54 protein-coding genes and 1 pseudogene are annotated in these 57,276 nt (G+C 63.2%); 32 read left to right on the top strand and 23 right to left on the bottom strand.

Annotation, left to right across the window (positions count from 1 at the left end; translation table 11 throughout):
- From cobA to OXH56_05970, 6 genes are all read right to left on the bottom strand, one after another.
- Positions 1 to 1,079: uroporphyrinogen-III C-methyltransferase (gene cobA, locus OXH56_05945; protein ID MCY3554848.1), on the bottom strand; the 1,079-nt coding region annotated here is incomplete at its 3' end.
- The gene (hemC, locus tag OXH56_05950) at positions 1,076 to 2,116 is read right to left on the bottom strand and encodes a hydroxymethylbilane synthase (GenBank protein ID MCY3554849.1); all 1,041 of its coding nucleotides are present in this window, start codon (positions 2,114 to 2,116) and stop codon (positions 1,076 to 1,078) included. The genes hemC and cobA, both read right to left, overlap by 4 nt.
- A 46-nt stretch (positions 2,117 to 2,162) precedes the next feature.
- Positions 2,163 to 3,473, bottom strand: coding sequence for a glutamyl-tRNA reductase (gene hemA / locus OXH56_05955; GenBank protein MCY3554850.1), 1,311 nt, complete (start codon positions 3,471 to 3,473; stop codon positions 2,163 to 2,165).
- Entirely contained in the window at positions 3,449 to 4,093 is a 645-nt protein-coding gene (locus OXH56_05960; protein ID MCY3554851.1) for a bifunctional precorrin-2 dehydrogenase/sirohydrochlorin ferrochelatase, read from the bottom strand. The genes hemA and OXH56_05960 overlap by 25 nt, the downstream gene beginning before the upstream one ends.
- Before the next feature lie 92 nt (positions 4,094 to 4,185).
- Entirely contained in the window at positions 4,186 to 5,007 is an 822-nt protein-coding gene (gene ccsA / locus OXH56_05965) for a cytochrome c biogenesis protein CcsA (protein ID MCY3554852.1), read from the bottom strand.
- Positions 5,008 to 5,106: 99 nt separating this feature from the next.
- Entirely contained in the window at positions 5,107 to 6,024 is a 918-nt protein-coding gene (locus tag OXH56_05970) for an aminotransferase class IV (GenBank protein MCY3554853.1), read from the bottom strand.
- Here OXH56_05970 and OXH56_05975 point away from each other — a divergent pair.
- From OXH56_05975 to era, 3 genes are all read left to right on the top strand, one after another.
- Positions 6,023 to 8,398 (top strand): Ig-like domain-containing protein, encoded by a 2,376-nt coding sequence (locus OXH56_05975; protein MCY3554854.1) that lies wholly within the window; start codon positions 6,023 to 6,025, stop codon positions 8,396 to 8,398. The genes OXH56_05970 and OXH56_05975 overlap by 2 nt on opposite strands.
- Before the next feature lie 85 nt (positions 8,399 to 8,483).
- Entirely contained in the window at positions 8,484 to 9,167 is a 684-nt protein-coding gene (locus OXH56_05980) for a class I SAM-dependent methyltransferase (protein ID MCY3554855.1), read from the top strand.
- A gap of 24 nt (positions 9,168 to 9,191) precedes the next feature.
- Positions 9,192 to 10,103 (top strand): GTPase Era, encoded by a 912-nt coding sequence (gene era / locus OXH56_05985; protein ID MCY3554856.1) that lies wholly within the window; start codon positions 9,192 to 9,194, stop codon positions 10,101 to 10,103.
- A 16-nt stretch (positions 10,104 to 10,119) separates the two neighbouring features.
- On the opposite strand, the gene OXH56_05990 is transcribed toward era, so the two are convergent.
- Positions 10,120 to 11,139, bottom strand: coding sequence for an aminoglycoside phosphotransferase family protein (locus OXH56_05990; GenBank protein MCY3554857.1), 1,020 nt, complete (start codon positions 11,137 to 11,139; stop codon positions 10,120 to 10,122).
- Positions 11,140 to 11,294: 155 nt separating this feature from the next.
- Between OXH56_05990 and OXH56_05995 the strand changes: the two genes are divergently transcribed.
- The 11 genes from OXH56_05995 (at position 11,295) to OXH56_06045 (ending at position 23,318) form a co-directional block, all read left to right on the top strand.
- Positions 11,295 to 12,275 (top strand): M48 family metallopeptidase, encoded by a 981-nt coding sequence (locus tag OXH56_05995; GenBank protein ID MCY3554858.1) that lies wholly within the window; start codon positions 11,295 to 11,297, stop codon positions 12,273 to 12,275.
- A 42-nt stretch (positions 12,276 to 12,317) separates the two neighbouring features.
- Complete coding sequence (locus OXH56_06000; protein MCY3554859.1) at positions 12,318 to 13,463, top strand: amidohydrolase/deacetylase family metallohydrolase; 1,146 nt, start codon at positions 12,318 to 12,320, stop codon at positions 13,461 to 13,463.
- Between the two features lie 6 nt (positions 13,464 to 13,469).
- Complete coding sequence (locus tag OXH56_06005) at positions 13,470 to 14,093, top strand: hypothetical protein (GenBank protein ID MCY3554860.1); 624 nt, start codon at positions 13,470 to 13,472, stop codon at positions 14,091 to 14,093.
- A 96-nt stretch (positions 14,094 to 14,189) separates the two neighbouring features.
- Positions 14,190 to 15,035, top strand: a complete 846-nt coding sequence (locus tag OXH56_06010; GenBank protein ID MCY3554861.1) for a hypothetical protein — start codon at positions 14,190 to 14,192, stop codon at positions 15,033 to 15,035.
- Positions 14,992 to 16,032: a hypothetical protein gene (locus OXH56_06015; protein MCY3554862.1), complete on the top strand. Its 1,041-nt coding sequence runs from the start codon at positions 14,992 to 14,994 to the stop codon at positions 16,030 to 16,032. Before OXH56_06010 ends, OXH56_06015 begins: the two co-directional genes overlap by 44 nt.
- Positions 16,023 to 16,742, top strand: coding sequence for an SDR family NAD(P)-dependent oxidoreductase (locus tag OXH56_06020; protein ID MCY3554863.1), 720 nt, complete (start codon positions 16,023 to 16,025; stop codon positions 16,740 to 16,742). Before OXH56_06015 ends, OXH56_06020 begins: the two co-directional genes overlap by 10 nt.
- A gap of 98 nt (positions 16,743 to 16,840) precedes the next feature.
- Positions 16,841 to 17,662: an MOSC N-terminal beta barrel domain-containing protein gene (locus OXH56_06025; GenBank protein MCY3554864.1), complete on the top strand. Its 822-nt coding sequence runs from the start codon at positions 16,841 to 16,843 to the stop codon at positions 17,660 to 17,662.
- A gap of 22 nt (positions 17,663 to 17,684) precedes the next feature.
- Entirely contained in the window at positions 17,685 to 19,130 is a 1,446-nt protein-coding gene (locus OXH56_06030; GenBank protein ID MCY3554865.1) for a hypothetical protein, read from the top strand.
- A gap of 152 nt (positions 19,131 to 19,282) precedes the next feature.
- Positions 19,283 to 20,380: a Gfo/Idh/MocA family oxidoreductase gene (locus tag OXH56_06035; GenBank protein ID MCY3554866.1), complete on the top strand. Its 1,098-nt coding sequence runs from the start codon at positions 19,283 to 19,285 to the stop codon at positions 20,378 to 20,380.
- Between the two features lie 195 nt (positions 20,381 to 20,575).
- Positions 20,576 to 21,931, top strand: a complete 1,356-nt coding sequence (locus OXH56_06040; protein ID MCY3554867.1) for a hypothetical protein — start codon at positions 20,576 to 20,578, stop codon at positions 21,929 to 21,931.
- Positions 21,932 to 22,379: 448 nt separating this feature from the next.
- Positions 22,380 to 23,318 carry a PorV/PorQ family protein gene (locus tag OXH56_06045; protein ID MCY3554868.1) on the top strand — a complete coding sequence of 313 codons (939 nt, stop codon included), beginning with the start codon at positions 22,380 to 22,382 and terminating at the stop codon, positions 23,316 to 23,318.
- A 65-nt stretch (positions 23,319 to 23,383) separates the two neighbouring features.
- Here the strand turns inward: OXH56_06045 and OXH56_06050 are convergent, their stop codons facing one another.
- The 9 genes from OXH56_06050 to OXH56_06090 form a co-directional block, all read right to left on the bottom strand.
- Positions 23,384 to 24,262: a glutaminyl-peptide cyclotransferase gene (locus OXH56_06050; protein ID MCY3554869.1), complete on the bottom strand. Its 879-nt coding sequence runs from the start codon at positions 24,260 to 24,262 to the stop codon at positions 23,384 to 23,386.
- Positions 24,259 to 24,759, bottom strand: coding sequence for a GNAT family N-acetyltransferase (locus OXH56_06055; GenBank protein ID MCY3554870.1), 501 nt, complete (start codon positions 24,757 to 24,759; stop codon positions 24,259 to 24,261). The genes OXH56_06050 and OXH56_06055 overlap by 4 nt, the downstream gene beginning before the upstream one ends.
- Complete coding sequence (locus OXH56_06060; protein ID MCY3554871.1) at positions 24,756 to 25,823, bottom strand: ankyrin repeat domain-containing protein; 1,068 nt, start codon at positions 25,821 to 25,823, stop codon at positions 24,756 to 24,758. The genes OXH56_06055 and OXH56_06060 overlap by 4 nt, the downstream gene beginning before the upstream one ends.
- Positions 25,824 to 25,950: 127 nt before the next feature.
- Complete coding sequence (locus OXH56_06065) at positions 25,951 to 27,003, bottom strand: zinc-binding alcohol dehydrogenase (protein ID MCY3554872.1); 1,053 nt, start codon at positions 27,001 to 27,003, stop codon at positions 25,951 to 25,953.
- 126 nt (positions 27,004 to 27,129) lie between these two features.
- On the bottom strand, positions 27,130 to 28,659 hold the full coding sequence (locus OXH56_06070; GenBank protein MCY3554873.1) for a glycoside hydrolase family 32 protein: 1,530 nt from the start codon (positions 28,657 to 28,659) through the stop codon (positions 27,130 to 27,132).
- 92 nt (positions 28,660 to 28,751) lie between these two features.
- The gene (gene nudC, locus OXH56_06075; protein MCY3554874.1) at positions 28,752 to 29,744 is read right to left on the bottom strand and encodes an NAD(+) diphosphatase; all 993 of its coding nucleotides are present in this window, start codon (positions 29,742 to 29,744) and stop codon (positions 28,752 to 28,754) included.
- 28 nt (positions 29,745 to 29,772) lie between these two features.
- On the bottom strand, positions 29,773 to 30,993 hold the full coding sequence (locus tag OXH56_06080) for a histidinol-phosphate transaminase (GenBank protein ID MCY3554875.1): 1,221 nt from the start codon (positions 30,991 to 30,993) through the stop codon (positions 29,773 to 29,775).
- 105 nt (positions 30,994 to 31,098) lie between these two features.
- Complete coding sequence (locus OXH56_06085; protein ID MCY3554876.1) at positions 31,099 to 32,457, bottom strand: aspartate aminotransferase family protein; 1,359 nt, start codon at positions 32,455 to 32,457, stop codon at positions 31,099 to 31,101.
- A 56-nt stretch (positions 32,458 to 32,513) separates the two neighbouring features.
- Positions 32,514 to 33,047, bottom strand: coding sequence for a hypothetical protein (locus OXH56_06090; GenBank protein ID MCY3554877.1), 534 nt, complete (start codon positions 33,045 to 33,047; stop codon positions 32,514 to 32,516).
- Positions 33,048 to 33,484: 437 nt separating this feature from the next.
- On the opposite strand from OXH56_06090, the gene OXH56_06095 reads away from it, so the two are divergent.
- The 4 genes from OXH56_06095 to OXH56_06110 all read left to right on the top strand — a co-directional run bounded on the left by OXH56_06095 (position 33,485) and on the right by OXH56_06110 (position 36,609).
- Complete coding sequence (locus tag OXH56_06095) at positions 33,485 to 34,117, top strand: cold shock domain-containing protein (protein ID MCY3554878.1); 633 nt, start codon at positions 33,485 to 33,487, stop codon at positions 34,115 to 34,117.
- Positions 34,114 to 34,851, top strand: coding sequence for an ROK family protein (locus tag OXH56_06100; GenBank protein ID MCY3554879.1), 738 nt, complete (start codon positions 34,114 to 34,116; stop codon positions 34,849 to 34,851). Before OXH56_06095 ends, OXH56_06100 begins: the two co-directional genes overlap by 4 nt.
- Before the next feature lie 87 nt (positions 34,852 to 34,938).
- Positions 34,939 to 35,823, top strand: coding sequence for a hypothetical protein (locus OXH56_06105; protein MCY3554880.1), 885 nt, complete (start codon positions 34,939 to 34,941; stop codon positions 35,821 to 35,823).
- Positions 35,824 to 35,862: 39 nt separating this feature from the next.
- Positions 35,863 to 36,609, top strand: a complete 747-nt coding sequence (locus OXH56_06110; GenBank protein ID MCY3554881.1) for a site-specific DNA-methyltransferase — start codon at positions 35,863 to 35,865, stop codon at positions 36,607 to 36,609.
- A 29-nt stretch (positions 36,610 to 36,638) separates the two neighbouring features.
- On the opposite strand, the gene OXH56_06115 is transcribed toward OXH56_06110, so the two are convergent.
- The 4 genes from OXH56_06115 to OXH56_06130 form a co-directional block, all read right to left on the bottom strand.
- On the bottom strand, positions 36,639 to 37,475 hold the full coding sequence (locus tag OXH56_06115; protein MCY3554882.1) for a sugar phosphate isomerase/epimerase: 837 nt from the start codon (positions 37,473 to 37,475) through the stop codon (positions 36,639 to 36,641).
- The gene (locus OXH56_06120; GenBank protein MCY3554883.1) at positions 37,472 to 38,551 is read right to left on the bottom strand and encodes a hypothetical protein; all 1,080 of its coding nucleotides are present in this window, start codon (positions 38,549 to 38,551) and stop codon (positions 37,472 to 37,474) included. Before OXH56_06120 ends, OXH56_06115 begins: the two co-directional genes overlap by 4 nt.
- A gap of 87 nt (positions 38,552 to 38,638) precedes the next feature.
- On the bottom strand, positions 38,639 to 38,959 hold the full coding sequence (locus tag OXH56_06125; protein ID MCY3554884.1) for an L-rhamnose mutarotase: 321 nt from the start codon (positions 38,957 to 38,959) through the stop codon (positions 38,639 to 38,641).
- Between the two features lie 43 nt (positions 38,960 to 39,002).
- A complete protein-coding gene (locus OXH56_06130; protein ID MCY3554885.1) occupies positions 39,003 to 39,863 on the bottom strand; it encodes a PIG-L family deacetylase in 861 nt (286 codons plus the stop codon).
- 223 nt (positions 39,864 to 40,086) lie between these two features.
- Here OXH56_06130 and OXH56_06135 point away from each other — a divergent pair, with 223 nt between their 5' ends.
- Positions 40,087 to 41,316, top strand: a complete 1,230-nt coding sequence (locus OXH56_06135; GenBank protein ID MCY3554886.1) for an MFS transporter — start codon at positions 40,087 to 40,089, stop codon at positions 41,314 to 41,316.
- Positions 41,317 to 41,434: 118 nt separating this feature from the next.
- On the opposite strand, the gene OXH56_06140 is transcribed toward OXH56_06135, so the two are convergent.
- The 3 genes and pseudogenes from OXH56_06140 to OXH56_06150 all read right to left on the bottom strand — a co-directional run bounded on the left by OXH56_06140 (position 41,435) and on the right by OXH56_06150 (position 43,658).
- Entirely contained in the window at positions 41,435 to 42,850 is a 1,416-nt protein-coding gene (locus OXH56_06140) for a hypothetical protein (GenBank protein MCY3554887.1), read from the bottom strand.
- A gap of 33 nt (positions 42,851 to 42,883) precedes the next feature.
- A complete protein-coding gene (locus OXH56_06145) occupies positions 42,884 to 43,321 on the bottom strand; it encodes a type II toxin-antitoxin system VapC family toxin (protein ID MCY3554888.1) in 438 nt (145 codons plus the stop codon).
- 115 nt (positions 43,322 to 43,436) lie between these two features.
- A pseudogene (locus tag OXH56_06150) lies at positions 43,437 to 43,658 on the bottom strand (type II toxin-antitoxin system Phd/YefM family antitoxin).
- 244 nt (positions 43,659 to 43,902) lie between these two features.
- Here OXH56_06150 and OXH56_06155 point away from each other — a divergent pair.
- The 13 genes from OXH56_06155 (at position 43,903) to OXH56_06215 (ending at position 56,669) form a co-directional block, all read left to right on the top strand.
- Entirely contained in the window at positions 43,903 to 44,706 is an 804-nt protein-coding gene (locus tag OXH56_06155; GenBank protein ID MCY3554889.1) for a phytanoyl-CoA dioxygenase family protein, read from the top strand.
- A 107-nt stretch (positions 44,707 to 44,813) separates the two neighbouring features.
- Positions 44,814 to 45,575, top strand: coding sequence for a TIM barrel protein (locus tag OXH56_06160; protein ID MCY3554890.1), 762 nt, complete (start codon positions 44,814 to 44,816; stop codon positions 45,573 to 45,575).
- A gap of 48 nt (positions 45,576 to 45,623) precedes the next feature.
- A complete protein-coding gene (locus OXH56_06165) occupies positions 45,624 to 46,469 on the top strand; it encodes an amidohydrolase family protein (protein ID MCY3554891.1) in 846 nt (281 codons plus the stop codon).
- 212 nt (positions 46,470 to 46,681) lie between these two features.
- On the top strand, positions 46,682 to 47,053 hold the full coding sequence (locus tag OXH56_06170; protein MCY3554892.1) for a clan AA aspartic protease: 372 nt from the start codon (positions 46,682 to 46,684) through the stop codon (positions 47,051 to 47,053).
- 14 nt (positions 47,054 to 47,067) lie between these two features.
- Positions 47,068 to 47,964, top strand: a complete 897-nt coding sequence (locus OXH56_06175; protein MCY3554893.1) for an amidohydrolase family protein — start codon at positions 47,068 to 47,070, stop codon at positions 47,962 to 47,964.
- A 201-nt stretch (positions 47,965 to 48,165) separates the two neighbouring features.
- Positions 48,166 to 49,611 (top strand): amino acid permease, encoded by a 1,446-nt coding sequence (locus tag OXH56_06180; GenBank protein ID MCY3554894.1) that lies wholly within the window; start codon positions 48,166 to 48,168, stop codon positions 49,609 to 49,611.
- 518 nt (positions 49,612 to 50,129) lie between these two features.
- The gene (locus OXH56_06185) at positions 50,130 to 51,785 is read left to right on the top strand and encodes a nitrite/sulfite reductase (GenBank protein MCY3554895.1); all 1,656 of its coding nucleotides are present in this window, start codon (positions 50,130 to 50,132) and stop codon (positions 51,783 to 51,785) included.
- On the top strand, positions 51,782 to 52,645 hold the full coding sequence (locus OXH56_06190; protein ID MCY3554896.1) for a phosphoadenylyl-sulfate reductase: 864 nt from the start codon (positions 51,782 to 51,784) through the stop codon (positions 52,643 to 52,645). The genes OXH56_06185 and OXH56_06190 overlap by 4 nt, the downstream gene beginning before the upstream one ends.
- Positions 52,642 to 52,887, top strand: a complete 246-nt coding sequence (locus OXH56_06195; protein MCY3554897.1) for a hypothetical protein — start codon at positions 52,642 to 52,644, stop codon at positions 52,885 to 52,887. Before OXH56_06190 ends, OXH56_06195 begins: the two co-directional genes overlap by 4 nt.
- On the top strand, positions 52,874 to 53,350 hold the full coding sequence (locus OXH56_06200; protein ID MCY3554898.1) for a hypothetical protein: 477 nt from the start codon (positions 52,874 to 52,876) through the stop codon (positions 53,348 to 53,350). The genes OXH56_06195 and OXH56_06200 overlap by 14 nt, the downstream gene beginning before the upstream one ends.
- A 94-nt stretch (positions 53,351 to 53,444) precedes the next feature.
- On the top strand, positions 53,445 to 54,563 hold the full coding sequence (locus OXH56_06205) for a hypothetical protein (protein MCY3554899.1): 1,119 nt from the start codon (positions 53,445 to 53,447) through the stop codon (positions 54,561 to 54,563).
- Positions 54,564 to 54,575: 12 nt separating this feature from the next.
- Entirely contained in the window at positions 54,576 to 55,928 is a 1,353-nt protein-coding gene (locus OXH56_06210; GenBank protein ID MCY3554900.1) for a hypothetical protein, read from the top strand.
- A 54-nt stretch (positions 55,929 to 55,982) separates the two neighbouring features.
- Complete coding sequence (locus OXH56_06215) at positions 55,983 to 56,669, top strand: class I SAM-dependent methyltransferase (protein ID MCY3554901.1); 687 nt, start codon at positions 55,983 to 55,985, stop codon at positions 56,667 to 56,669.
- The last annotated feature ends 607 nt before the right edge of the window (positions 56,670 to 57,276 follow it).

Consider the following 57,276-nt stretch of genomic DNA (forward strand, 5'->3'; position numbering starts at 1 on the left):
CGCAGCGCGCCGGCCGTGGCGCAGCCTACCGCGGCGACGCGGACCCCGCACAGGGCCCGGGCATCCAGCCCTTTGTGATTGAGCCGGGAGAAAAACGCCTCCACGGCGTTCCGACTGGTGAATACTACGTGATCGAAACCGGAGAGATCGGCCAGCGCGGCATCTGCCGCCGACCAGTCATCGGGCGCTTCGAACCGTATCAGCGGCGCTTCGACCGGTTCCGCGCCGTGCCGGACGAGCGACTCCGACAGCTCGCCGGCCTGGTCCCGTGCGCGGGTAATCAGCACGCGGACACCGAAAAGCGGTTTCGATTCGAACCAGTCGAGCTGCTTCCGCAGCGCCACCACCTCGCCCACGACGATCAGCACGGGCGGTGTGAACGTCGCGGTTCGGGCCCTGGACGCGATATTGTCCAGCGTGCCGACCAAGGTCCGCTGCTGTGGCGTGGTGCCCCACTGGATCAGCGCGACGGGCGTGTCCTTCGGACGCCCGTGTTCGGTCAGTTTTTCCGCGATGAAGGGCAGATTCCGCGCGCCCATGTAGAAGATCAACGTACCGATCCGTCTGGCGAGAGCGTCCCAATCGAGATCCGTCCGTTCCTTGTCCGGCGACACGTGGCCGGTGACGACCGTCATGGACGAAGTGATCTCCCGGTGGGTCACCGGTATGCCGGCGTAGGCCGGTACCGCGACGGCCGCCGTGATGCCGGGAACCACCTCGAAGGGGATCCCGGAGCGCTGGAGGTGCAGTCCCTCTTCGCCGCCCCGGCCGAACACGAATGGATCGCCGCCCTTCAATCGGACCACGGTCTTCCCGTTCCGGCTGTGCCGCACCAGCAGGTCGTTGATCTCCGCCTGCCGACCCGGCCGCCAGGGCACGCGGATGCACTCGGCGTGCTCCGGCGCCTTCGCCACCAGCCGGTCGTCGGCGAGGAAGTCGGCAATGACGATGTCGGCCCGCCGCACGCAGTCCAGGCCCTTCACGGTGATCAGTCCGGGGTCGCCGGGGCCCGCGCCGACCAGATATACCATGCCTGGTGTCGGGGTGGATGTGGACTTGCCAGGGGATTCGTTGTTCATTGGGATTCCGTGGTAGGCCTGGACGGACTGGATGGCCTTGATGGGCTGGGAGGATCGGTCTGCGCGGCCTGCCTGTTCTGGCCGTCGGGTTCGGCCTGCCTGGCCCGCGCGGTCCGATCCAGCACCGCCTCCGCCAGCCGCCGGCCCAGATCGGCGCCTTCTTCCGGCTGTCCGCACAGGGATTGACGCACGAGCCATTCGCCGTCATCGGCGGCCAGGACGGCGTCCAGTACCAGGCTGCCGTCCTCGATCCTCCCCCACGCACCGACCGGGGTATGACAACCGCCGCCGATACGGTGGAGAAAGGACCGTTCCGCCGTCACCGCCTGCCTGGCCGGAAGGTCTTCGATACGCCGCGCCGCTTCCAGGGAGGGCCCATCGTCATTCCGGGTTTCGATCGCGAGCGCGGCCTGACCCACGGCCGGCATGCAGACTTCCTGAGCCAGTATCTCGGAAACGCGGTCCGTCCAGCCGAGTCGTTGCAGCCCCGCCACGGCCAGCACGATGGCGTCCGGGCCGTCCGGTTCTTCCAGTTTCTTCAGCCGGGTGTCGATGTTCCCGCGGATCCCCGTGAAGCGCAGGTCCGGCCGGTAGTGCTGCAGTTGAGCCCGCCGCCTCGGACTCCCCGTGGCGACGCGGGCACCTGGCGGAAGGTCGTCCAGCCCGGCGCCTGTGCGGCTGATCAGGGCGTCGCGCGGGTCCACGCGCTCCGGTACCGAGGCGAGCGCCAGGCCTTCGGGGAGGGACGTGGGCAGGTCCTTTAAGCTGTGCACGGCCGCGTCGATCTCTCCCGAGGCCAGGGCCCGCTCCAGCTCCTTGACGAAGACGCCCTCGCCGCCGAAGGTGTCCAGAGAGGCGTCCCGGTCCGCGTCGCCCTTCGTCGTGAGGACGCGAACCTCCACGGCCAGGTCGTCGCGACCCGCTACCAGGTCCCTGGCCACCGAATGGGCCTGGACGAGGGCCAGCCTGCTGCCGCGGGTGCCTATGATGAGTGAAGAGTCCATGGACAGGGGATAGGGGATCGGTGTCGCGGCCACCCGGACGCGCCGCGTATTACGTGCTCGGCCACCCGGACGCGCCGCGCTATTCGTTCCCGGCGCCGCTCCCGGCGCCGTTCTTGTCGTTCCCGTGCTCGTCGAGGCCGAAGAGATGACGCAGGCTGTAGAGGTGGTAGTCCCGGTGCTCCGGATCGGAAGTGTTCCTGAGCTGGACCGTCGGTTGATGGAGCAGCTTGTTCACGATGGCACGGGTCATCTTCTCCACCGTCTCCCGGTCCTCATCGGAGAGATGGTCGAGCTGGGTGAAGGCGCGGCCGACCTCCTGGTGCCGGACATCCTCCGCGAAGTGGCGGAGTTGGGCGATGGTAGGCGCGATGGAAAGGTTCTGGTACCACGCGAGCAACCGCTCTACCTCGGTCTCGACGATCCCCTCCACCTTCAGCGCTTCCGCCTTCCGCGCCTCCGCGTTGTCGTCCACCACCGACTGCAGGTCGTCCATGTCGTAGAGGATGACGTTGTAGAGATCGCGCACGCGGGGGTCGATGTCCCGGGGTGCGGCGATATCGATCAGGAATATGGGGCGGTTGCGGCGGTCGTGCATGATCTCCGCCATCCGGTCCCTGCCCACCACCGGTTCCGTGGCGCCGGTGGAACTGATGACGATGTCGACGTCGGAGATCATCTGCAGTCCGTCCTGAAGGGAAACGGCGATCCCGTCGTAGCGGTGGGCCAGGTCGGCGGCCCGGTCGTAGGTCCGGTTGGCGACGATCAGCCGCTTCACGCCCTGGTCGACGAGGTACTCCGCGGTCCGTTCGCCGGTCTCCCCCGCGCCGATCAGCATGGCAGTATGCTGCCGCAGGTCCTTGAAGATCTTCCGCGCGAGTTCGACCGCCACGGAACTGACGGAAACCGAGCCCGTCCCGATCTCCGTGGTCTCCCGCACCTGCTTGCCCACGGCCAACGCCTTTTCGAACAACCGGTTGAGGACCAGTCCCGTGTTCTTCGTGTTCAGCGACTGCATGTAGGCCTCTCTGACCTGGCCGAGGATCTGCTGCTCCCCGACGACCATCGAATCCAGGCTGGAGACCACCCGGAACAGGTGCCGGATGACCGCCTCGTCCCTCCGGTGATAGAGGTAGGGAGACAGCACGCCCTCGTCCACGCCGTGGATCTCGTGAAACCACGCCTCGATCGGGCCGGGATCGATGTGTTCCTCGTCTGTGGTCGCGTACATCTCGCTGCGGTTGCACGTGGACAGCAGCACCGCTTCCAGGATGCCGCTCGAGGCCTTCACGAAAGAGAGGGCCTTATCCTGGAGTGATTTCGTCAGGACCGCCTGGTCGCGCACATCGATAGGCGCGGTATGGTGACTCAGTCCGACGAGTGTAAGATGCATGACTCCACCCTGTCGCGCGCTTCTTCCGCGCGTCCGGCGCGCAGGAGATCGAGGAGGTCGGAATCGACCAGGGACGTCCACAACCTCGCGCGGGTTTCGGTTTCATCGGGGTACGCGGCCTTCATCCGGGGGCGGTACGCGCCAAGCAGGTCGAGCAGTTCGGCGTATTCGGGTCCGTAGGCCCCTTCCAGCTGCCCGCGGATCTTCTTCGCCAGCGCGGGACTCTTGCCTCCCGTGGAAATGGCGATGCACAGGTCGCCCTGCCGGACGATGGAAGGAACGATGTACCGGCACAACGCGGGCACGTCCACCACGTTGACCATGATGCCCTCCGCCTCGGCGTCCCGGTAGACCCGCTCGTTGACTTCAGTGGAATCGGTCGCCGAGATGACCAGCCTGTAGCCGCGGACGTCGCCGGGTTCGTAGGTCTTCGCGAACCAGCGCAAGGCGCCGCGTTCCGCCTGGTCGCGCAGTTCGTCCGTCAGATCCGGACTGATCACGGTAACGACCCCTCCGCATTCGAGCAGCGATCCCGCCTTTTCCTCCGCGATCGCACCGCCGCCCACCACCAGGCACGGCTGTTCTTCGATGTCGACGAAGGCGGGATAGTATTTTTTCATGGTTTAATTACCGTCAGTTGTTGTCCAGTAGTCGTAAGTTGTCCAGTTGTTGTGCAGTCGACGTCCAGTCGACGTCGTCTGGTTTGCCGTCGTCAGTCGAATATGTGCAGATTGGTCCAGAGACCGGCGCCGAGATAGGCCAGCAGCACGGAGGCGAACCCCGCCATGGAAATGATGGCCGCCCGTTCGCCCTGCCAGCCCGCGGTATAGCGGGTAACCAGCTGGCAGGTGTAGATGACCCAGGTCAGCATCACGCACAGTACTTTCGGATCCAGCAGCCAGGGCGTAATTGAGTCCCACGCGGCGGTCGCCCACCAGATGCCCGTGGCGATACCCGCGGACAGGAACACCCAGCCGATGAGCGTCGCTTTCAGGTTCATTTCGTCCAGCATGCCCAGCGCGGGCAGCCGGGAGAACACCAGGCCCACACGCCGGTGGTGGATGTAGTACATCTGCATCACGTACAGCAGCCCGGTGATGAAGGTGAAGGAAAAGGCCGCGTAGGCCAGGAAGCTCGCTGTTACGTGGAAGTTGAACCACGGGCTCTGAAGCAGCGGCGGCAACGGATCGACGGGGCTCATGAATAACGTGGAAGCGGTCTGCGCCGCCAGGACCAGGGGCAGGACGAACACACCCAGCGACCGGTCGTGAAATCGGCGTTCCAGGAAGAGATAGACCACAGCGATGAGCCAGGCGAAGAAGCTCATCGACTCGTGCAGACCCACGAAAGGCGCGTGGCTGGATTCGACGGCTCGGGCGATCAGAAAGGCGCTGTGACAGGCCAGGGCGAACACCAGGAAGAGGCTGGCATAGATCCCGGACCCGGGATGCTTCGTCCAGAAATGGCGGAAGTAGACCACCGTGGCGACCGCGTAACCCGCCAGAATCATCCCATGCAGAATGTAGATGCCCATGGATCCAGCCTCCACGTGATACCGCTCCAGGAATTCAGGCCCGACAAGGTATCGTAAAATACCGTCTTATCAAGTATTTATCAAGTCGAAAGGGGCGGTTCAGTCCGTGTTCTCGATCTGCGCCAGGATGTCCATGCCCACCCGCTGGCTCCAGGCTTCCATGGTCCGGCCGAACAGCGGACCGGGGCGGCCGTCGCCGATGGGCGTGTCGTTGATGCGCGTACAGGGCGCCAGGCAGTACGGCGTACTCGTCAGCCAGGCCTCGTCGGCATTGACGGCGTCGTAGGGCTGCAGTTCCTTCTCGACCCAGCCCAGCCCCAGTTCCGGCGCCAGCTCCCGCAACGTCACCAGGCTGACCCCTTCCAGGATATTGCGGCTGGTGGGCGTATAGATGGTGTCGTCCTCCACCACGACGAAGTTGGCGCCCGAACACTCCGTGAGGTTGCCGTCCAGGTCGAGGAGCAGCGAGGTGGCGGCGGGGTCCACGGCCTGCGTCTGCCGGTCGGCGAGCCAGTAGTGCAGGCGCGAGCGGTTCTTGGTTTTGGGATCGACACACTGGGGTGGCACGTGGCGGATAGAGGGCGTGACCACGTGGGCGCCCTGCCGGAAGAAGGGACGCCACACGGAGAAGGGCAGCGGAAAGGAGTGAATGCACAATGTAGGCTTGAGGCGCACCGGCCTGCCCGCGCTCCCCGCGTAGATCGGGTTCTCTCCCGGCGTCACGAAATGGACGACGCCCAGGTCCTGATCCGGGCCGATCAGCCCGCCGTTGGTCTCGATCAGGCTCCGCGTGCACTCGACCAGCCCGTCGTGGTCCAGGTCCAGCTCGAAGCCCGCGTATTTGCACGACCGCAGAAGCCGCCGTACATGTTCGTCGAGGCGGAACGGTTCATGCCTGAAGGTCCGGGTCATTTCGGTCACGGTGGCCCCCAGGACGATCCCCAGGTCGTAGATGTTCAGATGGGCCCGGGAGGCGGGGACGAATCCTTCGTTGAGATAGACGACCGGTTCACTCATGGCGCGCTTTGCTCCTTTGGGTAAAACCAATGCCAACAGTTATCTAAGGAAACGGTTCAGTGTTCGCCCGTCGAGGAGGTATATAGATGCAGTAAATCTATACCATTTGAGAATCAAAATGGTAAATGTAAAATCAAGATGTCCGGAGCTTTTGCGTGTTGAATTTACCGGGCATGTTCCCATTGAAGAATCAACAGTCGATGCAGAAGCGCGTTTGATGGCTCAAGCCAGTACCAGATCGTCCTTGACTCATGAGTGCAAATCCGCTATCAACGTTAAACTTTGCCGGCTAAGACATTTCATAACCGCTAATATCGTTGAAAAATCAAATAGTTTTCCGATCAGGCCTGTTTTTCTGACCGATCTGACTCTCCGACTTTACCGCAGTTGCACTATTCACCCTCTCAAAAGGAAGTATGCAATGGTACGCAGTGGATCGCTGTTTATGCGCTATGCAGTCATGCTGTCCCTGGCGACGTTAACGGCATGCGGGAAGGACAGTCCCACTCAGCCGCAGGCGCGGGTTTCCTCCAGCATCGTACTCTCGTCGAATTCCGCGACGCTCACCACCATAGGACAGACGTTACAGATCAATGCAACGGTACTGGATCAGGAAAACAACCCCCTTTCTGGCGCGATCGTTGCCTGGTCGAGCAATAACCCGGCCGTCGCCTCGGTCAGCAGCAGCGGTCTCGTGACGGCAGTGTCGGGCGGCACCGCCCAAATCAGAGCCACGTCCGGCAGCGCCTCTGCCAATGCCAGCGTAACCGTCATGCAGGTGGCGGTCAGTGTCGCCATCGCCCCGACTACCTCCACGCTGGCGTTGCTGGGTGAAAGCGTCCAACTCGAGGCCGCGGTGTATGACAGCGGGAACGCGCCTATCGCCGGTGCGGCCGTGGTGTGGTCCAGCAGCAATCCACTCATTGCCGCGGTGAGTGCGAACGGACTGGTAACAGCGGTTTCGAACGGCACGACCCGGATCACAGCCACGTCGGGCGGTGTCTCGGCCAACGCAACGATCACGGTCATGCAGACCGTCGGAAGCATCACCCTGGTACCTTCCGTTGTCACGCTCACGGCGATTGGCGAAACCGAACAGCTTTCCGCCAGCGTGTATGACGGAGGCGGACAGCCCTTCGCAGATGCTGAAGTGAGCTGGTTCAGCAGCAATCCGGCCATCGTGTCTGTCGATGCGAACGGTCTGTTGACGGCCGTATCGAACGGTACCGTGCTGATTGAGGCCAGGTCGAATGGCCAGTCCGCAAGTGCGGCGGTTACGGTCTTGCAGTCCGCGAGCCGTATCGAGATTGCACCGCCGACGGCAATGTTGACATATGTTGGTGAGACCGTGCAACTGACCGCCAAGGTACGGGACGGGAACGGACACCCCATAGCTGATGCCGCGGTCAACTGGACCAGTGACGACACCGGTGTTGCGACCGTCAGCATGCAAGGCCTGGTGGCGGCGGTTATGAGCGGTACCGCAGAGATAACTGCCGAATCGGGAACGGTATCCGCACGTATCGAAGTCGTCGTGGATATACCCGATACAGACCGGGACACATTGGTGGAGTTTTACACCACCACCGGAGGACCAGACTGGTTGAACAGCTCAAACTGGCTGAGTGACGCACCGCTAGGGGAATGGTACGGTGTGACTGACGATGAAGATGGTAAGGTGACCGAACTAAGGCTGCGAAGTAACAACCTCAGGGGCTCACTTCCCTCGAAGCTGGCCAATCTCGACAACCTGAGGGTTCTGGATCTCAACACCAATCGGCTGACTGGAACTATACCACAGGAACTGGGCGGCCTTTCAAACCTTATTGACTTCAATCTCGGGGCAAATAACCTGAGTGGAACGATACCATCGTCATTAGGCAATCTTCAGAACGCCATTAACTTCAAACTCGACCGCAACCTCCTTACCGGGCCTATACCTTCGGCACTAGGGAATCTAACATCGGTCACTAACTTCGACCTGTGTTCCAACATGCTGAGCGGCTCAATACCATCGGAATTAGGCAATTTGTCATCCGTAGGATTCCTCTGCCTCGGAGCGAACCGGTTTACAGGATCATTGCCATCGGCACTTGGAGATTTATCGACAGTGTGGTATTTTCATGTTGGACAGAACATGTTGAGCGGCAGGATCCCATTGTGGTTCGGGAACTTTAGCAACTTGCAGGAGCTTTTGCTCTTCAACAACAATTTCACAGGTGCATTCCCACGTACTCTCGCCGACCTACCTGCTCTGATCCGTTTGAGCATATCGGGCAATAGTTTGACCGGATGCATCCCCCCTTCGCTTCGCAGTCTGCCCAGAAACGACTTGAATAGTCTGAACCTGCCTAACTGCAGTACGGGACAGTGATGCTCAAGATGTGGATTAACACGGACCGGCAGCACTATGGTGAGACTGGTTTACACTGGCTCTCGATTTTCCGAGCAGGATGTCTATGAGCAGAATTAGAGAGCTATCCGGCTCACTGGATAAGATTGTAAGGTTCCTGGCATATCACACGCCAAGACCCTTCAGGGATTTCATATTACCCACTTATCCTTATGCGATTAACCCCGCCATGCTTTCTTTTCTGACCCAGGCTATTGACAAAAACCGGGGAAAGGGTGGCGCCGTGTGTGAGATCGGTGTCGGATGGGGACATACTTCCGTTTTCCTTCTGGAACATATGCGCAGTGCGGGATACAATGACAAAGTGGTTTTCGTCGATACCTTTCGAGGTTTTACGTCGGAGTCGATGGACCATGAAGTAGCGCATCGCGGTAAACTCAAAGGGGAGATCGACCGTTTTGGATACGCGTCTCCAATTGTCTACGAGAAGAACCTGCGAAAGCAAGGATATGATTACTTCGAAGTCATTGCCGGTAATTGTGAGAAAGTGGACTGGGCACGTTTCGGTACCCTGGCTGTAGTTCTTCTTGACGTCGACCTATATCTACCGACGATTAGGACACTGGAAGCAATATATCCCTTACTTGTACCTGGCGGTGTCATACTGATCGACGACTGTCAGCCGGATCAGACGTTTGACGGCGCGTTGCAGGCCTATATTGAGTTTACCAAGGCCAGGGACCTGCCCTTTGAAATCGTCGGAGGGAAAGCGGGACTCATAACCGGATAACACCTCATGGAAAGCACCGGGCAAATGGCAGACGCCGCCGGCGATGGATCCCATCGCGCGGGGTTCGTGGCCCTGGTCGGGAAGCCGAACGTGGGCAAGTCCACCCTGATGAACGCGCTGCTGCAGCACCGGCTTTCCATCGTGACGCCGAGGCCCCAGACGACCCGCCAGCGGGTACTGGGCATTCTGACGAAAGACGAATGCCAGGTCCTTTTCCTCGATACGCCCGGACTGCTCGAACCCGGCTACCGGCTCCAGGAATACATGCTGCAGTCCGCGGTCCATACGCTGCACGACTCGGACGCGGCCGTGGCCATCGTGGACGCCACACGTTTCGAACGCGATCTCGACGACCGGGTCGCCGGCTTCCTCGAGCAGAGCCGCGGACCGGTCATCCTGGCCATCAACAAGATCGACCGGATACCCAGGACTTCCCTGCTGCCCATGATCGAACGGGCCGCGGGCCGGTTCCCCTTCACCGAAATCGTGCCCGTGTCCGCCCTCAAGGGAGATGGCCTCGAACCGCTTTTGTCCGCCGTGATCCGCGTGCTTCCGGCGGGTCCGGCGCTCTACCCCGCCGACATGCTCTCGGACCAGCCGGAGCGGTTCTTCGCGGGAGAAATCATCCGCGAGCACCTGTTCCTGGCCCTGCGCGAGGAACTGCCCTACGCGTCGGCCGTGATCGTCGAGGATTTCACGGACCGACCCAACGGCACGGCGTTCATCCAGGCCGGCATCATCATCGAACGGGATTCCCAGAAGGGCATCATCATCGGCAAGAACGGGCGCATGCTAAAACGCATCGGATCGTCCGCGAGGAAGGCCATCGTCGAATTCCTGGACCGCCCCGTCTACCTCGACCTGCGGGTCAAGGTCCGGCCCTCCTGGCGGAAGAAAGAGCAGGAGCTGAGGCGGCTGGGCTACAGCGGGCGATGAGCGGCGGGACGCGAGGTCACGCCGGCCCCCGCAGCGCAGCGCCAAGTCGCTCGCCGGCCAGCCCGATGTAGCGTTCCAGGTCCTCCCACAGCGCCTCCGGCGGCCGGGGTTCGTTCCAGGGCTGGACCGCCTGCCGGCCGTAACCTTCGATCAGGGTCAGGATCCTTACGCACCACTGCACGGGTAGTATGGCCTGGTACACTTCTATCTTTTCGCGCGCGTGGGGGTCGGTGATTCGTTCACAGTAATCCGCGATGGCCTGCTCCCGCAGCCCCGCTTCCAGGTCCGTGCTCTCCGGATGCCAGAAGAAACCTGCGACCTCGTAGAACGGGTCCATGATCCCCGCGTGTTCCCAGTCGATCAGCGCGACGCGGTCCGGATCCGCTTTGATCACGTTGGCCGGCCGGAAATCCCCGTGACACAGCCGGGGCGTTGCGTCCGCCCATAGCGCGGGCCGCAGGTCCATCCTGTCCAGGCCCCTTCTCAGGTCGAGCAGCCGGTCCACTGTCCGGCGAAAGGACGGGTCGTTCATGGCGGCGGACGCGTACAGCGTGCGCAGGGTCTCATCCATGTACCGGAGGCAGTCTTCGGGACGGGACGGACCCGCCGACTGAGCCAGCACCGGATCGCCGGGATTCCGAATACCGTGTACACGGGTCACGATCCCAAGGAGCCGGTCGAGGTCTTCCCGGTTCATCCCGGCGGGCTCCACCGGCGATCCCGGGAGTTTCTCGTAGATCAGCACGGGCGCATTCAGTCCGGCGGCCCGTGCGTCCGCCGATACGGCGACCGGCACGCCTTCCAGGGTGGAAAGCCGCCTCATAACGGCGTATTCCCGTTCAAGGCGCCGGACGCGGTCATGCGGATACACCTTGAGGAGGTAGGACCCGCCGCCTGTATCTACTTCGAATATACGGTTGTTGAATCCGCCCGCCATCGGCAGGATACGGTGCTGTCCGGCGGCGAACGCGTGTCCGTTTGAAGCCAGCCGGGCCAGGTAACTTGAAACGGCCTCAGGGGCCGATGGTTGATTCATGGCTGGCGGTCTCCACCCGGTCTCCACCCGGCCTTTTCCGATTGCCCACGGTACTTGAGGTCCGTATCTTCAGTGCTCAGAACCTGCGGCCGGCTTGGTCAGCATGACCGGCCTGGTCCACGCCCGGCCTGTCCTGGATTCCGGGGTGTTTCGAGATGAGATCCCTTTACCTTATTCGGCGCGCCACAAATCGCCTGGTCCGCCTGGTCCGCCTGGTCCGCCTGGTCCGCCTGTCCCGGTTCCTGACGCTCGGGACGGCCGCCAATCGCCTGGTCCGCATGACCCGCTCGGTCCGGTTCCTGACGCTCAGGACGGCCGTCGCACTGCTCTCCGTCTTCCTGCTGGCGACGTCGGGCTGTGGCAGCGTTTTTAAAGACGTCAACGTGCTTTCCGAGTCGGATGAAATCGCGCTCGGGCGCGAGTTTTCGAGAGAGATCGAAAGGGAGCTCAAGCTGTACCGGGACCCGGAGGTGGTCCGCTACGTCGACGAACTGTGCCAGGCCCTCGCCCTGCATTCCAAACGTTCGAATATACCTTACTACATAAAGGTCGTGGATACGGATGAAGTCAACGCCTTTGCCCTTCCCGGCGGCTTTCTCTACGTCAACCGGGGGCTCATTTCCATCTCCGGAACCGAGGCGGAACTGGCCGGGGTGATCGCCCATGAAATCGCCCACGTGGTAGCGCGCCACGGGGCCAAGGCCCTGACCAGGCAACTCGGGCTGGAGATCATTCTGGGCTTGATATCGGGACGAAACCCCACGGGCGTCCGGCGCGTTGCGTCGCAACTGGCCGGAGTCGGGGGCATCCTCTCCATGCTGCACCATTCCCGGGAGGCGGAACGGGAGGCAGACGCTCTCGCGGTCGTGAACCTCCGGGAGGCCGGTTACGATCCCGAGGGCTTCTCGGTGTTCTTCGAGAAACTGCTTGAGATCAACGACCGTGATCCCGGTGCGTTTGCTACCCTGTTCACCACCCATCCACCGAGCAGGGAACGTATCGAGAACACCCGTAAACAGGCCGCGGCGCTGCCGGTCCTGGAGGGACTGATTACGGATTCGGAACGGTTCAGGCAGGTCAAGGACATGCTGCCGCCGCTTGAGAAAAACCCACTGGAAAACGAGAAAGCAGAATAACCGGCCGCATGCGACGCACGGTTCGCAAAGGCCGATCAGTACATGCCAACAGTCATCGAAAACCAATCCGGCATACTGCTTCGCGGCGGGACCGTCGTGGACCCGTCGCAGGCATTGAACCGAATCTGCGACGTCGCCATACGCGACGGCTCGATTTCGGCCGTCGGCGACGGCCTGCCGGACGATGGCCACCGCGTCATTGACGTGTCCGGGCGATACGTCTTCCCCGGCCTGGTCGACCTGCACGCCCATATCTGCTGGGGGTTCACCGACATCGGACTGGTGCCGGACGACATCTGTCCCTCCACCGGGGTGACGGCCATCGTGGACGCCGGCAGCTCGAGCTGGCCGAGTCAGAACGCCTTCCGCAGTAACGTGGCGGAACCATCCAGGACACGGGTCTTCGGTTTCTCCAATATCTCCAGCGTGGGCATCCCGACGGCGGGCACACCCGAACTGGCCAGCCTGCGGTTCGTGGACGTGGACCGGTCCGTGGCCGCGGTGGCCGGGAACCGGGACCTCATGACCGGCATCAAGATCCGCATGGGCCGGCACCTCATCGGCGACAATGGGATCGAACCGATGCACCTGGCGGTGGAGGCGGCCGGGCAACTCGGCGTCCCCGTCATGGTCCACGTAGGCAATACGCCCTGTCCCCTGGCCGGTATCATGGACCTGCTCCGGCCGGGCGACATCATCACGCACACCTATCACGGCCACCCCCACGGCATCCTCGACGATCACCGGGCTATCTGGGAAGACGTCATCGAGGGGCGGTCCCGGGGCATCCTGATGGATGTGGGGCACGGCGCCGGCAGCTTCAGTTTCGACGTGGCCAAATCGGCCTTCGAACAGGGGTTCTTCCCGGACGCCATCAGCACGGACCTGTACACCGTGAACGTCAACGGACCGGTTTTCGACCTGCCGACCACCATGTCCAAGATGCTGAACCTGGGTATGCCCCTCGAAGACATCGTAGAGAGCACGACCTCCATACCGGCCGCGGCGATCGGGAGAAACGAGCTGGGCACGCTCCGTCCGGGCGCGGCCGCCGACGTGGCAGTATTCGAACTGGAAGAAGGCGAATTCGAATTCAGCGATTCGCACGGGAACCGCCGAAGGTGGCCGCGGCGCCTGACCTGTGAAATGACCCTGCTGGACGGGGAAATCGTATTTGAACGGAGATAATACACCATGAAAGCCAGGTACTGGGTGGGCGGATGCCTGTCCGCGATCATCCTGCTCGCCGTAATCGCCGGCGCAGCCTACTATTTCCTCCTTCAGGCGAGTGATGAGCTGGTGGACACCTACACAAGCCCGGAACCCCGCGATTTCGCCCGCGCGGAGGAGGGACGGGATGAAGTACTTTCCGTAATCGACCGGTTCCGGGATTTCGCCATTGCCCTCGAACGGGGCGAGGAGACCGAGCGCTTTTCGCTGTCGGCAGACGACATCAATGCCCTCCTGGAAAATGAGGACCTGCTGCGGGAGTTCCACGGGATGGCGCGCGTGGACATCCAGGACGACAGGCTGCTGGCCGAGATCAGCGTGCCCCTCGACCTGTTCAACGAACGATTCGAGGGCAGGTACCTCAACGGCACGGGCGAACTCTCCATCGAGATGAAGGACGACCGACTCGAAGTCAACATCGACCGGCTGGAGGTCGGCGGCCGGAACATTCCCGAAGAGTTCATGAATGAGATCCGGAAGAACAACCTGGTTGATACCCTTCTCCAGGATCCCTCCCTGGAGCGGTTCATGGGCCTGGTGAAGTCCGTGAAGGTCGAGGACGGCCGGGTCGTCATCGAGCCCAAATAGGGACGTGACCAGACACGGTCCGGCCCAGACAGGATCTGGGACCAGGTAGCACACGGCCCAGATAGCACCGGGCCTTCGCACCGCGGAAACCTCCACATGCCCGTCCTCCTCGCCATCGCCCTGCACGCGGAAGCACGGCCCGTGATCGAACGGTTCCGCCTGAAGCAGGACGCTTCCTCAGGCCTGCCCGTTTTCCGGCGGGACGAAGTATGGCTCACCGTGACGGGCACGGGGAGTATGAAGTCAGCCATCGCAACTGCCTGTCTGCTTACACGGGTCGAACAGGATGAAGACACGGTCCTGTTCAACCTCGGCATCGCCGGCCATACGCAGAAGGCGGGGGAAGGTCCCGTTTCGGTGGGAGACCGGTTCCTCGCGAACAAGATCACGGAGCGGAGCACGGGCCGTTCCTTCTTCCCCGACCTGTTGGCGAGAACGTCCCTGGCGGAATCCGTGGTCACCACCGTGGAACACCCCCTGGACCGGGCCGATGCCGGGACCGTGGAACCGGGCCTGGCCGACATGGAGGCGGCCGGGTTCTACCAAGCGGCGGCGCCCTTCCTCCCGCCCCACCGGATCGGGTGCGTGAAGGTCGTTTCCGACCACCTTGAAACGCGGCGGCTCGACAAAAACCGGGTAGGCGAACTGATCGCGGGCGCCCTGGATGAATTCGAAGCAGCTGTCGCGGCCTACAGGTCGATCGACGATGGGGGGCCGGACGTATTGACCGACGCGGACCTGCAACTCGTAGAAGACATCCGCGACCGGCTGCGTCTGACGGCCAGCCGGCACCGGATGCTGTCCGACCTGGCCCGGTCCTACAAGCTCCACACCGGGTCGGCCCTGCCCGATCTGACGCGGTTTACCCACGTCTCGGTGAATACGAGACAGGAAGGCGATGCGCAATTTGAGCGACTTCGAGGCATCCTCTCGGTGGAGTAACTTCTCCCACCTCTACATCGAGCGCGGCGCGATGGAATACCCGCTCACGCGGCGCATCCGTGAACGCTTCGCCAGGGCCCGAGTGGTGGAGATCGACGACTACAAAACGGTCTTCGCCCGGCCGCGGCAGCGGTTCCAGGCGCAGAAGGAGAGCATGAAACTGATCCTGGCCGTGAAGAAAGACCGGTTCCTGTACGACGGATCGGGAAACAGCCAGGACTTCAGCCTCGAGGACTTCCACTACAACACGCTCATGTTCAACTGCGTGTACAACTGCGACTACTGCTATCTCCAAGGCATGTACCCCTCGGCGAATATCGTGGTTTTCGTGAACCTTGTAGACTATTTTACCGCGACGCGCGAGGGCATACGCGGCAGGTCGAACCCTGCGCAGCCGTTTTACCTGTGCATCTCGTACGACACCGACCTGCTCGCTTTCGAATCGGTCGTACCTTATTGCCGCGCGTGGATCGAATTCGCCCGCGAGGAGCCGGACCTGCTGATCGAGATCCGTACCAAGAGCGCCGCGTACCACGCCATCCGGGATCTGCCGCCCACGGACCGCGTCATCCTGGCCTGGACACTGTCTCCCGAACCGGTCGCCGCGCGTTACGAACACGGGACGGCGCCGCTCCACCGGAGGCTGGAGGCCGTCCGGTCGGCCATAGACGACGGCTGGCCGGTCCGTCTCTGCTTCGACCCGGTCCTGGCCGTTCCGTCATGGTCCACCCTTTACGGGGACCTGGTCGAGGAGGTCGTCCGGCGGATCGACCCGGCCGAGGTTCGCGACGTGACCGTCGGCGCCTTCCGCCTGTCGAAGCACCATTTCCAGCGAATGAGACGCCAGCGGAAGGATACGCCGCTTCTGTACGGCGAATTCGTGCAGGAGGACGCGACCGTGACCTACCCCGCCGAACGTCGGGAGGAGATGACCGCCTTCATGCGACGGCGCCTGGGAGACCACTTCGGAGAGGAGCGGATCTTCGCATGGACGTAGCACTGGTCACCGGTGCTTCCTCCGGGATCGGCCTGGCTATCGCCGCGCGCCTGGTCGAGATGGGCTGCGACGTATATGGATATGCACGGGACCATGGGAAGACCGCATTCCACCACGCCCGGTTCAAAGCGATCGAATGCGACATTACCGATACCAAGGGCCTGCTGGACCGCACCGAGGAACTGCTCAGAACGGCCGGAGGCCTGAAGATCCTGGTCAACAACGCCGGCGTCGGTTTCTTCGGTCCCCACGCCGCCATGGCGCCCGACCGGATAGAACGCATGGTCCGGACCAACCTGATCGCGCCCATGGTCCTGACCCGGGCGACCCTGCGGCACCTGGAGGCATCCAGGGGGTATGTCGTCAACATCGCATCGACCGCGGCGTTGAGTCCCGGTCCCTTCGGGGCCGCCTACGGCGCGACGAAGGCCGGTCTCCACCAGTTCGGGCAGGCGCTCTTCAGCGAGGTGCGCAAGAGCGGCGTCCGGGTGGTGACCCTGTACCCGGACATGACCCGGACGCCGTTCTACGACCACGCGGATTTCGAGCCCGGTGAGGATCCCGGAGCCCACATCACGCCCGAATGTGTGGCCGACGCCGTCGCACAGGCCGTGGACCAGCGGGAGGGGACGGTGATTACGCAGATCGTCCTCCGGCCGCAACGGACGCAGGTAGCCCGCAAGGGTCCGTCTCGGCGGGAGAAGGAATGACCGACCGCATGCGAAACCGCACGAACGAACACCCGGGTTCCGGTGTTTTGGCTAAAGAACAAATCGTTTAGCCGACAGCTTTCTCGAAAGGAACATCCATGCCCTACATTTCCTCCCTCCACGTCTATCCAATCAAGTCCTGCGCCGGACACGAACTGACACGGGCGGAGCTGGACGCCCGGGGCATCCGAAACGACCGATCGTGGATCGTCGTCGGAGACGGCGGCGGGCCGCCCGGAATGCTTACCCAGCGTGAAGCGCCTGCCCTGGCGCTCGTCCAGCCCGCCCTTTCCTCCGGCGGACTGGCGCTTTCGGCGCCGGGCATGGAGGACCTGAAGGTACCGCGTATCGAGGAGGGTCCTGCCCGGAACGTGGACGTGTGGGGAGACCTCTGCGACGGGATCGACCAGGGCGACGTTGCTGCGGACTGGTTCAGCACGTACCTGGATAAGTCTTGCCGATTGCTGTATTTCAAGCCTGATTTCGTGCGGCCCGTGGACCCTGACTACGCAGCGCAACCCGGCGACCAGGTGGGTTTCGCGGACGGGTTTCCGCTGCTGGTGATCTCCGAGGCTTCCCTGGCGGATCTGAATGCGCGGCTCGAGACCCCGCTCCGAATGAACCGCTTCAGGCCCAATGTCGTGGTGGCCGACTGCCCGCCCTACGCGGAGGACACGTGGAAGCGCGTCCGCGCCGGCGACCTCGAAATCGACCTGGTCAAACCCTGCGGCCGGTGCGCCACGACCCTGGTCGAGCAGGAGAGCGGGACGCCGGGCAAGGAACCGCTGCGTACGCTGGCGACCTATCGCAAGTTCGACCGGCCGGCACCGTCCTTCGGCCATAATGCCGTGCACCGGTCACCCGGTGTGCTCGAAGCCGGGATGGCCCTTCAGATCCTGGTCATGCGGGACACTACCTGAGAACTCCGGAAAGGAAGACCCCTTGAGCCAGCGCACAATCACCATGCCGGCCGGCCGGTGCAACCTCGGTTTCGCACGGATCGACATCACCCCGCCCGCGGGGATCTATCATCGCAGCTGGGGCGCGGCGAAGCATGACGCATCCACGGGCGTGCATCGGGAACTGACCGCCTCCGCACTGGTGTTCGCGGACCCCGGGGCCGGGGAGGAACACGCCCTCGTCGCCCTCGAACTGGGCTGGCTGCAGGCCCGCGACTTACAGCGTCTTTCGGATACCGTTTCCGCCGGTTCCGGCCTGCCGGCCGAACGGGTCGTCATCACTTTTTCCCATACCCACGCCGCGGGTAACTACGATCCGGACCGCCTGGAGCACGAGGGCGGCGCGCTGATCCCTGGATACCTGGACGATCTCGGCAAGGGGCTTGCCGGCCTCGTGGAGGAGGCCAGGACCGCCGTTCAGCCGGTCGACCTGGCCTTCGGATACGGCCGGTGCGACCTGGCCTGCAACCGGGACTACTGGGACGAAGAAAACCGGCTGTACGCCGTAGGGTCCAACCCGGACCGGGCCGCAGACGACACGGTCGTGGTCACCCGCGCGAGCGACCGGGAAGGCCGGCTGGTCGCCACCCTGGTCAACTACAGCTGCCACCCGACGACCCTGGCCTGGGACAATACGCTGATCAGCCCCGACTACCCCGGCGCCATGCGGGAAGTCGTGGAGCGGGAGACCGGCGCGCCCTGCGTGTTCTTGCTGGGCGCGAGCGGGGATCTCGGCCCGCGGTACGGGTTCGTGGGCGAAACAGAGGCGGCGGACTCGAACGGCCTCCAACTGGGCTACGCCGCACTGTCGGCCCTGCAGGGCCTGCTGCCCGACAGGACCGAGATGCACTACGACGGCCCGGTGATATCGGGCGCCACCATAGGGGTCTGGCATCAAAGCCCCATGGATGACGCGCGCGCACAAGGGCTCGAAACCTTCGACACCGCCGCGATGACCGTGGACCTGCCCCTGCTGGACTTGCCCGGGCAGGCGGAGCTCGACGGGCAACTCGCCGAATGGACGTCCCGGGAAGAGACCGCCAGGCAGGATGGGCAGGACCGCGAAGCCGCCGACTGCCGCGCGCACATCGAACGGGTCCGGCGGGCTATGCGGCGCATCGAAAGCATCCCGCCGGACAGGCAGTCCGCCCCCTACGGCGTCACGCTCTGGCGCATCGGCGAAGGCGCCCTCGTGATGGTGAGCGGCGAACCCTACAGCGTGCTGCAACGTGAACTCAGGGCGCGCTTCCCGGCGACCGCCATCGTCGTTGTCGTCCTGTGCAACCGGGGGACGGGCGGTTACCTGCTGCCCGCGGACGACTACGGCAAGGGACTCTACCAGGAAGAGGCGGCGGCCATCGGCCCGGGCGGGCTCGAAGCGGTGACCGCCGCCATCGAGCTTCAGCTTGTAGCCTGGGGCCTGAAGTAGCCGGAAGTCCGACGTTAAGGGAGCCGGAGTGCCGGACGAGGTAGAGCCGGACCAGGAAGAGCCGGACCAGGAAGAGCCGGACCAGGAAGAGCCGAACCAGGCGCAAGCATTCGGACCAGGAACAGGTCGTAGATCAGACAGGAGCTTAAGACATGTCGACAGGCAACATACGCATCGGGCTCATTGGACTCGGTACGGTTTGCGAATTCGTGCATTATCCGGGGTTTTCCCGTATCCCGGGCGTGGAAATCGCCGGTCTGTGCGAAGTGGACGAAGACCTGCTGGCCCGCAGGCAGGCACTGTGGGGCGTCACGGCCGGATTCACGGACGTGGACCGGTTCCTGGCCGCCGTCAGGCCGGACGCCGTGGCCGTCGCCGTGCCGAACGTGTACCACCGCGATATCGTGCTCAAAGCCGTCCGGGCGGGTTGCCACGTGCTGTGTGAAAAACCCATCGGCATGACCGTCGCGGAGACCGTTGACATGCACGAGTCCGCCCGGAACGCCGGCGTCCGCCACATGACCGCCTTTACCTACCGGTTCGTGCCGGGCATGCGCTACCTGAAACACCTGGTCGATGAAGGCGAGCTCGGTGAGATACGCCACGCCCGCTTCCAGCGTCTCCAGGACTGGGGAGAGCGTTCCGTGGGATGGCGCCAGTACCGGCGCATGGCGGCGACGGGAGAACTCGGCGACATGGGTATCCACCGTATCGACTTCGCCGAGGACCTGCTCGGCCCGATCAGGTCGGTATGCGCGTCGCTCAAGCAGGTCGTTCCCCGGGACCGCACGGAGGACGGACGGCCCTGCGAGGCGCAGGACGTGGAAGACTGGATCGCGTGGATCGCCGAGTTCGAATCGGGGGCCACGGGCGTGTTCGAAATGGGTAAACTGACCAAGGGCCACGGGCCCGCCGGCGACCACGACCTCTGCGAGTTGAACGGGAGCAATGGCTCCGCCGCCTACCGGCTTCACACTCCCTTTGCCATCCAGGCCGGACCGCGGCGGGAGAAATACCGGCGGCGCAGCGTACCGAAGCGCTTCCTCACCCTGCCCGGTTCGCCCCGCGACCCGAGAGAGGGCGACCCACTTCAGACCTTTCGCTTCGACCAGGCCTGGGAGTTCGTCAGCGCCATCCGCGAGGGACGGGACTGCGTGCCTTCCTTCTACCACGGCATGCGCGCCCAGGTCGTGGCGGAGGCCATCCTCGAGGCGGCCGCGTCCCGTAAGTGGGTGGACGTGCCGGGATGAGATTCCCTACGACGTTAACTCGTAATCGTCACCAAAATCAATTACGCTTTAAAAGAGGGAACACGCTGAGGTTTCGTTCGTATCATTCAGATATAGAATCATTCAAAATATAGTATAGTTGTTGACCAATGAGTATAAAGTACTTACACACCTACCGTATAAACCAAATCACACGTCAACCAAGGTAGGGTCTTCGTGAAGTATATATCAGGATGGGCGATTGGCGCCGCCGTGTTGCTACTGTGCGAAGGGGGCATTTCCGCCGGTCGCGCTCAATATGATCTCGATCCCCGGACTATCTCCCAGTTGAAGGAAGTGATAGCCGGTGCGGAACAGGACAAACAATACCGCGTTGAACGGTCGGCTTATTCAAAAAACACGCCGCCGGTACTATCGGAAAAAGGCCTTGTTTTGATATCGTCGGACAATCAGACATTACGTGCCCTGGACCATAAGGGTACGACGTTATGGGAGTTTACCCCTTTATCTAAAACGACCTATTCAGAATATCAAATTCATCAGGTTGGACTCTTTGGGAGCTTGCTGACGACGTCACTGGATGGCCGGTTCCTCATGTTTTCCAACAAACTAAGCTGGGCAACTGAAAGTATCAGCAACAATCTCTTGATTGTCTTAGACTCTGAGTGGGGAACTCCTCTTTTCATGAGATTTCCGGATCCAGTTCCCCGGTTTTCCAGTTCGGAAGATTATCTGATTTCGGGGGTCTACTGGTTTGAAGGTCCCAGTCCTTCTCCCGTGAAAGTGTACGAAACTCAATCCGGCAAAACCTTATGGACACATGACGTTGAAGCAGTGGTGATTACGGAACTAGGCTCGAATGAGGTTGCATACATCAACACAGCCGATAGAAACGCGGTTCTGACCATTGTGAAATTGGCTACGGGAGAGCATGTGCTGACCACACCTATCAAGTGGTTGGTGCCAGAAAAGTCAAGAGAGCCATGCCAATTTTGGAAACTTACGACATCCAAAGACGGGACAAGGTTCTTGGTTTCTGTCAGTGATTATTGCTTTGACGGTCCATTGACAAGTTATCAGCATTCTGTGATGTTCGACAGGGAAGGTCGTCCACTTTGGAATGAGATGAGACAGATTGCGGGAGTTGATGCCATAGTTGGCAACGCCATAGGTTTTAGTCCCAATAGCAGGTATCTTTTGTTTAAACGGTGGCGTAGAAGCAGGTTCGAAACTCAACATGACCAGTTAATCATGGCTGATACGGATACCGGTGATATACTTTGGTCGCTAAATGTTGATAATCTCACCAGTTATGATTTAATGCTGATGACGGATGACTATATCGTCCTTTCCCATAGCTATAAGTCTACCACACTCATTCTCAGCATAGATGAATCCGGACAAATCCGCGACCAGGCGCAACTGGACCGGAGAATAGTATGGACCGGCCTTCGAGTCGACAAGCCTGTAAGTGACATGCCTCAGAAGCGGTACCGGCATTCTCTTCTTTTTGAGGAAGTCGAGCAGGACAGTATAACCTACAAAGCTGAATACGTGCCCTTTAGTCCTTAAAACTAATGCTGAATTATACAGGGCTTTCACGCAGCTAAGTACAGTTTGTCGAAAATGTACCACCGGAGTTTCCCGTTTCTTGAGACCCTGGTGATTTCTTCCGGTTCGCACCACACACCAGTTGTGAGAGAGCAAAGTAATAGAGGTTAATCCGCTGACCTACCGGTCTGAATCGCATCCAGCCCAACCTTCCACACACCCGCGCTATACCGCCTACCACCGAATTTTCATTTCACCGTCATGGATTCGTCATACTCCGCATTTATCTTACGTCCGGTCCGGAAATGGGACATCCGATCCGGAAATGGGACGCATGATGCGCATGAAGCCGACAAAGGCCGGGTACGATCCCATTCGATTATCGCAAGCTATCCGCGACCGACGCGACCGGTAGAAATTTAGTTGTCCTGACGGGATAAAAAGGGGAGATTGGGTTGGAGGAGAAAACGTGAGAAAGCTAAGCTACCTGCTCATTGCAACGCTGCTGGCGATCCCGGCCGGGCCGTCCCGGGCCGGTGTCGGTCAGGGTGGCGGCCTGTTCCTGCAGATCGCTCCCGACGCGCGGTCCACGGCCATGGGCGAAACCGGCGTCGCCCACGCCCGGGGCGCCCAGGTCCCCGCGTGGAATCCCGGCGGACTTGGATTTCTGGAGTACAGCGGTGTGTCGGGGACCTATTTCAAATGGCTGCCCTACCTGGCGGACGATCTCTACTACCTGCACTTCTCCTACGTGCACCCGGTCGAAGGCATCGGGACCTTCGGCGTCAGTGTGCCTTATCTCTCGCTGGGTGAACAACAGCGGGTGAGCGCGACCGGGGACAGCCAGGGGACGTTCAAGAGTTCGGACATGGCGGTGTCCCTCTCTTACGGCGCCCTGATCAACGACCGCCTGGGGGTCGGATCCAATCTGAAGATCATCCGGAGCGCTCTTTCCGACGAGGACGACGGGGTGGGCTCGAGCTTCGCCCTGGACGTCGGCGTGACCGCCCGCGTCATGCCCCGGTTCACCCTGGCCGGCGTCCTTCAGAACCTGGGGACGGAAATCAAGTACACGGATTCGAACCAGGGAGATCCGCTGTCCCGGAACCTCAAGGTGGGCGCCGCGCTCAAGGCGCTCGAAGACGAGTCGAACAGCCTGATGCTTGCTGTCGACCTCAACCGCATGCTGCTGGAGAACAGCGGAAACATCCTGAACGTCGGGTTGGAATACTGGTACCAGGACCTGATCGCGCTGCGGACGGGGTACGTGCACGACGCGGACGGCGATGTGAAAACGCCCACGTTCGGCGGCGGACTGCAGTGGAAGATGTACCGCATCGACTTCAGCTACACCACGAGTTCGACGCTCCAGGACATCACCAAGTTCACCATTTCGGCCAGGTTTTAAGATAAGAAAGGCAGAGATCCAATAGCCGGTATGGTCGAACAGGGCAGGACTAGCCGGGTAAACGGTTACCCGGAGGGGTCCTGTTTTTCGACCAGCCGGATCTCGAAGAGCCGGGGCCACCACTTCCCGGTGACGAACAGTCGGTCCCCCGCGGCATCGTAGGCGATGCCATTGAGCACATCCACCGTACCGCCCCCCTCGCCGAGTCCATGCTGACCGCCCGATTCGAGCAGTCCCTCCAGGTCGATCCACCCCGTGACCCGACCCGTTTCGGGATCGATGCGGGCGATGCGGTCCTCCTGCCAGACATTGGCGTAGACCTCGCCCTTCACGTACTCCAGTTCGTTCAGGTTGCGCACCGGACCGTCCCCGTCCCGCACGACCACCCGGCCGGTCTCCGCGAAGGTCACCTTGTCGCGGAAGTACAGGTTGGAAGACCCGTCGGACATGATGAACCGCGCGCCGTCGTAGGTGATGCCCCATCCCTCGCCGGGATAGGACACGCTCCGCAGCAGCTCGAAGTCCTCCCGGTCGTAGATGAACCCGATACCGGATTTCCAGGTGAGCTGGATGATCTTGTCGTCGTAGAGGGCGAGTCCTTCCCCGAAGATCGTCGCGGCAATCCGGCGGACCCGTTCCACTTCTCCGGTCTGCAGCGCCACTTGGCGCAGGGAGGACTGGCCGTAGTTCCCGGTGCTCTCGTACAGCGTTTCGCCCTGGATCGCCAGGCCTTGGGTAAAGGCACCCGTATCGTGGGGGAAGGACCGGACCACCTCGTAGGTATAGGACTTCGACGCGACCGCCGTGGAGTCGTTCCCTGCCTGCGCATCAGCGGGGCTGGTGCTCGAATTCGTGGGCTCGGTACAGGCGGCGAGGCCGGTCAGGACCGCGAGGCCGGTCAGGGCCGCGAGGCAAACCAGGATGGCGATCAGGTTCCGTTTCATGGGTCAGGTTCCTGCAACTTCCGGTACATGATGTGTGCATCCACGAGGCCGTGCTCCGGATGGTCGAACGCGCCCGGGACGGTGCCGATGATCGAGAACCCCAGGTCCCGCCAGAGCGCGACCGCCCTGTGGTTCGTGCCGACGACCATGTTGAACTGCATGGACAGGTATCCTGCGCGGCGCGCCTCTTCGAGGGCGTGAGTGCCCATGGCCCGCCCCACGCCGCGGCCCTGGATGTCCGGATCGACCATGAACCCCGCGTTCGCCACGTGGGCGCCCTGTCCCGGCTGGTTGGGACGGATATAGTAGGTACCCACCACCTTGCGCCCGTCCAGCGCGACGTAGGCCCGGTTCGGCGGCGCCATCCACAGCGCGCGGGCCTGGTCCCTGTCCGTATCGGGCGGATAGGGATAGGTGTCGGCCGACCGGACGACCGGGTGGAAGATGGACCAGATGGCTTCGAAATCGTCTTCGCCGGCTCGGCGTATCCGGATCATCCGCGGCCTCTTTCCACGAGCATGGTCTCGATGGCCTTCCTTTTCTTCTCGCGGGCGATGTCCAGCGCCGTGGCGCCGTCCAGGTCCCGGATCGACGGATCGGACCCCTGGTCGAGCAGGTAGTTGACGAATGCCTTCCCGGCGCCGCGGACAGCGGCCCAGTGCAGCGCGGTACGCCCGCGGTGATCGTCGACGGCGTTCACGTTGGCGCCGCGGTCTACCAGGAAACGGGCCATGTTGTAGCTTCCGTACTGCACCAGTTCGCTCAGGGTGTCGTCCACCGCGGGATGCCGGATGTCCGCCCCCGCCGCCAGCAGCATTTCGACCGAATCGTAATCCACGCTCCACAGGGCGTTGACCAGGCCGGGATCGGGCTTGGCGCCGGCGTCCAGCATCGCCTGCATCATGGCCGGGTTGCCGATGGCGGAGGTCAGCGGCGGGGGAGGCCGGTTGACCTCGGCGCCCCTCTCCAGGAGCAGCACGACGATCGCCTCCAGGCGGGCGGCGACCGCCGCGTCGTCCTGACCCGCGCGGGAAGCCGCGGCGTAGTTCAGGGGCCGCCACCGGTTCTCGTCCACCGCGTCGACCAGGCCTTCGTCCCCGTCCAGGAGCGCCCGGATACTGTCCGCTTCGCCCAGGGCCACACTGGTGAATATATCCCAGTCCTCGATGTATTCTCGGAGCACCGGCAGGAACTGGATCTCCCCGCCCACGGCGGCGAGACAGGGCGCCGTCATGCGGCCGTGGCCGCCCCGCAGTTCGACGCGCGCGCCGAGTTCGAGGAGGGCGCGCACGGTTTCTACGTGGTGCGGTCCTTTGGGAATCGTCTTCTTGTGTTCCAGCACGCGATGCAGCGGCCGGTGACGATGGTTGTTGCGGCTGATCACGTTGGGATCGGCGCCGTGTTCGACCAGCAGCCTGACGATCTCCGTACTCCCCGTGAAGGCGGCCGTCATGATGGGCTGCCAGTGCCGGGCGGCCTCCGGGTCCTCCTTCAGCAGGGCTTTCGCGGCGTCCAGGTCGCCGGACCACGCCGCGCTCGTCAGTTGCTTTTCCAGGGCCATATATCTCGCCCTCCGTTTTCTCGATACCCTACGGTCATCTTACGGCCACTCTACAGACACCCTACCGCCACCGTAAGGCAACCCTGCGACCACCTTACGGCCACCGCACGGCGACCTTACGGCCGGCTTACGGCCATCTTGCCGCCACCTTGATCACCTCATCCGGCGCGTGCCGCATCTTTCCGTACGCTTCCGGCAATTCTTCCGGCGTCACGACGGGATCGGGCAGACCGTGCGGATGGAGCGTGCCCTCCCGGAAGAGGCGGACCAGGATTTCGAAGATACGGTCCTCTTCCCAAAACAGGTTCCGCTGCGGGCGGCTGCAGGCCCGCGCCGAGACGATGTCGATCTGGTTGAAGTGAAACTCCTCGCCCAGGTAAAGTCCCTTCGCGTCTCCCAGGTAGAAGGCCAGGGGCACCACCCGCCCCGCGTATCGTGTGGCCCGGATCGCCTGGTTGAGCGCGTGGTAGCTCCCGCTGGCCTCGATGGCGACGTCCGCGCCGTGTTCGAGCCATTCGCGGGAAGCCATGCCGAAATCGCCGACCTTCTTCGGATCGACCGCCCGGGTCGCGCCGTGCCGCAGGGCCAGTTCGCGCCGGCGGTCGATCGGGTCCACCGCCACCACGTCGACCGCACCGGAAAGCCGGGCCAGCTGGACGGTGAAGAGCCCGATGGCGCCCATGCCGAAGACAATGACCCGCTCGCCGATTCGCACCTGTCCGTCCCGCACGGCCGCCAGGGCGAAATCGGCGGGGTCCATGCAACAGGCGGCCTCCTCGGTGAATCCGGGAAGCAGCGGTTTGAAATGACGGCCCTGGTGGACCGGCCTGAAACCGCCGTAGCCGTATACCCGGTCACCCTCCCTCAGGCCTTCGACTTCCCCGCCGGCGGCCATGACCGTACCCACGGTTGTATTGCCCACGGGTTTCCACGCTGTCGGGTCGTATGGGCGGGTACGCGACCGGTCGAAGACCCGGCCGTCCGGGTCCATGGGCACGCTGCAGTAGATGGATTCTCCCGTGATCTCGCCTTTCTCCGTCCCGTGTTTCGCCGCGGTGAGTTCGCTGCGGACGCGGACTTCATCGGGAGCGAGATCGTCCAGCGTATAGGGTTCCCAACGGGGTTCGAAGGCGTTGTTGCAGACGAGTTGCTTGAGCTCGATGCCATCCACGGTGGCCATGCTTACCTCCATGCCTGTCGGACTGATGCCGGGCCGTCCTCCTACGCCTGCCGGATTGATGCCGGGCCGTCCTCCGGTGCCGCTACTCACGTTGATGCCGGGCCGTCCACCTGGGCTACGGGCGGTTCAGACCCATATCGATTTCATCTTGTAGGCCCGGAGCGACCGGACCCGGCTGTCGACGCCCTGGGAGCGAAAGGACACGCCCGTGCTGTCCGACCGTTCGGGATAGACCCGCAGCGCGACGCACTGGCGGCCGTTGGCGAAGACCTCCACGACGCTCCGGTCCACGAACACCCGCAGTTTGAGCGTTTCGTCCTCTTCCGGCGCCAGCGGCGCGGTCTCGGGCGCCCGGGACTGGACGTCGGGCGCGGTGGACGCGAAGGAGGTATCGACGGAAAGCAGGCTCGTGCCATGGAACCCGCGGCCCCGGTAGAAGGCGATGCGCGTGAATTCCTCCCGGTCCGGAGACCGCAGCACGTTCATTTCCACCATGGGTGACGAACCCGTGTCGATCTCCACCTCGAACTCCATGGTGTTGCCGCCCTCCGGCGCGGGCAGGACGACCTCCCGGTTGGCCGGAAGGTTGAAGCCGTCGAACCGGATCGGGGCTTCCCGCAGCGATTCGAGGGCCTCGACCGGTTCCTGGTACAGGTCGTCGCCGTCGACGGTCAGGCGCCGGGGCAGGGACATGATCTGGTTCCACCCCTCCGTCGGCTTGCCGTGGTTCATGTTGAAGATCGCGACAAGACCACCCTCGCCGTCCGGTGTGGCCGAAGGCGCGTGGAGCCCGGACGGCTTGTACGCGCCGAAATTGAACTTGGCGCCGTAAGTGACCACGAACTTGTCCCGATCCGTGTCATAGTCGCCGATCAGGTACTGGGGACCGCTCATGTGGCTGAAGAAGAGCAGGATGTGGCGGTTGCCGATGGGCCAGAAGTACGGGCACGCGCCGTCGTCCCCCACCAGGGTGTAGTCGTCGTCCTCGACGAAGGGATGGAGGTAGGTCCAGCGGGCCAGGTCCTCGGAGCGGAACAGGTAGTTCGCACGCCTCTTCTTGCCGGCCGGTCCTGTCGGCTTGGTGCCCGCGGAGAGCGAATAGTAGACCCCGTCCTTCTTCCAGATGCACGGATCGAACACGTTGTAGGGCACGGACGGACCATCCTTCGGCGGCATGGGGATGACGGGCGCTCCGGTGACCTTCTCCCAGTTGAGGAGCAGGGGATCGCTGGATACGGCGACCATGTTGCCCGCGACCGTGCCGTGGTACATGGCGATCACCCGGCTTTCCTCCACAAGCGTGGCGCCCGAGTAGCAGCAGCGCTCCGGGTTCGGATAGATGCAGTAGGGCAGGTCGCGCCAGTGGACGAGATCGTCGGATATGGCGTGTCCCCAGTGCTGCCGCGTATCCTCGGGCGGGTAAGCCTGGTAGAACAGATGCCATAGTCCCTGCCAGAAGCACAGGCCGTTGGGGTCGTTGAGCATGGCCTCCGGGTTCACGTAATGGTACGCGGGACGATGGGGATCCCCATCGTAGCTCCTGCGGGACGCGTTCAGACGCTGCAGCAGCGGGTTGTCCGCCAGCGCGGCCTCCTGCGCCTCGAGCGAATCTGTGGGAAAGGTGTAGTGGGGGACCAGAGAGGTGTAGTCTTTCATGATGCGCTCCATTCGTAGATTCGATCGCACCCGGCGGTCCCGGCTGCCTGTCTCGGATCGGGCGGCCGTCGGCCGGACTACGTTCAACTTCGTTAAGGACCGGATACCTCCGAAACCCAGGAATCGACCAGGAACCGGGCGATGGAATCTCGGCGCGGCAGGGCGCATTCGACCGATTCGTCGCCCCATTCGCCGAAACCCCGGACCTCTTCGGCGGTAAACCACCGGGCCTCCACGAGTTCCTCCGGGTTCACCACGATGGCGGTGGACACCGCCCGCGCGCGGAAACCCAGCATCAGCGACGAGGGGAAGGGCCAGGGCTGGGAGGCCTGGTAGTTCGCCGCGCTCACGTGAACGCCGACCTCTTCGAACACCTCCCGGGCCACGGTTTCCTCCAGGCTCTCCCCCGGTTCCGTGAAGCCGGATAGGGTGGAAAAAACGTTCGGCGGCGGCCGGTGGTGGTTGCCCAGGAGACACATGGGCGGACGTCCGTCTTCCGGCCGGTATTCCACCAGCGTGATCACCGCGGGGTCGATGCGTGGAAAGGCGTTCCTGCGGCAATCCGCGTTCGTGCACCGGCGCCGGCGGCCCCCCTCCTGGCTTACGGTCGCATGGCCGCACCGGCCGCAGTACCGGTTCTCGCGGTGCCAGTACAGCATCCCCCGCGCATACGCCATGAGCGCGGCCCCGCGCGCGTCGATCGACGGACCGGCGCGCCAGAGGTCCTGGAACTTCCCCCGGTCTCCGGCCGTCGCGACCGCTTCTTCTTCATCGGAATCCGAGAGGTCCACCGCGAAAAAGGCGCGGTCTCCTTCCATACCCAGGAAAACGGTTTCGCAACTGGCCGCCAGCACGTCCGCATTGGCCGGATCGGTCGGACCGGCCGCACCGGCCGGGCCCCCACAGATGACAGCGGACGGCAGGGACGTCCCATGCCCGTCATCGATCAGGTTCAGGTCACGCCAGACGGGTATGAATCGGGTGTCGTCCCGGGCCAGCTGTCCGGCGAGCCACTCCGGATCGCCGCGCCTTCCCTCCGCCCGATCCAACGGGACGTCCGCGAATTTCAGCACCGGATTGTCCATGGGACCCGTGTCTCGCCCGAATGCCGCGCTACAACACCGCTTCCAGCGTGTTGATGAAGGCCTCGTTCTCGTCCGGCGTACCGACGGTCACGCGCAAATACCCCTTCAGCCCCCACCACATGGCGTCGCCGATCCAGACGTTGCGCTCCTGGAGCGCGTTGAACACGGATTCGGCCTTGTCCCCGAGCCTGAACAGGACGAAGCAGGAATCGCTGGGCGTATACGCGATACCCAGCCGGTTAAAGGCCTCGCCCAGATAGGCCTTGCCTTCCTCCACCGTCCTCCGGCTCCGCTCGTAGTGGGCGTGGTCGTCCAGCGCGGCGAGCGCGCCGTATACGCCCAGGTTGCTCGGCGGGCCGCCCAGGTTGTAGAGCGAAAGTTTTCGTCTCAGCCGGGGCGAGAGCACGGCGTACCCGACGCGCATGCCCGCCATGCCGTGAATCTTGGAGAACGTCCGGGAGACGATCACGTTGTCCTGTTCCCGAGCCAGGTACACCGCGTCGCGGTAACCCGGATCGGAGGTGTAGTCGATATACGCTTCGTCGATGAACACCGTAACGCGCGAAGGTACGGACCGCACGAAATCCAATAGCGCGTCATGTTCCACCAACGTGCTGGTAGGATTATTGGGATTCGTCACGACAACGACCGTCGTGTGGTCGTTGATCTTCTCAAACATGGCGTTCAGATTGTGCCGCAGGTCCCGGGTCAGTCGGACGTAATTGACCTTGACGTCGACACCTTCTTCCTCCCTGAGCCGTCCCCAGACGGCAGCGGTGTCGTAGTAGGCGGGCTGGGCCTGGACCAGTTCGGCCTTGTCCCGGGCCGTTGCCAGACCGACCGAGTGAAGGATCATGCTGGAACCCGCGCTCAGGATGACCCGGCGGTTCTCCGTAACCTCTTCCCAGTTGTCCCACGTCGTCTCGGTGACCGGCAACCCGTGCTTCCGTTCGAGGGCGTTGATCAGGCCTTCCACCGGGTCCGGCAGGAAACTCCAGTGGTAACGGTTCACGTCGAAAATGCGCGCGGCGACCGCCTCGACGGCCCGCGGAGACGGCCCCAGGGGGTTTTCATTGGACGACAGGTTCACGTAACCCGGTGCGACACCATGACCCTGAATATCTTCCGGTTTCTTGCCCGATACCAGCGCCTGCGCCATCACCAGGGGATCGGCCGCCAGGGCGCCCAGGCCTCCCAGCAGCGTTCCCCCGATGAATCCCCGGCGCGACAGGTTGGAATCTGGTTTCATGAGGTCATAAGCTCCTTTTGTCACGTGGTCTATTGTGTCACGTGGTCTATAAGCAGTTCGCCAGGTAATTCCCCTTACAGCTCGACTTATCACGCTTCGACGAACTCAAGCCCTTGTCTTCTTTACCGTTTCCCGGATGCTGTCCGCCAATATGTCCAGCATGAGGTCCGTCTCTTCCCGGGTGATGACGAGCGGGGGCGCCAGGGCGATCCAGTTGGGATCGAAGCGCGTCAGCAGTCCTTTTCCGAGCGCCGCCTGGCCGGCCTGCACGCCAAACTTCACCGATGGATCGAAGGACGCGCGGGTTTCGGGATCTTCCACGAATTCAATGCCGGCCAGCAGGCCGCAGCCCCGGATATCGCCCACGATGCCGAATGCCCGCAGTTCCTCCAGCCGCTGCCGGACATAAGCGCCCGTCTCCCGCGCCCGGGCGCACAGGTCCCTTTCACGGATCTCCGCCAGGTTCGCCAGGCCGGCGGCCGCGGCCAGCGGGTTGCCGCCGTAGGTGTGGCCGTGGGAAAACTCCACCTCGTCCTCTTCGCGACCAAGAAAGGCGGCTGCGATGGAATCCCGGAAGGCGATCCCCGCCAGGGGCACGTATCCGCTGGACATGCCCTTGCCCATGCAGAGGATGTCGGGCGACGCCTCGAAGGTCTGGGCCGCGAACATGTTGCCGGTGCGGCCGAAGCCGGTGATGATCTCGTCGTATATCAGGAGGATTCCGTGCCGGTCGCAGATATCCCGCAGCTCGGGCAGATATCCCGGAGGCGGCATGATGATCCCCCCGGTGTTCCCCACGGGTTCCAGGATGAACGCGGCGATGGTCTCGGCGCCTTCCAGCTCGATGAGGTCCTCCACCGTCCGGGCGCAGAAGATCTCGCAGTCCGGGAAGGTCTTTTCATAGGGACACCGGTAGCAGGTCGGCGGGTGGACGTGCAGGAATCCGTGCAGCGTGGGTTCGAACATGGTCTTGCGCCGGCGCGTGCCCGTCGCCGACAGGGCGCCCATGGTCGCGCCGTGGTACCCGTGAAACCGCGAGATCACCTTGAACTTGCCCGGGTTGCCGGTCTGCCGGTGGTATTGCCGCGCCAGCTTCATGGCCGCCTCGGTGGCTTCCGAACCGCCGGACAGGAGCTTGATGGTGTTCAGGTCTTCCGGCGTGACTTCCGCCAGCCGCTGGACCAGCTCGATGGCCGGGGGGCTGGTGGCGTGGAGGGGAGGCGCGAAGGCCATCGTGTCCAACTGGGCCTTGATCGCCTCGATGATCCTCCGGTTGCCGTGGCCGGCGTTCACGGTGAAGATGCCCGACAGGCCGTCCAGGATCCGCCGCCCGTTTACGTCTTCGTACCAGACCCCGTCCGCCTTCCGGACGACGAGGGGTTCCTCGATGAAGGTCTCCATCTGGCGCAGGTCGAGGACGAGCCGCCGGAGGGTTTCAGGCGCGGTGAGCTGTTCGGTATTCATCGGGTAATCTCATGAGCGCGGGCAGAACGGGGGCGTGCATGTGGCCGCCGACTAGACTAATACAGCCGGTCGATGACGACGTCCGCCCCGGAGTCTCCAACGACCACCCGCGGGTTGAACCCTTCCATGTCGCCGGCCTGCGGGACACCGGCGTTTCCGTCCAGGTCGATGCGCGCGACGATGGTGACTTCTCCGTTGAACGGCGGGCCCTGGACGGCCTGGTCCGCGCCGGTCAGCGTGTACGGCATGGGGAACCGCAGGCTCCTGAAGCGCTTGACGGCCATGGGCGGGCCGCCCTCGCCCCGTCTCGCCATGACGAACATGGTCTCCGACCCCCTGAGCCGCGCGAAGAGTTCCGGCGCAATGTCGATGGTTCCCGAAACGCTGGGGCCGCCTGCCGGGGGTGCGGTGGGCTGGCCTTCCTCGAAGCTTCGGCCGGCCACCCGGCTGCCGTCGATCGGCCGCTGCGCTTCCACGAAGGACCTGCCGGACGCCTGCCCGCCATCTTCGGGCAGGGGACGCAGGTTCTGGTCGCATCCGCACCAGATCAGCGCACCCAGCAATATCGATTTAAGAGGTAACAGGCGCATGTTAACTAAGGGGCCCGATTATGGGTCCCGGTTATGGGTCCCGGTTATGGGCCCTGGTAACAAGCCCTGGTCAGCGGGAAGACCCTGTTGTTACGGGTGTTTTTCATCGTCCGGACACTCCGGATAGTCTAGGCGAACCCCCGCCGGTTGTCAACCTCTATGTACCTGCTGTGTACCTGCAATGTACCTGCGCGAGGGAAGAAGAAAACCCTTGACTTGACCGGTTAAGCAAACCTAACATGGAACTTCGCCGGCGACTCCGTTTCCGGGGTTGGCCGGCATGTTGTTTCAGGCAGGCGAAGTACGGGTAATTATCTCCTTTGCCATACCTGCCTCGGGTGGGAATGGCCCGCATGGTCTCGCCAGATTCCACCTCCTCTTTTCGATAAACCGGGTCTTCTTCAAAGGCGGTTCTCCGGAACCGGGACTGGACAGTCATGCCGCAGGGTACGATCACCAGGCTGAACCACACCAGGGGTTACGGGTTCATCAACACGCCGGAGAACGAGGACCTGTTTTTCCATCGATCCAACATCACGGAAGGGCAGTTTTCACTGCTGCAGGTCGGAGACCGGGTGACGTATAGCGTCCAGTTCACCTCCCGCGGTCCCCGGGCCGACCAGGTCCAGGTCCAGAGTGAGTCCGTGAGGCTCCAGGTCAACCTGGCCGTGAAGGACCTGCAGGTGTCCGCGGCATTCTACACGGAGACCTTCGGCTTCAAGGAACTGTCGAACGATCCCGGTTACATCCTGCTCCAGCGGAACGAACTGGTCCTCGGACTGAAGACCGACGAACTGCTCTGGTATCCGGAACCAGGCGAACAGCCCGTCGAGTCGCTCGCCCGCGGCGTGGGGGTCGAACTGGTCCTGGAGATCTCGGATATCGGCCAGTTCCATGCGAAGATGCAACAGGCCGGGGTGGCCATACACGAACCGCTGAAGGAACAGCCCTGGGGCGCCACGGACTTCCGCATGCTGGACCCGGACGGCTACTACTGGCGGATCTCGTCCCCGCGCGAACGCGATGCCGTCCGGGCCGAAGAAGAACCGACGGAAGGTGAACCCGCATGAGTCTTCTGGGGATCGACATCGGCGGAACGGGCATCAAAGGCGCGCCGGTCTGCCTGGAATCCGGAAGACTCGAAACGGAACGCTTCAGGATCGGCACCCCCAGGCCGGCCACGCCAAAGAAAGTCATCGAGACCGCGGCGGAGATCGTCCGGCACTTCGACCTGCAGGGTCCCGTGGGAATCGGCTTTCCCGCGGTCATCAAGCACGGTATGGTGCGGACCGCCGCAAACATCGACGCGTCCTGGATCGGCGTCAACGCCGTCGAACGCATGGCCAAGGCCACGGACCGGCCGGTTGTTTTCGTGAACGACGCAGATGCCGCGGGCATGGCGGAAATGCGGTTTGGCGCGGGCCGGGGCCGGGACGGCGTGGTGGTCATCGCGACCCTGGGAACCGGCATCGGCACCTCCCTTTTCGTCGACGGCACGCTCGTGCCCAGCACGGAATTCGGACACATCGAGATGAAAGGCCGCGTCGCGGAGAAATACGCCGCCGAAAGCGTTCGGAAGGCGAAGGGCCTGAGCTGGGAGGAATGGGGCGGACGGGTGAACGAGTACCTGCGCAGGCTGGACGAGTTGATCCGCCCGGACCTGATCATCGTGGGCGGCGGCGCCAGCAACAAGTACGAGAAGTTCTCGTCGTGCTTCACCGTGGATACCGAGGTCGTGCCCGCCCGGATGAGGAACCAGGCCGGGATCATCGGGGCGGCCCTGGCCGCGCAGACCGCCGCGTAAGCCGCGTAACCGACGTATAGCGGCCCTGGCCGCGCAGACCGCCGCGTAAGCCGCAGACCGCCGCGTGACCCGCAGAAAGCGCAGTACATGTCCATACTCACCAAGTCGAAACTGTTTCCCTTGCTGCCCGACGGCGTCCGCGGGCGCGTGACCGAAAGCCACCGCCTGTCCCCGTCACACCGCCTGAAGAGCAGGAAACAGGCCGGCGAGTTCATCCTGGAACGATGTTTCGTCTCGGTATACTCCGGCACCGAACTTCCCAGTATCCAGGAGGCCATAGACGGCAGGACCGGCCTTGACGGCAACGGTAACCGGATCAGCACGGGACAGGGCATCGCGAGCATCTGGCTGAGCGACCTGCCCGAAGCCGTGCCCTGCCTGTTCGGCACCTTCGTGAAGCGCAAGCCCACGCTGGTCGCCCGGAAGCACTGGGCGGCCCTGCTGGCCATGGAAGGGGAGGGTTTCCAGGGCGCCCGGGAGCGCAACCGGATCTCCCCGGCGGCGTTCCGCCTTGCCGACTGCATCGAACGGGACGGGCCGGCCACGGGCCGGGCGCTACGGGACCGGCTTGCCTGTTCCACCCGCATGGACGGGCGGACCTTCCGCAAGGCGTTGCTGGAACTCGAGAAGCTGTGGTTGATCGTACCCGGACGGTCCGGACGGCCTGGAAAGAACGTCCATGACGCGGCCTCGTGCGTATGGGAACTGACGAATCGGTGGGTGCCCGACGAGACGGCGAGGGAAGCCCTTTCCATGACCCGCCGTCATGCCATGCGCAGCCTGCTCGTGGGTGCCGTGGAGTCCGCCGGGGCCGTCGACGAGAAGGCGGTCTACCGGTGGTTCGGCTGGCCCCGGTCCATGACGGGCGTGCTCATGGACGAAGCCCTTTCGGCGGAGGAGTGCTTCCGGGTGGACGGCCCCAGTCCCGTGATCATTTCGAGCGCCCTGGCCGAAATCTGGCCCGAAGCCTGATACGGCTGTACCGGCCGCCGCCATCCCTTACTTCCCATTATGCGACTCTTCCACGATGACGACCAGGTCCAGCTCTGGCTGGGCGACGCGCGCCGTATGGACCCGATTCCCGACCGGTGCGCCGGCATGGTCCTGACCTGTCCACCCTGGTGGGAGAGCGGCGACTACGGCCACCCGGACCAGATCGGTTTCGGCCAGACCTATCCGGACTTCCTGGCCTCGCTCTCCGAGGTTTGGGCGCAATGTTACCGGTGCCTCATGCCCGGCAGGGCGATGATCGTCTGGATCGCCGACCTGCTCTGGCGGGATGAACCGGTCGCCCTTGCGGCGGATACGCACCGCAGTCTCCAGGATGCGGGATTTCAGTACGAGGCCACCTGGTACTGGTTTGAACCGGGGAAGGCGGTGCGGGAGGAACCGGCGGATGCCCGGATGCCGCTCCGATGCCGGCCCAAGGTGCACGCCGAGACCATACTGGTATACCGGAAGCCGGGCGAATCCGAAGCGCCGCTACCTGGCGTGTTGGAGGAAAGCGAAGTACCCGGGGATGAATGGCGAGCGGGCCGCCAGGCCGTCTGGACGCCCGACGATAACCTCGAACATCCCTACAGGCGCCTGATCCGCCTCTGGTCATACGCGGGCGATACGGTCCTGGACCCCTTTGCCGGGCAGGGCACCATCGCACTGGCCGCCCGCGCGCTGGGGCGCCGCAGCATTTCCGTGGAACTGAACCCCGATTCCTGCCGGCACATCACTTCGCTACTCTCGCAGCCTCACATGCCGTGATCGGCCAGCAGGCGCCGCAGGTAGGCGCCTCACATGCCGTGATCGGCCAGCAGGCGCCGCAGGTAGGCGACGGCCTTGGGTACCGCGACCTCTTCGGCCTCGACGTCCTGCCCTTCGTAGACGACCGACATCCAGCCATTGTAACCGACCTGCTTCAGGATCTCCAGAATGCGGGGATAGTCCAGCCACTCCTCCTCGCCGGACTGGACGCGGTAGAACTTCGCCCGCACGTGCGCGGCGTACGGCGCGCTCTTCTCCATGCTGCCGTAGAAATCGTAGGCAGGGTCCGGGTTGCCCCTGCTGCCCGAAGCGCCCGGCGAGCCCGCGTACTGACCCGTGTCGAGGATATGGGTGAACGTGGGACGATCCACCTGGTTCAGGATGCGTACGACGTCGTCGCCGGTGCGGGTCACGCAGCCGTGATTGTGGTTGTGAAGCCCGACGGCCACGCCCCGGGCGGCCCCGTGATCCACCACCTCGGAGATGCCGTAGATCATACGGGACCAGGTGACGCGCGCGGGCGTGTCCTCCCGGTCCCAGGCCGCGAAGATCCGGACCAGGGGCACGTTCAGCCGCGCGGCCACGTCGATCCAGTGCTTGACCATCTGGATTTCGGCGGCGATCTCCCCGGGCGGCTTCCCGAAGTTGTTGCTGATGCCCAGGTAGGAGATGGCAAGCCCCCGCTGCAGGCACCGCATGCGGACGTCCCGCAGGTACGCGTCGTCTTCCGATTCCAGCGCCCGGGTATGGATGTCGATCCCGTCGAGTCCCATTTCGCGGGCGAGGTCGATGAAGTCGAACAGGTCCATGCGGCCTTCGGAAATGGCGTGGCCGTAACTCAAGGACATGCAACCGAGCTTGATCACTGCGTGTCGTCCTTTCTTCTGTCGGCCCGGTCGCCAGCGGTGTCGGTCCGGTCGCCGTCCATCGAGCAGGACTGTTCCAGGAAATAGACCATGACGTATTCTTCGGCCGTGCGCTTGGGACCGGGCAGGTTTCTTATCCGCCGCGCGTGGGCTTCGAGGTGGCGCTTGACGAAGAACAGGTAGAGCTGGGTAACAAAGTCGGTGGCCGTATGGTTATAGAGATAGGTGGGCGACAGGGAAAGGGTGGTATCGACGCCCGGATAAGACTCCCTTTGCCGACCCTCGATCATTTTCTCGCTCAGGGATTCGAGTTCCTCGGTGGACACGCTGAAGAGGAACTCGCGAAAGGCCTGCAGTTCCTCCGGCGGACAGGTCTTCCTGGAGAAATAGTCGAGGAACCGGATGTCGCCACCCGCGCGCATCAGGGCGAATACCTCGGAAACCCCCATGAGGGTACCCAGCTGCACGGTGGTCTGCCGCCGGGCTTCCCAGGTGGTCTCGAGAACGGGCAGGAAGGCTTCGATCCGGCGGGAGAACCGGTCCTCCCAGAGGTGGGTCAGGGCGGTGGCCGCCTTGGTGCGGACCGCGCGGCCCAAGCTGTCGTCGCAGACGATGGCGATCAGCAGCGATTCGATCACCTTGTTGTGTATGCTCTGGCTGATCCGGGCGCCGATGGCGTCTTCCACGACCGTGAATTCGTCCCGGCCGCCCAGCGCTTCCTGGGCAACCTGGTGCAGGAGACGGAACAGGTTTAGACGCGCCATGACGTACACCTGCCCGACCGCTGCCCGCATGGGAAGCAGCATGTCGACGGTGAAGAGCGTGGCGTTGGACAACGCCTCGATGAGGGAAGCGGCATCCCGCCGCTGCTGGCCGAGGGACTGGCTTTCCAACAGGGAGGGATAGGCGTTCATGACCCTGGCCAGGTCGCTCAACCGGGCGATGGACTCGCAAATCGCCTGGTCGAGGTGCGCGGCGTCCGGATTCCTGCATTCCTTCAGTGAATCGGTGATGTCCCGGATCAGCCGCTTTTCGTCTTGCGTCAGGACGGGCGTATCGAGGGTGGTGGTGTCCAAGTGGTCTAGTTTTACCTTATTACCCTGCGCGCGGGGGGCGCGCTTTACTTTTATTTCGGGTAGAAACCTGGCATTCCAGGTAGAAAATCATTCCAGGTAGAAAACCTGCTCCAGCGGCACCATGTTCTCGTCGGCGTGCTTGCCGCCGAGGTTTTCGAAATACGGTGCCATGAACTCCTGCCAGCGCGCGTTGACGTCCGTCTCCGCCATCCTGGCCAGCGCCTTCTCGAAATCCGGGGTCTCGCAGTAACCGAAGAGCAGTCCGTCCTCGCGCATAAACAGCGAGTAATTACGCCAGCCCGCGTCTTGCAATGCCTCCAGCATCTCGGGCCAGACCTCCCGGTGGTGCTTCTTGTAGCCTTCGATCATGTCTTCCTTGACTTTGAGAATGAATCCCACCCGCTGCATGGTTGTCTCCTTCGCGCTTCCTGCCTGCTACAGGCCTGTTCTGTCACGCTTCGTACTTGTAACTGACTTTCTCGATGTTCTCGTGGTCCGACCTGCGCGCCCGTTCGAGGGCGTAGGACGAGACGGGGAAGTAGTAGTGGGTTTCGGCATTGAGCGAAATGAAACCCTCGGCGTAGGCGACGTGGCCCGCGCTTCCGAAGGCCCCGTCGGACGTCTCGATGCGCTTGCGCGCGTAGGCGCCGCCGTAGCCCTGGCTCACCAGGGCGTCCAGCGCGGCCAGTTTCTTGTCGACCACGTCCGTGATGTCGATGAATACGTCGTTGTAATACCCGCCGCGGGCGTCCCAGACGTTCCTGGGCAGGCTCGCACCGCCGCAGCCCCAGTAGAACACCTGGGCCACCTGGTGGGGCGGACGCCGGTCGCCCGGATCGACGGAACCGGCCAGGCCCATGGCGAGCATCACGATGCGGCCGGCCACGGCGTGGGGGTTCCAGGTGCCGCCGCCCTCGTCGGGGAAATGGGTGAGGATGATATCCGGCTTCAGTTCCCGCAGCAGGCTGGCGAGCTGGCGCACGATCGGCCGGTCGGGCAGGAACACGGCATCGTCCGCGCCCATGAAATAGACGTCCTCCACGCCGAGGGCGCGGCACGCCGATTTCACCTCTTCCGCCTTCACGTCGGACCGTTCCGCCATCATTTGCTTCAGGGAGTCCCCGTCCGGCACCTCTTCCGCGTGGAACAAGTCGTCGCTGATGACCTTGTCGTGCACGCGGGCGCCGTGGGTCAGCACGACGCATCCCACCCAGTCGCCGCGGGCGGTGTGATGGGCCATGGCGCCGCCCGACTGGTCAAATATGTCCGCCGGATGCGCACCGATGGACAGGATGCGAAGCCCGTCGCTCATAACGACACTCCCCTGTTTCGAGCAGGTGTGATCACGGCGTTCGATAGGGTATGCGGAACGCTTGACTGTGGCCGATAGAAAGGCTTACTTGTCCCAGAATCACCGGCGGATCGAATGGTCGGCAGACGAGGAGATCCGGTTATCGGTGGTGCCGATCGCTTAAGATAAATCGGAATATAGATGGTCCCACCTGCCCGTCAACAGGATTTTCCACAGGGCGTCCATGTTCGTCCGGCTCGGCTCACGCTGGAAAGCGGCCCGCCTGCTTTCCATCCCCGATTTCCGTAACCTCTGGATATCCAGCAGCATCTGGTGGCAGACGCGCTGGATGGATGAACTGATCGTCGGCTGGGTCGTGCTGGAACTGACCGACTCGGCCGGCATGGTGGCGCTGGTCAGCTTCTGCCGCATGGCGCCGTTCATGCTCTTCGGTCCCTTCTTCAGCACAGTGGTCCGGTACGTGAGCTACCGGTGGCTCATCGTCAACGCCCAGTTCATCAACTGCTTTGTCAACGGTCTCTTCTGGGTCCTCGCCCTGCTTGGCCACCTGGCCTTCTGGCACGTCGTCCTCGGATCCGTCCTGATCGGCCTGGGCAGCGCCTATGACTGGTCCTGCCGCCGGGCGCTCATCCCGGACCTGGTGGGCAAGGACCGGACGACGGACGCCATGGTGCTGGAGACGGTGCCCCAGAACATCTCCCGGCTGATCGGGCCGCTCATGAGCGGTATCCTGCTCGAGTTCGCCGGGACGAAGGGCGGTTTCCTGGCCCTCTTCCTCCTGCAGGTCGTCCAGATCGTCGTGATCGTCCGGCTTTCCGCCGCTACGGACCGGAAGGGCCGGAAGAAGGGCCGGCTCGGCCCAATGAAGGACCTGCTCCTCGGCTACCGTTATTCACGCCGGCATCCCAGGATCTCGGGCGTGCTGATGATTACCTTCATCATGAACGCCTTCGCCTTCTCCTACCAGGTCCTGTTGCCCGTCTTCGTCCGCGACGTCCTCTTCCTCGGCCCCCTGGAACTGGGCATCCTCGGCGCGGGCACCGGCATCGGCTCCATCCTCGGCATCGCCCTCATCGACCGGCTGGGCCAACACTACCGCGACGGCCTGGTCTTCACCATCAGCTCCCTGGTCAACGCCCTGGCCACGCTGGTCTTCGCCCTGTCGACGTCCTTCCCGCTTTCGCTCATGATGCTGATCCTGGTGGGCGTCGGGCAGACCGGGTTCGGCATCATGCAGTCCTCCATCGTCCTCCGCACGTCCAGCGACGCCATGCGGCCCCGGGTCATGGGCCTCCTCGTCCTCGCCATCGGCGGCGGTCCGCCCGGCCGCCTGCTCGTCGGCGGACTGGCCGCGGTCGCGGGCGCGCCCCTGGCCCTCACGATCTGCGGTGGGATCGCCAGCCTGGGAGTAGTCAGCGTGCTATGGAGAGTGGGTGGATTGCGGAAGGACTGAGATGCGGCCGCGTTGGCGGCGGGCGGTGCAGTCGACCTTGGCTGCGCGTGGACGACTGGCGGCCGGCCTGGTGATGCGGTGAGCGAGGCGGCGCGGGCGGCCTGGTGGCGCGGCTCGTTTACCGCAGCCAGCCCAGCCGGTCCTTGCGCCAGCCCAGCCGGTCGAGATGGTTCGCCCGGATCGCCTCGATGTGGCGAGTGTGCAGAGCCTGCATCTCCTCGGTCCATCGGTACTCGTCCAGCAGGTCTTGGTCGAGTTCCACGCCAAGCCCGGGTCCCTCGGGAACGCGGAGGCACCCGTCCTCGTAAGGCATCTTGCCGCCCTTGATGATGTCGCCGACCCACTGGTTGTAGTGGGCGTCCAGGCCGTGGAGCGACATGGGCATGGTCCCGTTGCCGTGCACGATGTGGTACGGAATGGTGTAGGGGAAGGCGAAGGCAGCGACGTGGAGGCGTATGGCCGTGCCCGGTCCCAGTTCGTAGGCGCTGTGCATGCCCAGTTCCATGCCCATGAACCGGGCGGTGTCGTAGTACCGCTTGAGGGCCAGCGGCCCCGCGTAGGCGTCCGGCGCGGTCACGTCGGCGGCCACGTGGCGGCGCATGACGTCCAGGTCCAGCGGCTGGTCCAGCGTCTCGTCGCCGTAACGGCCGGAAACGTAGGTGCCGTAGGGACGGGGCGCCGCATCCCTGCGGAGCGGCGGCAGCCAGGCATGGGACGATATGGGGATGCTGCTCATGAGCCGCAGGCGGTGGCCGGCGCGGAAGATGTTCTCGAACCGGCCGCCGACGGGTTCCTCGATCCACTCGATCCGGCAGTCCTCCACCCCCTGCATGAACCGCAGGGCTTCGCTCTCGCTCCACGACGCGTGGGGATCGACGCGGATGTCCACGTCGAAGCCGGCCTCGTCCCGGATGTTGTGGACGAGCTCGACGTAACGATGGGGCTCGAAATCGCACATGGACAGCTTGATAATGCGGAAGGTCTCGTCCTCCATGAGCGACTTCACGTGCTGTGGATAGGTATCGAAGGTCACCTCGTGCTCGCCGTTGACATCGGGGAAACGGTACCAGGTATAGGCTGCGATGGGGATCTTCGTGACCACGGGCGAATCGAGTTCGAAAACATCCCGCAGGTACCGGAAGAGGGGCTTGCCGGCGACCTTGCCGGCCAGGTCCCAGTAGGCCAGGCCCATCAGCCCCCGGATCTCCGGTTCGAAGGGGTTTTTACCCAGGACCCGGGAACGCAGCGCGTCGGCCTCGCTGGACAAACCTTCGGCTACGCCCACCAGGCCCTGGTCTGTTTCGAATTCGGCGAATGAGAACCCCTCTGCGGACCCGTCCCATCGCTTCGTGCCCCGCCACGGCATCAACACGCGCCAGGTGCGCACGTCCGTGATCTTCAGCCCGGCTGCGCGTCCGTCCTCGTTGATCCGGTTCTGGCGGGCCTTGATGTCTGCTACGTTCTCCCGGTCGAAGGCGGCGACGGCGTCCACGTCATACATGGCGAGCGTTCCTCTTAACGGCGTCCACGTCATACATGCCCGGCGCTCCTCTGGATGGCGTCCACGTCATACACGGCCGGCGCTCCTCTGGACGGCAGGGCCCTTCTCGTATGGATTCAGCGTTTCGACGCCGAGCCGGTCATAGGATTCCGGATCACCGGTGACCACGGTCAGCCGGTGCACCACGGCCGTCGCGGCGATCATGGCGTCGGTCATGCGGACGTCCCATCGGCGGTAAAGAAGCTTTCCCCACACGCGGAAGACCGCCGGATCCATGGGAAGGACACGTTGGGAATCCATCAGTTTTCCCATCCAGGACTCCAGTTCCGCCGCCCGGGAAGCATCCTTCGCCCGGGCGAACTCGATACCCGTCTGAATCTCGCCCACGGTCACGGCGGAAAGGTAGACCTGGTCCGGGGCCAGTCCCATAAACCACTCCAGCGCATCCTGGTGCGGCTGGCTCCTGCGCAGTTCCGATACGACTTCGGTATCCAGTAGATACATGGGTCATTCCGGATCATTCCGGGTCTGCAGGATTTGCAGGATTTGCAGGATCTGCAGGGTTTGCAGGGTCCGCCACGTTTGCAGGGCTTGCCGCCCCGCGCGATGGACGCCGTTCACGCAGCGGCGTCAGGGACTCGGTGCGCGCTTCCGGCGACAGCAGCAGGTCCTTCAGGCCGAGCCGGGCTGACCGCTCCATCCGTTCCCACGTTTCGATGGAAACCAGGACGGCCGTTTTCACGCCCCGCTTGGTCACAACCTGAGGACCCTCCTCCCGGCTCGTTTCGAGGAGTTCGCTGAACTTCGCCTTCGCTTCCTGGACCTGCCATTCCCTGCCCATGATACCGTGGCCTGTTCTAAGATCGACGTTCCCATTTGGATCGAAGAACGATAATCTAACTAGTCAGATAACTAGTTATTTTGAGAATGTCAAGAAAAACCGGCCCATCGGACGATCATCTTCCAATGCCGTTCAGTCGGACTTATCTCTTGCCTTGACCTTTCCGCCGGGTTTTATTCGATGCTACGTACGCTGGAACACACTTGCTTTGTACGTGACCTTAAACACCAAAATCGGAAACGGCATGACCACCGGCACAATCTCCCTGGGTGGCAAAGTCGCCGGACCGGCGCTGGTCCAGGAATGGGTCGATACGTTCAACCGCCAGGGATTCCTCTTTTTGGAGAATGTGCTGCCGCCCGACTGGTGCGAAGCCCTGCGCGAGGACCTGGACTTCGGCCTGCGGGAGAACCCGAATGGGCTCAATTCGGTCAGCGAGCACATGGCGCTGTGCCACCGCATGTTCGAGTTCAGCGAGACGAACCGCCGCCTCTTCGACCTCGAGCCCATCGTCAGCTTCGCCGAGGCATTGGTGGCCGAGAACTGCCACGTCATCCACAACAACTCCTTTAAGACGCGTCCCGGCGGTTCCTTCCGGTGGCACCAGGACGACGCGCCGCATTTCCTGGTGACGAACGGAGACCCTCCGGACAACATCCGCCTTCCGGTCCTCTTCTTCACCTGCAACTACTATCTCACCGACGTCACCGAACCCGAACACGGCGGCACGGAAGTCATCCCGGGTTCCCACCTCTTCGGCCGTCCCTGTCCCGATTCGCTGGAGGGCACCGAGTGGGAGGACCGGATCCACTACAACCTCGGCCCGGCGGGCAGCGTCACTATGTTCAACAACCAGGTCTGGCACCGGGGCGGGCCGAACCGGAGTGACCGCACGCGGTACATCACCCAGATCACCTACGCGCGGCGCGTCATTGGCCATAAATACTTTCCCTTCATCGACTACACCATGCCCGAGCACGTGTACCGGGACGCCGATCCCCGGCAGAAACGCCTGTTCGGGTTCCTGGAGCATGGCGCGTACGGGTGACGGCGGGTTTCTGGAGCATGGTTCGTACGGGTGACGGAAGACGACACAGGACAGGCCGGGCGGCCAACCCGGGCGGTAACGCGCGCCAAATCTGACAGGAGACTCAAATGAGCAACATCAGGCAGTCCATCTGTTTCGGCTGTTTCAACCGTGGCGGCTTAACCCCGGAATCGCTCATCCGGGAAGCGGCGCGTATGGGCTACGCGTCCGTCGAGATGCTGCCGGAGGAGCACTGGGACCAGGTGCGCTACGCGGGCATGGACATCGCCATCGTCGTGGGCCACGCTTCCCTGCCCGACGGGTTGAACAAGCGGGAGAACCACGACCGTATCGAGGACGAACTGCTGGCCAGCATGGACCAGGCCGTCGCGTACGGCATCCCCGGCCTGATCTGCTTCTCGGGCAACCGGGAGGGCAAGTCCGACGACGAAGGCCGCGACAACTGCATCGAGGGCCTGCTGCGCGTCGCGAAGGCGGCCGAGGAGAAGGGCGTGACCCTGTGCATGGAACTGCTCAACAGCAAGGTGAACCACCCGGACTACCAGTGCGATTACACGGACTGGGGCGTGTCCGTCTGCGAAGGGGTCGGTTCGCCGCGCGTCAAGCTGCTCTACGACATCTACCACATGCAAATCATGGAAGGCGACCTGATCCGGACCATCCGGGACCACATCGCGCACATCGGCCACTTCCACACGGCGGGCAACCCCGGCCGGAATGACCTCGACGAGACCCAGGAGATCTTCTACCCGCCCGTCATGCGCGCCATCGCCGAGACCGGTTACACGGGATTCGTCGGCCACGAATTCGTACCCCTGGGCGACCCGCTGGCGGCGATGCAGGCGGCCTATGATACGTGCAATGTGTGATAGTCTGATGCACCTTAAACTGCCGTAACACCTGAAAGGACGCGCTCCATGCTCGTCGACACCCACGTACACGTCTGGGAGATTGACCCGCCCCGGTACCCGGTGGGGCCCACCGCACCAACGTGGACGGCGGAACCGGACGAACCTGGCACGGCCGACGAGTTGATCGAGGACATGGACGCCAACGGCGTGGACGTAAGCGTGCTGGTGCAGACGTCGTGGTCGACGTGGGACAACGGGTACATGTCCGATTCCGTGGCCAGGTTTCCGGACCGGTTCGTGGGGCACGGCCTGATCGACCCGCAGAATACCGGAGGGAACGCGGAGCTGGTCCGGTACTGGATGGAAGACCGGGGGCTGGTCGGTTTCCGTTTCCACCCCTTCTACTATCCGGACGAGCAGATTCTCGTGAAAGAAGACAACCGGGCCATGTGGGAGGAACTCGCCGCGCGCGACGCGATGGTCCAGTTCCACATGAAGCCATGGGACGCGCCTCAGGTCGACGAGATTGCCCGGCGCCATCCGGACATGACGCTGATCATCGACCACATGGGATATCCCGATCCGGAAACCGGGATGGAGGTTTTTCAGCCCATTCTCGACCTCGCCCGGCACGAGCGGATGTTCGTGAAGATATCGGACGTGAAGGGGCGGTCGAGGGAGCCCTTCCCCTTCTGCGACGTGCACCCTTTCATCCGCGCGCTCCTGGACGCCTTCGGGGTGGAACGGGCCATGTGGGGCACCGGGTACCCGGGCCATCACCGGGTGAAGCACAACTGGCTTTCGCTGGCCGACGAGCTGCGGCTGGTCCGGGAGGGGTACGACTTCCTGACCGACGATCAGAAAGACCGATTGCTGGGGGGTACGGCAGCGGAGGTGTGGGGGCTAGGGTGACTGAGCGCACAAAGGCCAGTGATAATTCTCAAAGATTAAAGCACATTTTCAAATAAAACTCGATACCGGCGACCCGTAATCTCGACTATTTCAATTAACATCGTGATAAATCGGGTACGGCTGGCATGTTCGGGATCGTCTTATCAGATGCCAGGCGTTCCCGGGAACAGTTGTACGAAACACGTCGGGCATTCCCGGAAGGAGTCACGAAAATGGGTGCGACCCATGCCAAGGTCAGGATTACCAACCCCGCGGATGCAAGGAAGTACTGGGAGGGACTGTTTCTTGTAGACACAGGCGCCACCGACTCCCTCGTCCCCGGTCCGTATCTAGAAAGTATCGGTTTGAAGTCAGAAGCAACTCGCGTCTATGAGCTGGCGGACGGCAGCGAAATCTCGGTGGACGTCACCGTGGCCATGCTCGAATTGATGGGCGAGAAAATCGGGGGTACGGTAATCTTCGGTGAACCAGGCGCCGAACCGCTGCTCGGTGTGACCGCGCTGGAATCCGCGGGCGTTGAAGTGGATCCGGTCAATCAACGTTTGAAGAAACTCCCGTCCGTCCGCCTGAAGACCGTAGCGTAAGCAAAAGGACCATCATGGTCATCGACATTCACGCCCACGTCTTCCGCTGGCCGGTGCTGAAGAAACGCAACAGTGACCTGTCCATGATGTCGGCCGAGCAGCAGGTCCGGCGCATGGACGAGAAAGGGATCGACAAGGCGGTGATCCTGCCGCTCACGTCCGCCGAGGTGATCGGGGAACCCCAGAGCATGGGCGAGGTCTTCGACATCTGCCGGCTCTACCCCGGGCGGTTCATCCCCTTCTGCGATTTCGACGTGCGCCGCTACGACCTGGATAGCGTGGACGCGTTCCGCGATGTGCTGGACCAGTACGTGGCCCGCGGGGCAAAGGGCGTGGGGGAATTGACCTGCCGGGTGTTCTGGGACGATCCCCGGCTCTGGAACCTCTTCGCCGCGTGCGAGGACCTGGGTCTGCCCGTGACCTTTCACACCTCGCCGCCGGAAGTCATCACGTACGGACTGATCGACGAACTGGGTTTTCCACGTTTCGAGAAAGCCCTGCAGCGGTTCCCGGACCTGCGCTTCTTCGGCCACAGCGCCTCCTTCTGGAGCGAGATCAGCGGCGACCTGACGGCCGACCGGAAGGAAGGTTATCCCAATACGCCGGTCGCGCCCGGCGGAACCTTGCTCCGGCTGTTCAGGACCTATCCCAACCTGTGCGGCGACCTGTCGGCGGGCTCCGGCTTCAATGCCCTGACCCGCGACCCGGCCTTCACCTACGAGTTCCTGGACGAATTCCAGGACCGCCTGTTGCTCGGGCTCGATCATACGGACGCCGAGCTTGATTTCCAGCATATCGAATGGCTTCGCGCCCGGCGGGACGAGGGGCACATCGCCCCCGATGTGTGCGAGAAGATCCTCTGGCGCAATGCCGACCGGATCATCGGGCTGGGCATCGCGGATGGGAGCTGAACCCCGGATGCGATGATCGCATGATCACCACAGCAAGATGGCCGGCCTAGGTCGGCGCCGAGTTGGATGCCTGGGGACGGCGTGCTGTAATGGCCTGATTACCAGATCGCGCGATTAATCATTTACACGCAGCGAAATAAAGACCACATTAAGCACATCTCCGTTTAACAATCCATCCGGAAAATCTCGTTCGAGGCAGCCATGAGCGATGCTCAGAGGGACGCCCGATCCGATTCCTTCGGGGAAGAGACCGAACTCAAGCGGGACCTGGGACCGGTCACGGCGACGACCGTGATCATCGGCGGGATCATCGGTTCCGGCATCTTCGCGGGTCCCGCCATCGTGGCCGGATACGTGGGTACTTCCGGCTGGAACCTCCTGGTCTGGGTCATCTGCGCCTTCATGGCCTTCTGCGGCGCGGTGACTTTCGCCGAACTGGGCGGCCTCATGCCGCGTTCAGGCGGCGTGTACGTATTCCTGAAGGAAGCCTACGGGCGACTGTGGGGTTTTCTCTTCGGGTGGACGTCGCTCCTGGTCATACGTCCCTGCGACCTGGCGGCCATCTCCCTCGTATTCGCCACCTACCTGGGTTATTTCGTCAGCCAGTTCAGTCCATACCCGGACTGGGCTATGCGGGGCGTGGCGATTATCGCCCTGATCATACTGGCCTTCATCAATTACGTGGGCGTGCGGTTCGGCGGTCTCGTCCAGAACCTGTCTTCCTTCCTGAAGGTAGGCGGGTTGCTCCTCATGGTCGCGCTGGCCTTCGGGATCACGCCGGACACGAGTAACTTCCAACCGGTCTGGCCTTCCGACTCTACCCTCACCATCGGGTTCCTCAGCCTGGTCAGCCTCGGCATGATGGCGTCCTTCGGCGCCTACGACGGGTGGGACGGGTCGACCTACGTGGCGGAGGAGATCAAGAACCCGAGACGCTGGGTGCCCCTGTCCATCATACTGGGTCTCGCCATCACCACCGTCGTCTACCTGCTCGTGAACAGCGCCTACCTGCTGGTGCTTTCCAACGAGGGCGTCGCAGAAAGCGAACGCGTCGCATCCGAGACCATGCAATCCCTCGTCGGACCGATCGGAGCGGCTTTCATCGCCGCGACCGCCATGATCTCCACCTTCGGTACCGTGAACGCCGGCATGCTCACCGGACCGCGCGTCTTCTTCGCCATGGCCCGCGAGAAGATGTTCTTCTCATGGGTAGCCCGCGTCCACCCGCGCTACCGTACGCCGGCCAACGCCGTCGTGTTCCTGGCCGCTGTGGGCATCCTCAATATCATTTTCCTGGGCGACTGGGGCGCCATTATCGCGGCGCGGACCGGCTCCCTGTGGCTCTTCTACATCACGACCACCTTCAGCGTGTTCATATTCCGGCGCACCCGTCCCGACGTGCCCCGGCCCTACCGCACCCTCGGGTATCCCGTCACACCCGCGATCTTCGTGCTCATCGGCGTGATCTTCTTCGTGTCCATCGTCATAAGCGACCCCGGAAATACCCTGATCGGGCTGACCATCACCTCGTTGGGCATCCCGGCGTACTGGCTGTGGATGCGGAACAGGCGAAACGAAGAGTCCGGTGATGAATCGGGTGAAGGATCGCCTGAAGGATCGCCTGAAGGCTCCGGTAACGACCGTTGATTCTGATAGTTTTGGTCCCGGCGACCTCCCGATTCATTACTCACAGTGACCACAGTTTAACCAGAATCGTAGCAACGCCGGCCAACAGGACCGCGAGTAGCGTTAAGCCCACCCTTTCAATCGTTCCCAATCTCTTGTCGATCTGTTCGATAATCCCCTCAAGCCGACTTATCCTTCCTTCGTGATTCAGATAGTCGGTCATCGATAATCCCTCCATTCACCTGAAGTGCCCTTTTTGAGATCCTCTAACGCGGCCGGTTCCCATCCGGCTATAACGGAATTTGACCTGCTAATCGAATCAGTATGATTTGGCAACCCGGATCTCGTATACCAAACACTTTCGCCATGCCAGATCGCTAATATTTACTATTTTGATCAAGATTGTGATTTTTTATGTTGACACCCCATTTCGAGCCCGGTATACTGGGACTTCGTTCTCAACGAATCCGTGGCCAGACGTACCTGGCAGACACATCTGGAAGACACATCTGCAAGACGCACCAGAAATGGGAAGATAAATGGCAAAAGCGGTCCGAAGACCTCGGCGCGAACAACCGGAACCCACCTGGGACCTGGTCCGGAAGCGCAACTACGTGGAGCGGCTCAAGCACGAGAAGGCGCCCATGGAGGTCATCAACGACCTGCCGGAACTGATCGACCAGGGCTACGAGGAGATATCGGAGGAGGACGTGGTGCGCCTGCAGTGGTACGGGCTGTATCACGACAAGCCCAAGGTGGGCCACTTCATGATGCGGGTCAAGCTGCCGGGCGGACAGTTGACGCCACACAAGCTGCGCACCATCGGCCGGGTGTCCCAGGATTTCGGCGGCGACTACGGCGAGCTGACCACGCGCCAGAACATCCAACTCCACGGCATGAAGCTGAACGACCTGCCCCGGATCTTCGAAACGCTGAACGGCGCGGGGCTGTCCACGAGCGGAGGATGCGGCGACACCGTGCGGAACATCACGGGCTGCCCCGTGGCTGGACTGGCCGCCGACGAACTTTTCAATGCCCGTCCGGTCATCGAGGCAGTCGCCGATTTCTTCTACGGGAACCCAGATTACTGCGACCTCCCTCGCAAGCACAAGATCACCATCTCATGCTGCCCCCACCAGTGCAACGCGCCCGAGATCAACTGCATCAGCCTGATTGGGATCATGCAGGCGGGCAACCCCGGATTCGCCGTACGCATCGGCGGCGGGCTGTCCACCTGGCCGCGGCTGTCGAGCGACCTGGGCGTCTTCGTGCCCGTGGACGACGTGATCCCGGTACTGCGCGCCATCATCGACGTGTGGAAGGAAGACCTCAAGTACCGCATGTCCCGCGTGAAGGCCCGGCTGAAGTTCATGGTCGCCGACCTGGGCGTCGAAGCCTACCGCGAGCGCGTGGAAACCCGGCTGGGATACCGGCTGGACGATGGCGAGGCACCCGCGCCGCCCGAGGTGGAGCACGACCACACGGGCATACACGAACAGGTGCAGGAAGGACTGTACTACGCCGGTTTTCCCGTGTTCCTGGGACTGTGCACCGGCACGCAGATGATCCAGCTGGCCGACCTGGCCGACGAATACGGGGGCGAATTCCGGCTGACCCGCCGCCAGAACGTCATCCTCACGGACATTCCCGGAGACAAGCTCGTATCGGTCACCACTGCGGTGGCCGGTATCGGCTTTCCCATGGAGGTCAACGACCTGCGCGGTACCAGCATCGCGTGCACGGGCGAGCCCTTCTGCAACTACTCGGTCGGGGAGACCAAGACCAAGATGGCGGAAATCGTGGAACACATGGAGCGGGTCTTCGGCGACCGGGCGAAGGGCCTGCGGCTGAACCTGGACGGCTGTCCCCACGCCTGCGCTCACCACTGGATCGGCGATATCGGGTTTCAGGCCACGACGCTCCGCGAGCGGGGCGAGGGCGGCGAGCGGCTGCGGGGATACGACCTGTTCCTCCGCGGCGGACTGAGCGGACAGGCCGCCATCGGCCAGCCCGTGCTCCGACGCGTGCCCGCGGAGTTCGTTCATCTCTATACCGAACGGCTGTTCGGCGCTTACCTGGATCAGAAAACGGACGACGAGACCATACAGAAGTTCTTTCACCGCCACAGCGACGACGAGTTGACCGCGATTGCCACCGGAATCGAAGTCGCCGCGACTGTCACAGGAGAGGAATGAGCACCATGGACCGCCCGGAACACCTGGACCACCCGGAACACCCCGACCACCCGGCCCACCTGGAGCGCCCGGACCACCCCGGCCGCGACTTCCTGGATGAGTTTGAAGCCGGTCAATTGGCCATCGAGTTCGACGGGGAATCCCCTGAAGCCGTGATCGAATGGGCCCTGGACCGCTGGGGCCGGCGCGCCGGACTGTGTACGAGCTTCCAGGCGGAGGGGATGGTCCTGCTGGACATGGCCTGGCAGATCGATCCGAACATCCACGTGTTCACGGTGGACACGGGACGGCTGCACCAGGAGACTTACGACTTCATCGACCGGGTCCGGGACCATTACGAAATCGACATCCAGGTGTATTTCCCCGACCTGCTCCAGGTGGAGAACATGGTGGGCGCCCACGGCGTGAACCTGTTCTACAAGTCCGTGGAATCGCGCTTCAAATGCTGCAACGTGCGCAAGGTCGAGCCGATCCGGCGCGCACTCGAGGGCCTGGACGGGTGGTTCACCGGGCTGCGGCGCGACCAGTGGGCCAGCCGGGCGAACATCCGCAAAATCGAGATCGACCACGACCACGGCGGACTGGCGAAGATCAGCCCCCTGGCGGACTGGACCGAGGAAGAGGTCTGGGACTACATCGAGCTTTATGACATCCCGAAGCATCCCCTCTACGAACAGGGCTATACCAGCATCGGCTGCATGCCGTGCACGCGGGTCACGAAGCCCGGCGAAGACTCGCGCGCGGGGCGTTGGTGGTGGGAGAAGAACGCGCCCAAGGAATGCGGCATGCACTGCCCGGTGGAGACCGGCGGCTTCGAGCACGAGATGGAAGCGCTGGTGGCGGAGGAGGTGGAAAAATGAGTGGTGCGGCCATCCTCTACCTGCGGTTGTTGCGCAGGATCGTCCGTGAATCCGCCTGGCGGCTCGGCGGGGCCGAGGAATCCTTCCTGGCCGCGGGGTTTTCCGCAAACGACACCTTGTTGTCACCGCGACCCGTGGAACGGGATAGACGGTGCACACCGCCCGCGGTACGCGAAAGACGGCGCACGCAGCCCGTGGTGTGCGGCGGAGCGGTCGAAAGGGACAACCGTGCCGGGTCGTGACGGCGGCGTCCCGAGGCTTGACGAACAGGACCGGGAACTGCTGCTGGAAGAGCTGGACGGATTCACCGCGTCCCTGCCGGACGAGGATGCCAGGATCCCCTACCTCGCCCTGCGGCGGGACATCGAAACGGGACAGGTTTCCCCGGAAAACGTCCCCAGCCTCGAGAACGTTCTCGAACTCACCCTGCAGTCCGGCCGCGTGCGACGACGCCAGAGCGCCGTGGCCGAGAAGCGGCTCCTACGGCTGTTCAACGGCACCCCCAGGGGAGCGGCCGTCAAGCAGGCCGTCGCGGAGACCAACGAAGCCCTGGCCGCCCTCAAGGGCCAGGTCATCGACACCGTTTCCTTCGCCCCGGGTACGCCGGGCGCCTACCGGCTCCTCATCGACACGGAAGCGTGCCGGGTCGACCTCGAGATCACCCGCCGGGGCGTGTCGGTCAAGAACGTCGAGATCGGTATCTGAAAAACGTTGGCGCGACCCGCCCCGGCCGTATATTAGCCTTCAGGCAGGCGATCGATCCTCTCCTCCATGCATCATTTCTCCGGAACGGATGCCCATGGGCTACCCGCGCATCGATGGCCGCAGGGTGCAGGTTGAATCGCTGGCGGACCGGGAAAGCAAGCATCATATCGACGACATTCGCGTCGATCCCGATGGTCAGCTGCCCCCGGCTACATCCCGCCAGACCAGCCAGATCGGGACGATAGCGGACCGCATGCGCGCGGCCCGTTCCAGGGGCGCTTCCGTCATGCTGGCCTACGGGGCGCACCTCGTGAAGAACGGGCTCGCCCCCGTGGTCACGCGCATGATGGAAGACGGCTGGGTCACCCACCTGGCCACCAACGGCGCGGGCGTGATCCACGACTGGGAATACGCGTTCCACGGAAGGTCCGAGGAGGACGTGCGCGGCCATGTCGCCCTAGGACGTTTCGGCACGTGGGACGAGACCGGCCGGCATACGGCGCTGGCCGTACTGACCGGCACGGCGGGCGGCATGGGGTACGGGGAGTCGGTGGGTCGGATGATCGTCGAGGACGGGTACCATATTCCCGATCCGGCCGCACTTCGGCAGGCGCTCGCGGACTGGTCCGCCGATCCCGTGGACGACGAGGCCATGCCCGCCCGCGCCGACCTCCTGCAGATGATCGTGCGGCATGGTATCGCACCGGGCCGCCACGCCGTCGAACATCCCCACAAGCAACATTCATTGACCGGGAACGCCTGTCGTCTGGGCGTGCCGCTCACCGTGCATCCCGGTATCGGGTACGACATCGTATATACACATCCCCTGGCCAGCGGCACAGCGGGCGCCGCGTACGGGCGGGGCGGGATGATCGATTTCCAGGTCTTCGCCGAGGGCGTCTCGCGCATCGACGGCGGCGCGTTCCTGTCCGTCGGTTCCTCGATCATGGCGCCCCAGGTCTTCGAAAAATCCGTCTCGATCGCCAACAACCTGCGGCGGCAGGACGGGCTCGGACCCGTGCGGCCCTTCATCGCGGTGAACGACCTCACGGAGGAGGACTGGGACTGGAACGCCGGGGAGCCGCCCATGGACGACCCGGCCTACTACAACCGCATGGGCAAGAGTTTCAGCCGCATGGGGGGCGAACTGATCTACGTCGCGGCCGACAACCGGCTGTTCATTCCCCATCTGTGCCGGCTGCTGACCTCGTAAAAGGAGACCGAAATGGAAGCCTGGATATTCGTCCATAACCCCCTCGAACGGTACATTACCGACTACAAGCGGATCTTCGACGCGTGGCAGGACGGGGGCGTCACCGGCATCGTGGTGGGCTATCTCCACTTCGAACGGGAGGACGGCACGAGGATGCCGGTTTTCGAAAGCGATCCCGCCGTGTACCGGTCCTTCGGCGTCGATCCGCCCGTGGAGGGACCGCGCGACCCTGAAAAGAAACGCCTCTTCGCCGCAATGCTCGATGACGCCAGGGAGCGGGGCTGGCACATCATCACCTTCGGCGCTGGTCTGGGCGGGGGCCAGCGTCCCGTGGAGGAAGATCCATACGGCGTGATCGGCCACGCCGCGACGGTCCAGGACGCCATGAACGCCCTGCCCCAGGCCCATGGCTTCCTCATCGACGGACCGGGGGAGCAGCACTACGAACTCGCCTTCCACCACGGGGGTGAACTCTTCGAGATCCGACCCGGCGAGGACACGCGCTTCGCCGCCCTGGGGTACGATATGGACCGTCTGCAGCGCGGCATCGAACACCTCTGGGACCGGTTTCACCAGCTCACCCCGGCCGAGGTGCGTTACCGCGCGCCGGGCGGCATGCTGGCGGGCATGCAGCTCTTCGACATCAACGAGGACGCCCTCTACTGGCTCCGCGCCCGCCGGGAGACGGCCCTCGGACACATGGCCGCCATCGCCGAACAAGTCGGCAAGCTCAACCGGAAGGTGGAGCTCGGCGGCATCCCCCGCACGGCGGCCTTCTCCTCGCTGACCTGCCAGGACTACCACGCCATGGCGTCCTGGTTCGACTTCATCTTCCCCAAGCACTACTACTGGCACCGGGGCTTCGACGGCATGTACGGGACGGTCTCCCGCTGGGTGCAGCGGCTGCGGAAGTGGAACCCGTCGCTTACCGAGGAAGACGCCTTCGACGTGGTGAAGCTGCTCTTCGGCATCGACCTGCCGGGCGTACGCACCCTGATGGACATGGAAATGGGATTTCCCGAGGAGTTCTTCTCCACCATCGTGTACGGGGAGACCCGCCGCGCCCTGGAGGCCATCGGAGATACGGACAAGTGCATCTGCTGGGTCTCCACGGGGCGCGCGCCCCACGCGGGCGACGCCATGCCGGCCCGGGACCTGGCCGGTATCCTGAACGCCTCCCGGGAAGCCGGACTCAAGCGCTTCCTCTTCCATCCCGACCCCGATATCGGCGCGGCCGAGTGGCACATCCTCACCAACATGTGCGGCAACCCCTGGCAGGAGTCCAACGAAGCGGTGTACTGGCCGCCCGATACGCCCCGGCTCGATTCCTTCAGTCACAGTCGCAAGCCGACGCGGACGGACTAGGGAGGCCGGTGCGGCGCAGCGGAAGCAGTTGCGGACCGACCAGGGAGCGAGAAGATGGCGCTGTCCGATTTCACGGGACCGGACTACATCGATGCGTGGACGAAGGACCTGGACCGAAGATGGCCCGAGCGGGCGGCAATGGCGGATTGCGTCGTACGGACGCTCGTCGGATGGCGGGGTGAGTGGCGCGAACATCACCAGGTGGAATCGCCCGGGAGCGATCATCTCGCAATGATCCGGCTGCTGGAACTTGGTGTTGGCGCAGGTGGACTAGTCCACACTGTGCTAAGTGCGTTTTTCGATGGGTCGGAGTCGGGAAAGATAAGTTCCGTCGAATACACGGGGATCGAGGTCGAGCCGGCACTGGTCTTACACGTAGACGAACTGCTCGAAGAATCTGGCCACCAAGACTCACGCCTGATTCAAGCCGACCTGAGAGGCGACGGCTGGACCTGCGGGCTCAGTCCCTTCGACGCCATCTTCACCCTTCAGACCCTACACGATCTCGGCGGCGTCGACGCCCTCGAAGCCGTCTACCGGCCAGCCTACGGACTCCTGGCACCCGGCGGGATCCTGGTCAACGCGGATTTCGTGGTTCCTTTCGAGAAAGACGACCCCGAGCGACCCCGGAGATTACCAGTCGAAACGCACCAGGGCCTGCTTTCCAGATTGGGATTTGTCGATTTCAGGTGTGGACTACGACGAGGAAAGATGGCGTGCATGTCGGCAAGGCGGCTGTAGCAGGTATTTCCAGCATCCCCGGAATGCTCAGACGTCGCAGGCGCATGGCAAGCATCATTGAGGTTGTATTTGGCATCGAAGCCTAAAAGCTGGAAACATGAACAAACTTTTTTTCGTAACCCGCTTGACATATCTACAAAACACCTGTATAGTGTAATCGTCATGCCCATTTAACGGGCGTAACGACAACGCATCAGGATACCCTCGCGTCCCTCAAGCGGACCCGCACCCCGCGGACCATCAAGCGTCCCCGTGCTACTTCTGATCCACCCACGGCACGGGGATTTTTCATGCCCTTTTTCTCTTCAGCCTCACATCCGGATCAAACGTCGCGAGACGTAGGCCCGGCACACCCGGCGGTTCGCGCCGGATCTGTCGTGTCAGCGATCATCCCTTTCATTCATGCGTTAACGTCGCGCCTTCAGCGCAATCACACAACCACAGCAACTACTGCAAAGGAGCTCATCATGCCACGTCGCCACCTGTACCGTTTCGCCCTGAGAACGCTCCTCGGCCTCCTCATCCTTTCCATGGCAGCACTGAACGTGCACGGCCAGACGACGATCACCGATGCCGCCAAAGGCGCCTATGACTTCGACAGCCTCTC

The sequence above is a fragment of the Gemmatimonadota bacterium genome, assembly GCA_026702745.1.
In the GTDB taxonomy this organism is placed as follows: domain Bacteria; phylum JAAXHH01; class JAAXHH01; order JAAXHH01; family JAAXHH01; genus JAAXHH01.

Bases quoted from the DNA above. Each gene is read 5' to 3' on its own strand.
- hemA (MCY3554850.1), bottom strand. From the start codon at position 3,473: ATGCATCTTACACTCGTCGGACTGAGTCACCATACCGCGCCTATCGAT.
- OXH56_05960 (MCY3554851.1), bottom strand. From the start codon at position 4,093: ATGAAAAAATACTATCCCGCCTTCGTCGACATCGAAGAACAGCCGTGC.
- ccsA (MCY3554852.1), bottom strand. From the start codon at position 5,007: ATGGGCATCTACATTCTGCATGGGATGATTCTGGCGGGTTACGCGGTC.
- OXH56_05975 (MCY3554854.1), top strand. From the start codon at position 6,023: ATGGCGCGCTTTGCTCCTTTGGGTAAAACCAATGCCAACAGTTATCTA.
- OXH56_05970 (MCY3554853.1), bottom strand. From the start codon at position 6,024: ATGAGTGAACCGGTCGTCTATCTCAACGAAGGATTCGTCCCCGCCTCC.
- OXH56_05980 (MCY3554855.1), top strand. From the start codon at position 8,484: ATGAGCAGAATTAGAGAGCTATCCGGCTCACTGGATAAGATTGTAAGG.
- era (MCY3554856.1), top strand. From the start codon at position 9,192: ATGGCAGACGCCGCCGGCGATGGATCCCATCGCGCGGGGTTCGTGGCC.
- OXH56_05990 (MCY3554857.1), bottom strand. From the start codon at position 11,139: ATGAATCAACCATCGGCCCCTGAGGCCGTTTCAAGTTACCTGGCCCGG.
- OXH56_05995 (MCY3554858.1), top strand. From the start codon at position 11,295: ATGAGATCCCTTTACCTTATTCGGCGCGCCACAAATCGCCTGGTCCGC.
- OXH56_06000 (MCY3554859.1), top strand. From the start codon at position 12,318: ATGCCAACAGTCATCGAAAACCAATCCGGCATACTGCTTCGCGGCGGG.
- OXH56_06005 (MCY3554860.1), top strand. From the start codon at position 13,470: ATGAAAGCCAGGTACTGGGTGGGCGGATGCCTGTCCGCGATCATCCTG.
- OXH56_06010 (MCY3554861.1), top strand. From the start codon at position 14,190: ATGCCCGTCCTCCTCGCCATCGCCCTGCACGCGGAAGCACGGCCCGTG.
- OXH56_06015 (MCY3554862.1), top strand. From the start codon at position 14,992: ATGCGCAATTTGAGCGACTTCGAGGCATCCTCTCGGTGGAGTAACTTC.
- OXH56_06020 (MCY3554863.1), top strand. From the start codon at position 16,023: ATGGACGTAGCACTGGTCACCGGTGCTTCCTCCGGGATCGGCCTGGCT.
- OXH56_06025 (MCY3554864.1), top strand. From the start codon at position 16,841: ATGCCCTACATTTCCTCCCTCCACGTCTATCCAATCAAGTCCTGCGCC.
- OXH56_06035 (MCY3554866.1), top strand. From the start codon at position 19,283: ATGTCGACAGGCAACATACGCATCGGGCTCATTGGACTCGGTACGGTT.
- OXH56_06050 (MCY3554869.1), bottom strand. From the start codon at position 24,262: ATGAAACGGAACCTGATCGCCATCCTGGTTTGCCTCGCGGCCCTGACC.
- OXH56_06055 (MCY3554870.1), bottom strand. From the start codon at position 24,759: ATGATCCGGATACGCCGAGCCGGCGAAGACGATTTCGAAGCCATCTGG.
- OXH56_06060 (MCY3554871.1), bottom strand. From the start codon at position 25,823: ATGGCCCTGGAAAAGCAACTGACGAGCGCGGCGTGGTCCGGCGACCTG.
- OXH56_06065 (MCY3554872.1), bottom strand. From the start codon at position 27,003: ATGGCCACCGTGGATGGCATCGAGCTCAAGCAACTCGTCTGCAACAAC.
- OXH56_06070 (MCY3554873.1), bottom strand. From the start codon at position 28,659: ATGAAAGACTACACCTCTCTGGTCCCCCACTACACCTTTCCCACAGAT.
- nudC (MCY3554874.1), bottom strand. From the start codon at position 29,744: ATGGACAATCCGGTGCTGAAATTCGCGGACGTCCCGTTGGATCGGGCG.
- OXH56_06080 (MCY3554875.1), bottom strand. From the start codon at position 30,993: ATGAAACCAGATTCCAACCTGTCGCGCCGGGGATTCATCGGGGGAACG.
- OXH56_06085 (MCY3554876.1), bottom strand. From the start codon at position 32,457: ATGAATACCGAACAGCTCACCGCGCCTGAAACCCTCCGGCGGCTCGTC.
- OXH56_06090 (MCY3554877.1), bottom strand. From the start codon at position 33,047: ATGCGCCTGTTACCTCTTAAATCGATATTGCTGGGTGCGCTGATCTGG.
- OXH56_06095 (MCY3554878.1), top strand. From the start codon at position 33,485: ATGCCGCAGGGTACGATCACCAGGCTGAACCACACCAGGGGTTACGGG.
- OXH56_06100 (MCY3554879.1), top strand. From the start codon at position 34,114: ATGAGTCTTCTGGGGATCGACATCGGCGGAACGGGCATCAAAGGCGCG.
- OXH56_06105 (MCY3554880.1), top strand. From the start codon at position 34,939: ATGTCCATACTCACCAAGTCGAAACTGTTTCCCTTGCTGCCCGACGGC.
- OXH56_06110 (MCY3554881.1), top strand. From the start codon at position 35,863: ATGCGACTCTTCCACGATGACGACCAGGTCCAGCTCTGGCTGGGCGAC.
- OXH56_06125 (MCY3554884.1), bottom strand. From the start codon at position 38,959: ATGCAGCGGGTGGGATTCATTCTCAAAGTCAAGGAAGACATGATCGAA.
- OXH56_06130 (MCY3554885.1), bottom strand. From the start codon at position 39,863: ATGAGCGACGGGCTTCGCATCCTGTCCATCGGTGCGCATCCGGCGGAC.
- OXH56_06135 (MCY3554886.1), top strand. From the start codon at position 40,087: ATGTTCGTCCGGCTCGGCTCACGCTGGAAAGCGGCCCGCCTGCTTTCC.
- OXH56_06140 (MCY3554887.1), bottom strand. From the start codon at position 42,850: ATGACGTGGACGCCGTTAAGAGGAACGCTCGCCATGTATGACGTGGAC.
- OXH56_06145 (MCY3554888.1), bottom strand. From the start codon at position 43,321: ATGTATCTACTGGATACCGAAGTCGTATCGGAACTGCGCAGGAGCCAG.
- OXH56_06155 (MCY3554889.1), top strand. From the start codon at position 43,903: ATGACCACCGGCACAATCTCCCTGGGTGGCAAAGTCGCCGGACCGGCG.
- OXH56_06160 (MCY3554890.1), top strand. From the start codon at position 44,814: ATGAGCAACATCAGGCAGTCCATCTGTTTCGGCTGTTTCAACCGTGGC.
- OXH56_06165 (MCY3554891.1), top strand. From the start codon at position 45,624: ATGCTCGTCGACACCCACGTACACGTCTGGGAGATTGACCCGCCCCGG.
- OXH56_06170 (MCY3554892.1), top strand. From the start codon at position 46,682: ATGGGTGCGACCCATGCCAAGGTCAGGATTACCAACCCCGCGGATGCA.
- OXH56_06175 (MCY3554893.1), top strand. From the start codon at position 47,068: ATGGTCATCGACATTCACGCCCACGTCTTCCGCTGGCCGGTGCTGAAG.
- OXH56_06180 (MCY3554894.1), top strand. From the start codon at position 48,166: ATGAGCGATGCTCAGAGGGACGCCCGATCCGATTCCTTCGGGGAAGAG.
- OXH56_06185 (MCY3554895.1), top strand. From the start codon at position 50,130: ATGGCAAAAGCGGTCCGAAGACCTCGGCGCGAACAACCGGAACCCACC.
- OXH56_06190 (MCY3554896.1), top strand. From the start codon at position 51,782: ATGAGCACCATGGACCGCCCGGAACACCTGGACCACCCGGAACACCCC.
- OXH56_06195 (MCY3554897.1), top strand. From the start codon at position 52,642: ATGAGTGGTGCGGCCATCCTCTACCTGCGGTTGTTGCGCAGGATCGTC.
- OXH56_06205 (MCY3554899.1), top strand. From the start codon at position 53,445: ATGGGCTACCCGCGCATCGATGGCCGCAGGGTGCAGGTTGAATCGCTG.
- OXH56_06210 (MCY3554900.1), top strand. From the start codon at position 54,576: ATGGAAGCCTGGATATTCGTCCATAACCCCCTCGAACGGTACATTACC.
- OXH56_06215 (MCY3554901.1), top strand. From the start codon at position 55,983: ATGGCGCTGTCCGATTTCACGGGACCGGACTACATCGATGCGTGGACG.